This is a genomic window from Bovifimicola ammoniilytica (genome assembly GCF_025567085.1).
In the GTDB taxonomy this organism is placed as follows: Bacteria; Bacillota; Clostridia; order Lachnospirales; family Lachnospiraceae; genus Bovifimicola; species Bovifimicola ammoniilytica.
The window spans coordinates 1-57671 of sequence record NZ_JAOQJN010000011.1; the positions used below are offsets into that span (position 1 = coordinate 1).

Below are 57671 nucleotides of genomic sequence, written 5' to 3' on the forward strand. Positions count from 1 at the left end.
CTATAATCCACCAATTTCCTATCTATCTTTATCCTCTCGTAAACTAACTAAATTATATAGAAATATGTTATAGTTGTCAACATATTTTTAATCAATGATAAATGTATTATATCCTGCTCTTCTTAATTTATCCTCCATTCTGACTGCATTATCAAGTACGGCAAATGCACCTGACTGTACCTTATACAGACCATTTTCAAGCACAATAAATGCAGGATATCCCTCATCTTTTAATTCATTTACTAACTCATCGGCATATTCCCTGTTTCTGTATGCCCCTACTTGTACTCTGTAAAGTTTCCTGTTGACTTCTGACTGGTTATTATTATGGTTATTATCATTAGAACTTCCCTCTATTTTGTCACAGCCTCCACCTATTGTCTCTATTATTCCCATAGCAATTGCCATCGCAATCTCATCAAAACTTTCATCAAATAATGCATTGTCCTTATCACTGTCAATAAAACCTGCCTCAACTAATATTGCAGGCATTCTTGTTCTCTTAAGAACTACCAGATTAGGTCTTTCTATAACGCCCCTGTTAATAAATCCCAACCTTGATAATCTAGAATTAATATTTCTTGCCATTTCAGCTTTAATTCCATTATCATTATATACAAGAGTTTCAACGCCACTTGTGGTATTGGGAACAGTATATGCATTTCTATGAATTGATACAAAGAAATCAGCATCAGAATTATTTGCTATAACAGCTTTCTCATATGGTGTATTATATACATCTGTTGTTCGTGTATATTCAACATTAACACAATTCTCCTGCAATATCCTGCCAATTTCCATCACAAGTCGCAAAGTATCATCTTTTTCTTTTCTTCCATTGTAGGTTGCACCGAAATCACTTCCGCCATGTCCGGCATCAAGTATTACAGTATATGCCATATATATCCTCTTTTTTTATATTTTTAATTATTCTATTCATATATTAAGTAAGGGTGTCTGTCTATTATATTAATACGCATAAATCTTAATCATTAAAATATTAATGATGATATCTGCAAAGTTTGCTATAATATATGCGATACGTACAAATTTTGACACTGTATTAATAATATGATAAAATATTTTTCGCTTTAAGCGAACATTTACGAAATTAAATAATGATTTTTTAATGAAAGGATTTAAACTATGCATCCATTATTGCATTTAGGACCTATAGAACTTCCTACATATGGAAGTATTATTTTCATAGGACTTGTAATCGGCGTTCTTGTAGCTGTTTTTACATCAAAAAAATATAATATTGAGAAACTTGATATTGTTTTATCGACTATTTTAGCAAGTGTAGGACTTATTGTCGGAGCAAAAATCTTATATCTTATAACTGTTATTCCTGAAATTATAAGAAATATAAGTTTTGTAAAAGGTCACGTATTAGAAACCATATCATACGCATTTGGCGGCTTCGTATTCTACGGCGGGCTTCTTGGTGCTTTATTTGGATACTGGTTCTATTGTAAATGGTTTAAAATTGATTTAGGTAAAGTTCTAAACATTATTGCCCCTGTTATTCCTTTAGTTCACGCATTTGGACGAATAGGTTGTTTTATGGGTGGCTGCTGTTATGGAATTGAATATCATGGTAAATTTGCTATACAATTTCCAGATAATGAATTTGTATCAGACTTAAGTGCTGTTCCACGTTTTCCAGTACAATTGTTAGAAGCACTTATTAACTTCATTCTTTTTATTGTTCTGATATTGATTGCACGTAAGATTCACAAAAGATATAGTATGTTTGGTCTGTACCTGATATGTTATGCCATCATTCGCTTTTCTTTGGAATTTCTTCGGGGAGATGTAGAACGTGGAATTGTATTAGGTGTTTCTACATCTCAATGGATTAGCCTGTTGCTTCTTCCTATTGGTTTCTATCTCATACTAAAAAAAGATAAAAAGGATATCTAATGATATTTGTTTAAATCGTCTGTATTAAATAAATTTGCATATGTATGAGTGAAGTTTGAATCGTAAAAATATCAATATCAAAACGGCTGTAATCAGATAGAGTATTAATATAATCCTCATTGATTACAACCGTTTTTTTACATTTTGTATTACATTTATTGTAATTTTTTTATTAGCTGGTTTTACTGGCCTGATGTCGAACTGTTGACATTTGAATTTTTGTTATTATCGTTATTATCATTATTAGTATTATTGTTTCTGTTATCTCTGTCTCCGTCTATTTTATCGGCAATATCATCTACTCCATCTACGATGTCATCTCCTATATCATCTACAATTCCACCATTACGGTCGTCTTTATGGTTTGTTTTATTAGTAGTATTTTCTCTGTTAGTTGCTGATGTCATTTCCTGACCATCGTTACCTGTTGTAGTGTCATTATTATTTTTATCATCTGTACCACAAGCTGTTGCGAAAATCATATAAGATGCTACAATAGCTGCAATAAGTAATATTTTACCTTTAAATCTGCGCTCTTTTTTCATTAAAATAAGCCTCCTAAGATTATATACTAAGAGATAAAAACTATATATCTCTTTATTAATATAACCATTTAGGAGACTTATTATAATTATTTATTCTGGAAAATAATGTTAATTTAATTATCCTATAACATCGCTCATATCGTAGAAACCTGCCGGCTGTTTTGCAAGAAATTTGGCTGCTTCAATGGCCCCTTTACCAAATACTCCTTTAGAATATGCTCTATGTGTAATCTGGATAACTTCATCAGGACCTGCAAATATTACATCATGATCACCAACTATTGTTCCACCTCTTACAGAAGAAATTCCTATTTCTTTCTTGCTTCTCTTCTCATGAATATTGCTTCTGTCATATACATATTTATATTCGCAATTTAATTGCTCATTAATAGTATCAGCTAACATAAGTGCTGTTCCACTTGGAGCATCTACTTTCTGATTATGATGTTTCTCGATTATCTCGATATCATAACCTGCATCTGAAAGTAATTTAGTAATATTACTAAGCACCTTCATTACTGTATTAATCCCAAGTGACATATTTCCAGATCTTAATACTGGTATCTCTTTACTCAGATTATGTGCAGCATAAATCTGTTCTTCAGATAATCCTGTTGAGCATAATACCAATGGTAAATTTCTCTTCTTACAGAATTCAAGTAGTTTATCTATAGCTTTAGCTGATGAAAAGTCTATTACAACATCGGCTGCAACATCACATTCATCTATATTTGTAAATACAGGATATGAATTCTCAATTGTGTCACAAATATCAATTCCTGCTACTATTTCTGAACCATTATCTTCTTCAACTAATTTAGATATAACCTGACCCATTTTACCATTACAGCCATGCATTATTATTTTTGTCATTTTAAAACTAACCTCTTTTCTATGTGTTTCTTATATGTTGTTTAGTTTATGATATTTTGAATTATTTTACATCAATTCCATAAGAAGTCATTGCGGCTTTTAATGTTTCTTTATGCACGTCTTCTATCTCTGTCAATGGTTTTCTAAGTGGTCCTACATTGAAGCCCATCATATTAAGTGCAGCTTTAACAGGAATAGGATTAACTTCACAGAATAATGCATCTATAACATTTAATGCCTCTAACTGTAATTTAAGACTCTCTTTAACATCTCCCTCAAGATATTTTGCTACGATATTATGTGTTTTTTCAGGTGCAATGTTAGAAAGAACCGAGATTACACCTTTTCCACCTAATGATAATACAGGTACAATCTGGTCATCATTTCCTGAATAAATATCAAATTCTAATTTATTCTCTCTGATGAGATTTGCAAGTTTAGCAACTTGCGAAATATTTCCACTTGCTTCTTTAATAGCTACTACATTAGATGCTTTTTTAGCAATCTTAATAGCTGTTTCAGGTAAAATATTGCAACCTGTACGACTTGGTACGTTATATAAAATAATAGGTACTTTTACACTATTTGCAACGGATGTGAAATGTTCAACAAGACCATTCTGAGTTGCCTTGTTATAATATGGTGTAACAATTAATAATCCATCTACTCCGTATTTTTCAGCTTCTGTTGAAAGATAAATAGCTGTTTCAGTACAGTTTGAACCTGTTCCAGCAACGACTGGAATTCTTTTTGCAACTTTATCTACTGCATATTTAATACATGCTAAATGTTCTTCATGAGTTAATGTAGAAGATTCACCTGTTGTTCCACAGATAATGATAGCATCTGTCTTGTTTGCTATCTGGTATTCGATTGTTTCTCCAAGTTTGTCAAAATTAACACTTCCGTCTGCGTTCATAGGTGTAACTATTGCAACACCTGCTCCTGTAAATATAGCCATAAAATCACCATGTGTTTCACATTACTATATAATATACATTATATACATAAATGTGAAAATGCCCGATAATTTGAACGACTGTGGGCTTCACTAATCCTTTTTTATTTTCTACCGTTCAAATTTTTTTACAAACGCTTTAAAATTTAAAAAGGAGCTAACCAAAACGGTCAGCTCCATAAATTCATATGATATTCACACGTCTGTAGCTCACCATCTCTATAAGATGACAGTCATATAGCTTTTAACCATATGCCCAAGATATATTCTCTCAGGAAGAATATTCTTTCGGCGTAACACCCTTTCACATGACTTCTTATGTGCCTGACACATCTGCCACATTACTGATATGATACGCAACCTCTACTAAAATATAATAATTTAAAACTATCTACTTGAATAATATCACTATATATATTTATTGTCAATGTAAATATGATAAAATTAGCACAATGCTTCTATGTTTGACACATAGTCAACATAATCTTTTAATTTCTCCGGCATAATCCTGCCAGTCATAATTATAATTGTATCATCTGATCTTGCATCAAGTATCGGATATAACTCTTCACATTCGATGATACCTTCATTAACTAAGGCTAAAACCTCATCTAGTATAAGAACGTCACACTCTCCAGTCACTAAGACTTTCTTAGCATAATTTAATCCGTTTCTCATATTAGTTATTTCTTCTCTTTTCTCGTCTTCCGAAAGATCGTTAAAACATATTTCCATTTTTTCAAAGCGAAAAAGCTTAATTTCAGGCTCTAGACGTTGAAAAAACCTGCTTTCATTGTCATTCTTCTCTTTCATAAATTGAACAACAATGACCTGGTTGCCATCAATAGCACTAAGTATACCTTTTCCTATGGCTGCTGAAGATTTACCTTCGCCATTTCCACAAAAAACCTGTACATATCCTTTTTCTGTCATTCCTATACCTCATCTATATAAGCAATAATCAATTTTGTATACCATAGCATATATTCTGATATTTTGCAACTCCGTATTAAAATGATAAAAATGTTTATTGATCAATATATTCTAATTTGCTGACAGATACTTCATATGCGGTATGCTTCTCTGTATCTGTTTCATTAATCTTTTTTACATAGTCCCTGCTCTGTACTCTTCCCCATATCTGTATTCTCTTACCAACTTCAAAGGATGATGCAAATCTTGCATTTCTTCCCCAGGCAATACATGGGATATAATCTGATTTACCATATGGTCTGTTTACTGCAATAAGTAAATCAGAAATTTCTCTACCAAGAGGTGTCTTTCTGTAAACTGGTGACTTGCATATGAATCCATCAAGGAAAATTTGATTTGTCTTTCCTGATTCTTCATTTTCATCAACAAGCTGCCAATCTCTTACAAAAATTGATAAAACCAACTTATTACGTGTTCCATCATGTTTATTATATGATCTGAACTGACCTGATGCTTCAACCAGATGACCTATATAGTTCTGTGTAACATCAACAAGTCTTTCTGACACCAATAATGGAATTGTGTCCGTCATATCGCTTAGTCTGTTGACTGCGACATCAACGGTATAGAACCCCTCACCAAACACCTGATGACTGTACCTGAATTCAGATGTAATTTCTCCTATTATACTTACTCGGTTGTTTTCAATAACCTTATCTACCATTGTATTTCTCCCTTCTGTAACCATGTTAGGTTTCTTAAATAATTTTATCTTTATCAGTATATGCATGCATATATGATTTTAGAATAATTTTTTTGATAATATGAAAATTTTTTATAAAATCTTATTCAAAAATTTCATACCTCACTTGAAATATATACGTTTTTGTTAAAAATTACAACCCCTAAATTTAATGATATTATATATTTTTCGGTTTTCTATTTGATAAAATGAAGAAATGTGTCGAAGATTATACTAATGATATAACTTAGAAGTTTATAGAATAAGTCGCCTTGCATTTATTTCGCCCCACCCCTGGTGATTTTTAGGCAGTCCAACGTCTATCGCAGTTTCATACATTTTCTTTTTAATCTCCTTATTAGTTAAATCCGGTTTACTTTCAAGCATTAAAGCAACAATTCCGGATACAATAGGAACAGCCATTGAAGTCCCACTCTTAGTTGAATATCCATTTTTATTATTACAGCTTATTATTCCTGTACCAGGACAGACAATTTCCGGCTTTACTACACATATTTTCGTTGGGCCTCTTCCAGAATAATTCTTTCTTCTGTCATTCCCCGATACCATATTATCATCACTTGCTCCAACTGTAATTACACTCTTAGCATTACCAGGTGCGGTAACACTTCCCTTATCTGGTCCGTTATTGCCGGCAGCCACTATTACAACAAAGCCAAGTTTCCAGAGTTCTTCAACTGCACTAACTAATCTTTCTGATTCGTTATCATCTGTTTTCTTAATAGAACCTACAGATATATTTACAATTCTTATATTAAATCTATCTCTGTTATCTATAATGAAATTAAGTCCCTTTTCTGCATTATCTATTTTACCATTCCCATTTTTATCAAGACATTTTAGCATTATTATCTTAGAAGCAGGGGCAATTCCCTTGAAACGTCCTTTTGATTTATAACCATTTCCTGCGATTATTCCTGATACATGTGAGCCATGCCCATTATCATCATAGGCTGTTTTTCGAATATTTATATAATCTTTAAAACATACTAAATTATCATTCAAATCTATATGATTAGAAATTCCGGTATCTAATACGGCTATACCTATATTCTTACCCGTAATCCCCATATTGTGGATATAATCTATATTAAAATGTTTTCTGATTCTGTCCAATAAAAATCACCTCATCAAATATATTAAATACATATATCTGCTTTGTTATAACGACAGACTTAAATTACGTCAATACGTTTAACTTTAATAAACAAATATGTTTTTATATATTAAATGAGGTGATTTAATTAATTGTAACTTGTTTTATTTTTTATATTCCCATGTCCGGATAAATACATAAATGTATTATCTTATAACATATGTGCTCTTAATTCTTCACCACTCTGAGCTGATAAATAAGCAGGTGCAATATCAAATACTGTCTTGCAACCTGTCTGTCCCTCAGCATTTAATCTTGCAGCAGCTCTTGCATATGCAATTAAAACAGAAGCTGTGAATTCGGGATTTGAATCAAGTTTAAGGCTATATTCGATAATGTGTGTATTTTCATCATTCCAGCCTGTTTTGCCACTTCTGATAACGAAACCACCATGAGGTATTCCGCTGTGGTTCTTCTTTAATTCTTCTTCTGTAATAAAATGAACTGTTGTATCATAATCAGCAAAATAGTTTGGCATATTCTTTATTTCTGATTCGATTCTTGCTTTATCTGCACCCTCTTCAGCTACAACGAAACATTCTCTTGTATGTTTCTGTCTTGTAGTAAGTTCAGGATTTAATCCGTTTCTTACAGCTTCAAGTGCGCTTTCTACAGGAATTGTATACTGTTTGCCATCTAATACGCCATCAATTCTTCTGATAGCATCTGAATGTCCCTGACTTACGCCCTTGCCCCAGAATGTATAATCACTTCCGTTTGTAAGAATTGCATTTGCATATAATCTGTTTAATGAAAACATTCCAGGATCCCAGCCTACTGAGATAATACCGATTTTACCACTCTTCTTAGCGACTTCATCTACGCCTGCGAAATGTTCAGGAATTTTTGCATGTGTATCAAAACTATCGATAACATTGAACATTTCAACATATTTTTTTGTCTGTTCAGGTAAATCTGTTGCACTACCACCACAAAGAATCATTACATCAATTTTATCTTTAAAATCTTTTACATCATTAATACTATATACCTTAACGTTTTCTGTCATAATTTTAACAACGTCAGGATTTCTTCTTGTAAATACAGCAACTAACTCCATATCATCATTATGTTTAATTGCACATTCAATTCCTCGTCCTAAATTGCCGTATCCAAGTATACCTATTCTTGTTTTCATTTTTACCTCCATGCCTGATGTATTTTACATTAGTACACCATTATACATATTTTTTTTACATATAAACTATATATTTCATCAACTTAATTGTCAAGTTCTTGTTAGAAGTTGTCCAAAAAGTATTGTCAAAAATAAGTTGTCCATAATGCATTGCCCAAAAGCATTGTTAAAAATAAGTTGTCCATAATGCATTATCCAAAATGTTATAGAACATTGTTTCAAAAGTAGTAAAATATCAACAGCCGGACAACTTCATTATAATTATCCATTCCAGAAGAAACTCCATTTATTTTAAGGTTGCTGTCGATAAATTTATCTGTAGCATCTGAAAGTGTATCTGTCGATACTAAAGATTTTTCTTCAATTTTGTTAAATACATCTTCTTTAACGAAAATAGTATCATCATATGCTCTCTTATCGATTTTATGCATATTCGCTTTCTCTTCTTCTGTTGCATATGTTTCGATATCGTCTAACAGATAATAAAATACACTGAGATACCCACTATATTGTATAAATTCATTATCTGATTCTATGCACGCGACAAATGAAAGATAATTTGCTTCATTTTCTCTTATATAGCCCTTAAGATGGCTTAATTCATGACAAATTGTGCTTGGCATATTGGAAATGTACATTAATTTGTTATAATTTGCTTCCATCGAAAATGGAAAATATATTCCAGCAAGATATTGCTGTGTCATTATATCTGAATAATATATTTCTTTAGGTGATGGATAATAGCCTGAAAGACAGGTAAATCTATCAGAAATATTTCTAAGTGCTGCCTTACATTCATTATAACTGTAATTTTTAATCAAATCGCCATCTGAATCTCTTTTCATTTTAGATGAAAGTTTATTAATGTTATCAACGACCGTATTGTATACATTTATCAGTCTCTCTCCATCTGATATATCTGAAGATAAATCTATGTCTTTATATAAAGTGTTTTCTATCGTTGTTGTATGATACAGAACAAAACAATTAAGTGTTTCTGTTGCATATATAAATATAAGGATATATACCACAATTTTAAAGTATATACGTCTTAGACTTTTAAGCCATTTATACTTCATAAAGCCAGCAATGAATATAATTAGGCCCATTAATACGATAAACACCCCCATTGTAATCATTACTTCGCCAACTGAATACCTGAATATATTTGTTATCCTTGAGAATATTGAAGATATATGCACAAACACATATTTTCTGTAAATATCTGCAAAACCTTTTATATAAACAGACATAAAATTAAGTACCGAAATAAATATTATAATTCCGATACATATAATTGTATTCTTTTTGAATTCGTGATTAATTAATTTTCTTAGCATATTATTATACAAAAAGATAACTCCATAAATATTTTGCAATATATATGGAGTTATCTGTATTTTTAAAAATTATTTTGCTGCATTAGCTTCTTTAATTTTAGCTGTTAACAATGGAACGATTTTGTTTAAATCTCCAACGATACCGTAATCTGCTACATCAAAGATTGGAGCATCTTCGTCTTTGTTAATTGCAATGATAAGGTCTGATTCTTCCATACCTGCAACGTGCTGGATAGCACCTGAGATACCGATTGCAAAGTAAACCTGTGGACGAACAGTTTTACCTGTCTGACCTACCTGACGGTCTACTGGTAACCAGCCATTATCTGTAACTGCTCTTGAACAAGAAACTTCTCCACCGAGAGCTTCTGCAAGTTCTTCAAGAAGTTTGAAGTTTTCAGCAGAACCAACACCACGACCACCAGATACAAGAATCTTAGCATCCATAATATCTACTGTCTCTGTAACTGCTTTGATAACTTCCTGAATCTCAACATATTTGTTGTTTTCAACTAAACCAGCATCAAAGTTAACAACTTCTGCCTTTGCACCTGGCTTAGGATCAGCTTTTTGCATAACACCTGCACGTACTGTAGCCATCTGAGGTCTGTGGTCTGGGCAAGCGATTGTTGCGATTGTATTTCCACCAAAAGCTGGACGAGTCATAAGAAGCTGATTATGTTTCTGTTCTTTACCAGGAATAGCATTGATTGGAAAATCACCAATTTCTAATGATGTACAGTCAGCTGTAAGACCTGTTGCAACTCTTGCAGATACAGTAGGACCTAAATCTCTACCGATTGCTGTTGCACCAACTAACATAATCTCTGGTTTGAATTCATTAATAACAGCTGTAAGAGCCTGTGCGTATGGCTCTGTTCTATATGTTTCAAGTGCTGGATTATCTACAACGATAACTCTGTCAGCGCCATATTCAGCTAACTTATCTGTTAAATTTCCAACATTTGATCCAAGAAGCACTGCTGTAACCTGTGTTTCTAATGGTTTTGCGAGTCTTCCTGCTTCTCCAAGTAATTCTAAAGCAATACTGCTTATTTCATTATCTACCTGCTGAGCGAAGACAAATACGCCTTTATATTCTTCTAAATTAATATTCTGCATTTTTAAATCTCCTCTCTGATTAAATAATGTGTTTTGTTAATAACTTATCCATGATATAAGATACTGATTCTTCTGCAGAGTCAAATGCAACTTTTTCACCAGCACCTTTACGAACTTTATCAGATGCTTTAGCAATCTTTGTTGGTGAACCTTTAAGACCAAGATCTCCATCATTAACATCTTTAAGGTCATTTCTTCCCCATACTGTTATTTCAGCATCAAGTGCATCAAAGATTCCACCTGGTGTCATATAACGAGGATCATTTAATTCAGAAAGTGCTGTAATTAATACAGGCATTTTGGCTTTAAGCATATGATGTCTGTCTTCGTACTGTCTCTTAACGATAACGCTGTCACCATCAATTTCTATACCTTCAGCATAAGAGATTACAGGGATTCCAAGATGTTCAGCAATCTGTGGTCCAACCTGAGCTGTATCACCATCGATAGCCTGACGTCCTGTAATAATAATATCATAGTCAAGATTTCTTAATGCACCTGCAATTGTTGTAGATGTTGCCCAAGTATCAGCACCACCTAAAACTCTATCTGTAACTAAAATTCCTTTGTCAGCGCCCATAGCCATAGCTTCACGAAGTACATCTTCAGCCTTTGGAAGACCCATTGTAACAACTGTAACTTCTGCACCGTACTGATCCTTTAATCTAAGAGCAGCTTCGAGACCTGCCTTATCATCTGGATTCATAATTGTAAGCATTGCTGCTCTATTTAATGTACCATCTGGGTTGAACTGAACTCCACCCTTTGTATCAGGTACCTGTTTTACACAAACGATAACTTTCACTATTAGTACCTCCTAAATTATTTGATGATGTTTGCTGCGATAACCATACGCTGAACTTCTGATGTTCCTTCATAGATTTCTGTAATCTTAGCGTCTCTCATCATTCTTTCAACATCATATTCTCTGATATAACCATATCCACCATGTAACTGAACAGCCTTTGTAGTTACTTCCATTGCAACTTCTGCTGCATATAACTTAGCCTGAGCAGCTTCAAGTGAGTAAACTTTCTGAGTTTCTTTTGCTTTAGCAGCTTTATATACTAATAATTTAGCAGCTTCTACTTTAGTAGCCATATCTGCTAACTGGAACTGTGTATTCTGGAACTGAGCAATTGATCTGCCGAACTGTTTTCTTTCCTGAACATAAGCGATTGTTGTCTCCAAAGCGCCCTCTGCAAGACCAAGAGCCTGTGCAGCGATACCAATACGTCCACCATCAAGTGTATGCATTGCGATACCGAAACCTTTACCTTTCTGTCCAAGTAAGTTTGCAGCTGGAATACGGCAATCTTCAAATATTAATTCGTATGTTGCTGAACCACGGATACCCATCTTCTTTTCTTTTGTACCAAATGTGAATCCTGGTGTTCCTTTTTCTACGATAAATGCAGAGATTTCTTTCTGCATACGGCCACGTTTTTCAACTTTTCCTGTAACAGCGATTACAATGTAAACATCAGCATATTTACCATTTGTAATGAAACATTTAGAACCATTTAATACCCATTCATTTGTTGCTTCATCAAATACGGCTTTTGTCTGCTGACCCTGAGCATCTGTACCGGCACCTGGTTCTGTAAGACCGAAAGCACCAAGCTTCTCACCCTTTGCAAGAGGTACTACATATTTCTGTTTCTGCTCTTCTGTACCATATGTTAAAATTGGGTCAATGCAAAGTGATGTATGAGCAGATACGATAACACCTGTTGTACCACATACTTTTGATAATTCTTCTACGCACATAACGTATGTTGAAACGTCACATCCCTGTCCGCCATATTCCTTTGGAACTGGAATACCAAGGAAACCATATTTAGCCATTTTAGCAACTGTCTCTGCTGGAAACTGTTCGTTTTCATCTGTCTCCTGAGCGAGTGGCTTAACTTCGTTTTCAGCAAATTCTTTGAAAAGATTTTTAGCCATTTCATGTTTCTTGCTTAAAGTAAAATCCATTTGTTTTCTTCCTCCTTAATGAGCATTACTGAGCGTCAACTGGTGTTTTTGTACGATCAGCATTGTATACATAAAATCCCTTACCAGATTTAACACCAAGGTTACCGCCACGTACCATTTTACGAATTAATGGGCATGCACGATATTTGCTGTCACCTGTTTCATTGTAAAGTACATCCATAATTGCAAGGCAGATATCTAAACCTACGAAATCACCTAATTCAAGTGGTCCCATTGGATGGTTAGCACCAAGTTTCATAGCAGCATCAATACCAGCGATATCTGAAACACCTTCCATTTTGATAAATGCAGCTTCATTAATCATAGGAATTAAGATACGGTTTACTACGAAACCTGCAGCTTCATTAACCTGTACAGGTGTTTTACCGATTTCTTTAGCAATCTCGATAATTTTAGTAACTGTCTCTGCTGGTGTGTTAACACCTGCGATAACTTCTACTAATTTCATTCTATCAGCAGGATTGAAGAAATGCATACCTATCATTGGACGAGTAAGACCATTTCCAATTTCTGTAATAGAAAGTGAAGATGTATTAGAAGCAAAAACACATTCAGGCTTACAGATTTTATCTAATTCGCCAAATGTTGTCTTCTTAACTTCCATATTTTCAAAAGCAGCTTCAACAACTAAATCACAATCTGCACAAAGATCTTCTTTAAGACCTGGTGTGATTCTTGATAAAACTGCATCAACCTGTTCCTGACTCATTTTTCCTTTTTCAACAAGTCTTGCATATCCTTTAGCAATCTTGTCTTTTCCGCCTTCAGCCCATTCCTGTTTGATGTCACAAAGTGCTACTGTGTAACCTTCAACAAGAGCGAAAGCTTTTGCGATTCCCTGGCCCATTGTACCAGCACCGATAACGCCAACTTTCATTTTTTTGCCTCCATTAGTTTAATATTATTGATAATTGATATCCATCATCTCTGATGGTAATTATAAATTTATAATAATGTCATTTGACACTATAATTAAATTTAGTACATTAATTATATTATTTATTCTGGAAAGGTACAACCTTTAATTTCTTTTCTTTATCTTTCTCAAGGAAGTTTCCCATTCCTGCTTTCTGGTCTTCTGTTTCGAAACAGTCACCGAATAATTTCTCTTCAATTACGATTGCTTCATCCATATTAACCTGTAAGCCATCATTAATTGCTTTCTTACAGTTACGAACTGCAATTGGTGCATTCTTAGCAATTGTCTCAGCAAGTTTCTTAGCTGCAGGAAGTAACTCTTCTAATGGATATACTGCATTAACAAGACCGATTCTTAATGCATCATCAGCTTTAATATTTCTTGCTGTATAGATCATCTGTTTAGCCATTCCAACACCAACGATTCTTGCAAGTCTCTGTGTTCCACCAAAACCTGGTGTAATTCCAAGACCTACTTCAGGCTGACCAAATACTGCATTCTCAGAACATATTCTGATATCACAGCTCATTGAAATCTCACATCCTCCACCAAGTGCAAAACCATTAACGGCTGCAATAACAGGGATAGAGAATGTTTCAAGTTTTCTGAATACATCATTACCTTTTTTACCGAAAGCTTCACCTTCAGCTTTTGTAAGTGTACTCATCTCTCCGATATCTGCACCTGCAACAAATGATTTCTCACCTGCGCCTGTAAGAATTAATGCTCTTATTGCATTTATATCAACATTGTCAAGTGTCTCATCTAACTCTGTTAATACTTGGCTGTTAAGTGCATTTAAAGCCTTTGGACGATTGATTGTAATAATGCCAACCATTCCTTCTACTTCATAATTAATGAATTCCATAATAAATTTCCTTTCTAAAACAGGCTGTACAGGAATCCGTACAGCCTGCAGTAATTGTTATTGTATCTTAAAAGTATTCAAGTGAATTCGTATGAATTAGTCTCTTTCAACGATTGTTGAGCAACCCATTCCACCACCGATACAAAGTGTTGCAAGACCTTTCTTAGCATCTTTAGCTTCCATCTCATGAAGAAGTGTAACAAGGATACGGCATCCTGAAGCTCCAACTGGATGACCAAGTGCGATTGCACCACCATTTGGATTTAACTGTTTGTCAACATCGATTCCTAAGTCTCTTCCTACTGCGATTGACTGTGCTGCAAATGCTTCGTTTGCTTCGATGATATCAAAGTCTTCAATCTTCATACCTGTCTTAGCTAATACTTTCTTTGTAGAATATACAGGACCGATACCCATAACTTCAGGTCTGCAGCCTGCAAGAGCGCCTGTTACCCATGTAGCCATAGGTTTAACACCTAATTCTTTAGCTTTTTCTTCACTCATAACAACGATTGCTGCAGCACCATCATTGATACCTGATGCATTACCTGCTGTAACAAATCCGTTAGGATTGATTGGACGAAGTTTAGCAAGACCTTCGATTGTAGAACCTGCACGAGGACCTTCATCTACTTTGAATTCAACTATTTCTTTTTTCTTCTTAACTGATACAGGTACGATTTCGTTATCAAATGCACCGTTCTTCTGAGCTGCTTCAGCTTTCTGCTGACTCTTTAATGCGAACTCATCTAATTCTTCTCTTGTAATTCCCCATTCTTCACAGATGTTATCTGCTGTCTTAATCATATGATAATCATTGAATGCATCCCAAAGAGCATCATTAACCATTGTATCTTTCATTACTGCATTACCCATTCTGTAACCGAAACGAGCCTTGTCTAATGCATATGGTGCCATAGACATATTTTCCATACCACCTGCAACTACGATATCAGCTTCTCCAGCCATAATCATATGAGCTGCCTGGTTAACACAGTTAAGACCCGAACCACATACAACGTTCATTGTAACTGCTGGTACTTCAATTGGTAAACCTGCTTTGATTGATGCCTGACGAGCAACGTTCTGACCCTGTCCTGCCTGGATTACACATCCCATGTAAACCTGATCTACCGCTTCTGGAGCAACTCCGGCTCTGTTTAATGCTTCTTTAATAACGATTGCACCTAACTCAGCTGCTGGTGTTGTGCTTAATGAGCCACCCATTGTACCAATTGCTGTACGACATGCGCCTGCTAAAACTACTTTTCTTGACATAAATGTAATACCTCCGATTTAATTTTAATAAGATTGTTAAATTTTTGTCAGGTTCAGACATAAAGACTATGTACCAAACTATCTTTGTTAATTTTATCACAATATATAAAATAATACAATCATAAATTATATTTTTATTTTATTTTTACAAATTAAAAAAATATAAGGAAACTGACCAAGCTATGCTACATAGAATTTAGTGTAAACAAAATTTGGAGGATTTAAAAATGAGTGATTTAGCTGCAACAAACTGTGGTGGAGGCTGTGGATGCGGAGACAACAATAACAACAGCTGTATCTGGTTAATCCTTATCCTATTATGCTGCTGTGGTAATAATGGAAACTGGGGTAACAACGGCTGCGGATGTGAGAACAATAGCTGTATCTGGATTATCATCTTACTTCTCTGCTGTGGTGGCAATGGAAATGGCGGCTGCTTCTTAGGCTGCTAATTTAAGTGATATTTCAAATATCATTATAATCATTTAATGTGATGGCTGACAATATAGCGTATTATTTGTGAAATGGAGTTAATTATGAAGAAAACAGACACAACTATAATAGAAACAGACACATCAATTTTCGAATATGATATGGACTGTATAAAATGTATGATGTCTACTAATACGTTTATATTGTTAGTCTGCATTAAATATGCATCAATTTAATTTTATTATCATATTTTTCATAAACTTTTCATAGTATTTAAAAAAATGAAAAACGCATAATGCAGAAATGAGTATCTGATGAGTTCAAACGATTTATTTTCAAACAAGCCACTTAATATTTTAAAGGCATCTCTGCCATATGTTCCATCTACTATGCAAAAAGTTATTTCCTATTATATAAAAATCGAGGAATTTAATATAATGAGAAATAGTTTTAATACCTCTCACGATAACTTGCTAAGTGCCTGCGATAATGGTTCTGATAATAATCATAAGAATAAACCTATTGAATTAATCAATGCCGTAAAGCCTTATCTTAATACCGAAGAAAAGAATTTAATCGATATGTTTATGAATATGGTAAATGCATTTAATATGTATAACACATATAAATCTTTAAATCTTCCTGCCCTACGTCCCGAGTCTTTTAATTTTAATAATCCGGATGGTCCAGTTTATAATTCGGGTAATAAATCTGACGCTTCTAACATAGAAAATGGCAGTTTTATTAATGGTACAGATTATGATAATGACAATCCTAATAACAAACAGAGTAATTCATCACCTGACAATATTCCTGCTAATATTGATATTGATGCTTTGAAGAATATGCTTTCACCAAGCCAGCGTGCAATGTTTGACACTTATTCTTCCTTGCTTAATAAAAACAAATAAAATCTTAATATGGAGAGTAATTTTATGGATAACTATAATAACATATCAGGAATTTCACCTGAAAAACTCAATCTTTTATCAGAAATTATAAGGCAGTCAGAAAATGTATCTTCCGAAAATCTCATACCATTTTTTCTGAATGCTGCCGCAACTGCCAATGCTAAAGGAATTAATTTCTCAGATGCCGAAACTGATGTTATAATAAATGCCTTAAAAACAAATATGACTAAAGAGCAGATATCTAAATTAGATACCGTTAGAAAATTAGCAAAAATTATATCATCGAATCGTGCAGGCTGATTTCCTGCACAATTTGATTCTTACGTACTATGAAAATTCGTTGAAATTGTTCTGGTAAGCAAAAACGCTCCGCAAGGATTGCACTGCGTCGGAGCAGAAAATGTTTCTATCGTAATCCGCCGCAGGCGAAGAATGTCGCAGGCGACATTCTTTATTCTAAATTAATTGTTCAAAATCAATTAATACTGAAACAGTCAGTGAAAATACTCAGACATCATACATACACCACTTGCCCCGGCATTTATCACTTCTTTCATATTATCTTTATTAATCCCGCCAACTCCGTACACTGGTATATCTGTCGATTTACAAATATTTTCAATAAAATCAAGTCCTCGCGGTACTTTACCTTTCTTACATTCAGTATTAAATATATGTCCTGCAATATAATAATCAGGTTTAAATCTGCATGTTTTCTCTATATCATTTATGGAGTGAATGGATATTCCAAATATTTCTATCTCTTTTTGTATATAATTAATAATATTATTAATCTCTGTATTGCTAACCCCGGTATAAATATTATTAATATTTTTATCAGCAATATCGTTTCTGATACTATTAAAACTGCTATTTCGATTACCAAAATCAGATGTTTCCAGCTTATCTAATGTATAAACCGGCATATGTACATTTCTGCATCCTGTATTATTAATTATTTCAAATAATTCAAAGGTATTTTGTACATTTCCAAGGTTCATAATTATTTTCGTCTGCGTATCAGGAAATATATTATGTATATGAAGTTGAATATCATTTACAAATTTTATATATTCTTGTATCGATAAATCTTTTTCTCTTATAATAATGTATCTCACATTATCTTCTAATGCGGTATCGATAGCTTCATCAAATGAACGATTCCTACAAAGTTTTCTGTTTGTGATAGCAATTATATTATTCATAGTATCAGACATAAATATATTCACTCATTACAGGTGTAAGTCCCTGTTTTTTTATTGCATTATATACCTCACTTACTGAACGTGAGTCAGAGATTTCAAACTGTTCATCACCTTTTTTCTCTTCTCCATGTCCGCCTACGCCTACTCCCACCCCTGCTGAAATCTTTGTTGCGGCAATATTTATTATATTATTTCTGAATCTTTCACACTCTCTTGTTGATATTGTTATGCTTGCAAATGGCATAAACAATCTGTAGGCACAGATTATCTGTAAAAGCTGTGGCTCATGGACATCTTTAGGATTAATCTTATCATTATTAATTATAGGCCTGAGTCTCGGACACGAAAATGCTATCTCTGCATGAGGGTACTTCTTTTGGATAAGATATGCATGTATTCCTGTTGCAAATGCATCTTTTCTAAAATCATCAAGTCCTAATAACGCTGCAAAACCAACTCCTCTCATTCCACCCATTAATGCTCTTTCCTGTGCATTAACTCTATAAGGAAAAATTCGTTTATGTCCTGCAAGATGTAATGTCTCATACTTATCAGAATTATATGTCTCCTGAAATACAGTGACATAATCAGCACCACATTTATGTAAATAAGCATATTCATCAGAATTCATCGGATATACTTCTAAGCCAACTAATTTAAAATATTTTCTTGCTATTTTACAGGCTTCTCCGATATATTTCACATTAGACATTTTCTTACTCTCACCGGTAAGTAAAAGTATTTCTTCTAATCCTGTATCTGCAATTGCTTTCATTTCCTTTTCTATTTCTTCGTAAGTAAGTTTCGCCCTATGTATCTTATTATGACAGTTAAAACCACAATAGATACAATAGTTTTCACAATAATTTGCTATGTATAATGGCGTAAACATATATATGGAATTTCCGAAATGTTTTCTCGTTTCTATCTGGGCTTTTCTAGCCATCTCTTCTATATATCCAGATGCAGCAGGTGATAATAATGCCGCAAAATCTTCTGCACTAAGAACCTCTTTACTGAGTGCTTCTAAAACATCGTCCTTAGTATATTCATCCGGATTGTATGCATTCATTTTGTTAATTACTTCATCAGCAATGCCAGAATCTATCACTTCCATATCAGGAAGATAATCCATATGATTAATTCGGTTTTCTTTTCTATTTTCTGCTATTTCCATATTTCCTCATTTCTGAGCGATTTCTCTTCTGCCATAAGTGCTATTTATTTTCGCTCCGAAACAAATAGCTATGTACAAAATACTCGTATCGAAGATTATTTTTCTAAAAATCCTGTAAGTGGTGATGATGCCTCCGAACCACTGTTTAACACACGACCAGTCTTGGCTAAATATGCACTTCTTCCGGCTTCAATGGCTTTTCTGAATGCTTCAGCCATTAAAGGAATGTTTTTAGCTGTAGCAATTGCCGTATTAGACATTATCGCAGCAGCTCCCATCTCCATAGCTTCGCATGCCTGCGATGGCTTGCCTATTCCAGCATCTACTATTATTGGTAAATCAATTTCGTCAATTAGTATCTGTATAAAATCTTTTGTACAAAGTCCTCTGTTTGTTCCAATAGGTGCTGCAAGTGGCATAATTGAAGCAGCACCCGAATCTCTTAATGCTCTTGCAACATTTAAGTCCGGATACATATAAGGCATAACTACAAAACCATCTTTCACAAGTATTTCGGTTGCCTTGATTGTCTCATAATTATCAGGCAATAAATACTTTGTATCTTTCATTATTTCTATCTTGATAAAATCACCACAACCTAATTCTCTTGCAAGTCTTGCTATTCTTACGGCTTCATCAGCATTTCTTGCTCCTGATGTATTAGGAAGAAGTGTTACATTTTCTGGTATATAATCAAGTATATTTTCCATACTTGTACTATTAGCTCTTCTAAGTGCTAATGTAATTATCTCAGCTTTCGCATTCTCAACTGCTGACTTAATAAGTTCTAGCGAATACTTTCCTGAACCTAAGATGAATCGTGAATTAAACGAATGACCTCCGATTACTAATTTATCATTTTCTTTTTCTGATATTGTCATTTTTCCACATAATCTGATTAGTTTTATCTATCAGATTCCTTTCTTAATTCATTTTTATATAAACTTTTATTTACACTTTTTTAAAATTATAAATCAACCTTGCCATCTGACAGAATCAGATTAGCTACGACATTTGCCTGATGCATAGCACAGGCACTCACCCGTGGAGACATAAGTGTTCCTTCAATTTCAATACCATTTTCTAAGTCACCACAGATATATAACCTATCTCCAAACTGTCTGGTTCTGATAAGATTAACGCTTTTTATACCTGCCATACCATTTCCGGAGATTATGATTTTATCTTCCGACTTTGATAATATTTCATCAATTATTTCAGATTTAGTCTCGCCTTTATCAAAGGCTTCACAGATTATCTTATAATCTCCTAGAATTTCTAGCACATTTTTTCTTGTAATCCTGGTATTTATAGTATTAACCTTAAGATATGGATTGATTTCTGATATTTCTTCTTTAATACATTCTGTCTTATATCTTCCGATGTGTTCTAATCTGTAATTCTGTCTGAATATATTTGTGATATCCACAACATCGAAATCTACCAGAAGCATTTCACCAATCCCCATTCTTGCACACGCTATAGCAATATTAGAACCTAATCCACCCAATCCCATAATTGCAACTTTTGAATTAGTTAACTTAGCCTGTCCCTCTTTAGTGTGCCTAATCTCAAGTGCTTTTTTTATCTCTTCTCTTGTAATTATATCAGCCACCTCCTACAAACGTCACTACTTCTATTACATCATCAGCACCTGGAACATATTTACCATACATATTCTTCGGTATTATGTTCCCATTACATTCAACTGCTACATATTTTATTTTATAGCCATTATCTGTTAATAATTCTTCAATATTCTTATATGTGGCAGCAGTTATTTTTCCATTTATTTTCATAATAATCCTCATTTCTGCTCCGCCGCAGTGTGATCTTCGCGGAGCTTTTTTGCTTACCAGGACAATTTCAACGAAATTTCCTGGTAAGCAAAAAAGCCACACAAAAAGATACACCCAAGGTGGTGTACCCCTTCGTGTGACTTTTGTCTGCACTCTGTGTGTTAAGATAGCATAATATTTTATATAAGTCAATATATAATAAGTCATATTTTTATTTTTATATTTATATCTCTCTAGTAATTCTATCTAAGAATTCTTTCTCTTTACTGTCTAAAAATGGAGAAATTATTTTATTGACATTTTTGTGATAGTCATTTAAGAGCATTTTCTCATGCTCATCTAACATATCAATATTAATTGCGTTTATGTCAAATGGTACTATTGTCAGGGTTTCAAATTCCATAAAACGTCCAAAATCATTTTTTTCTCTTTCTTTACATACAATCATATTCTCAAGTCGTATTCCGTATTTACCTGTTATATATACACCTGGCTCGTTAGATGTAATCATACCTGGTTCAATGACGGCACTCAGATTCTTACCTTTTCCAAGTCTCCATCTGATATTATTAGGTCCCTCATGTACATTCATAAGATATCCCACACCATGTCCTGTTCCATGATTGTAGTCAAGTCCTTTACGCCATAATGCACTTCTGGCAAGAATATCTAAGTTTGCACCCGTAAGCCCATATAGGAATTTCGCATCTCCAAGAGCTAAATTACCTTTAAGGACGAGTGTATAATTATCTTTTTCTTCTTTCGTAAGTTCTCCACAGGCTAGGGTTCTCGTAATATCAGTTGTTCCTTCAAGATAATGAGCACCTGTATCTATAAGAACAAATGATTTATCCTGCAATTCTATGTTTGATGCCTCATCAGGCGAATAATGTACGATTGCACCATGACTTCCATAAGCCAGAATAGCCTCAAAACTCTCTTCAATGAAGCCTTCCATCTTTGAACGTTCCTCTAGTAATTTGTTCGCTATATCTAACTCAGTAATGCCTTTACTGATATTTTGATTAAACCAATATAAGAATTTGACATATGCAATTCCGTCCTTAATATGTGCTTTGGCTTCATTTAGGACTTCTGTCTCATTTTTCATTGCCTTCATCTTAGTTGTCGGATTAACCATATTAAGAATCTTGCCTTTAAATAATTTCTTATATAACAGATAATTTATCTTATCAATGTCTGCAAGTATAGGTCTGCCTTTAGATATCAATATCATCTTAGGTAAATCATTATATATTTCATTATAATCCTTAATTTCAACATTTATCCCTTTAAGATATTCACTTATTTTAGAGACAGAACACTGATTGCAATAAAGTGTTATCTTACTGTCAGTTACTGTAAGATAGCTTAATAATAATGGACTATATTCTATATCATTTGCACGAATATTTAAAAGCCATGCTATATCATCCAAAGTTGTTATAATATGTCCATATACATTTAATTCTGACATTCTGTCTCGCAATCTTTCTATCTTAGATACAGCACTTTCACCACTGTATTCTTCATCAAGTATAAATGCATCAGAACCCGGAAGTTCAGGTCTGTCCTGCCATATCTCGGCTGATAGATCTACATCTGATACAATACGTACTACTTTACCACAATTCTCAATCTTTCTTCTAAGATTAATGACAGATGAAGCAACCATACATCTTCCGTCAAAGCCAAGAATCATATCATCTTCTAATCTGCTGAGCATAAACTCGTCAATTGTAGGAACACCCTCCATTTCCGCTCTGTATAAAACAATCTCACTGTCTTTTAATTCATCTTCTGCCTGCAGAAAATATCTGCCGTCAGTCCAAAGTCCTGCTTCATTCATTGTTACAATTAATGTTCCGGCTGAACCTGTAAAACCTGAAATGTATTCCCTTACTTTAAAATAATCACCTACAAATTCTGAACTGTGATAATCATCAGTAGGAATGTAATATATATCGATGTCGTGTTTTCTCATAACATCTCTTAATTCTTTGATTCTATCCATTTATTTCGCCACCATCTTGTTTATTCCATCATTTCAGAAGTATTTTCTTCTAAATGTTTATAATTACTTCCATAGAAAGTCTCTGGTTCTGTTCCGTTAACAACTTCAGCATATGCAGATACTTCGTGTTCATCGACAAATAGTTCTTCACTTCTTGCATCAACAGTTTGTCCAATTTTCAAACGGTATACAGAAACTGAACCATCATTAACCTTGAATGTTCCGAAGCCATCTTCATCAATTACTACATTTTCAGCTATATTTCTAAGTGCATCTACAAATGTAAGTCCTGCAAAATGTTTTCCGACATACATCTTCTTACTACCACCCTTTTCAACTGTCATTAAAACTGCCAGACCTGAATTCTTATATTCATCGACACCTTCTAAAGTCCAGCCTACAATCTTATCATCATCAAAATAATCGTGTAATCTTCCGTAGGCATTATAGGTTCTTAATTTAAGCAAGGTTTTCAAATCTTTAACAGGCTTTATCTTATCATGTGGTATTCCGTAGAAATCACCATAGAATACACATGGATATCCCTCATTTCGAAGTAAAATAAGTGAATACGCATGTGGTTTAAACCATTCAAGTACGAAAGACTCCAAAGCCTGACCATACTGTGTATCATGATTATCTACAAAAGTGACTGATAAGTCAGGTCTTGAACTTAATAATGTGTTCTTAAGGATATATCTCATATCAAAATAACCATTACTTCTTGATGCATGATACATATTAAAATGCAATGGAACATCAAATAATGAAAGTGTTGATTCAGTTTTCTCAATATATCTTTCCAGAATAGGTAATTCCGCATTCCAATATTCACCAACCGCAAATATCGGTTTATTAAATTCTTTTCTAAGGCTTGTCAGCCAATTCTTATAGAAATTGAAGTCAATATGCTTAACAGCATCTAATCTGAAGCCATCAACACCAGTGAATTCAAAATACCATTTTCCCCATCTGTCTAATTCTTCTACCACTTCCTCGTCACTCATATCTAAGTCAACGCCCATAAGATAATCATAGTTACCAAATTCACCATCAACATCACTATCCCATTCTTTACCAATGAATCTATAGATGCCATTTTCCTGACTTTTAGCATCATAGTCTGTTCCATGAAAATTCGTCCAGTCCCATTTGAAATTAGAATATTTACCATTTCGTCCCGGAAACGTGAATTTAGTCCATACAGTAATCTTTTTTTTACCCTGAATCTCTACATTTCTATCATTTTCATCATAACCATATGCAAAGATACGCTCTTTTTCATCTGCACCCATTCGATGACCTAATACAACATCAGCTAACACTTCTATATTATTCTGTTGCAAAGTTCTAACAGCCTCAAGATACTCATCTTTAGTTCCGTATTTAGTAGGTATAGTGCTTTTCTGGTTAAATTCACCTAAATCATACAAGTCATAAACTGCATATCCTACATCATTTATGCCACTTGCACCTTTATATGCCGGTGGTAACCATACCGATGTAATCCCGGCTGCTTTTAATACAGGAGCTTCTTTTGCTACTCTCTTCCAATGTGATGCGTCAGGTTTTAAGTACCATTCAAAATCCTGCATCATCGTTTTATTTCTATCCATAACGAAAACCTTTCTTTAAATCATTATAATTTAATTCATATATAATCTGTTATTTAATAATTTTTTAATAAGCTACTAATGCATTATCGATTTCTTTATCAAATGACATAATGTATTAATCCATAGGTCTTACTGAAACTTCGCCTGTAGACAGTTTTTCTATTCTTCCGTCACTGTGTTCGACTACAAGTGCCGCAGTATTATCATCAATATCTTTAACTAAAAGTTGTTCTTTTGGTTCTTTGTCTTTTATGTATACATATTTACCTATAAGCATTGATTTCTCTTTGTATTTATCCATAAATTTGTGTTTTTCTAAATGCTTGTAATATTTATATATATTTGACAATACTTCGGAAGTTATCCTTGAACGGAGATTTTCTATTTCATACTCTGCACCATCCATAAAACCTGCCGCTATATTTCTTATATCCTCCGGGAATTCATCTTTAGGTGTTTTTAAATTAATTCCAATTCCTAAAACTGCATAGTCAAGTTTACCATTCTCTAAGTTCAGTGATGCTTCTGTAAGAATACCGCATACCTTTTTACCATTGCAATACACATCATTAACCCATTTGATTTCTGTTTTGACATTAGTCAATTTCTCGATTGCTTCTGAAACAGCTACTGCGGCCATTGTTGTAATAAATAATGCTTCTGTTGATATAACCTCAGGTTTTAATAAAATACTCATATATATTCCACTATTCGATGGCGAATAGAAATTCCTGTTAAGTCTGCCTCTTCCATTAGTCTGTTCTTCTGCGACTAATATTTTCCATTCTTTTGCACCTTCTGAAGCCATCTTCTTGAGAACTGCATTAGTTGATGTTATTGTCTTATAGACTTCTATATCAGCTTTATCACGTAATTCCTTATTCAGATTTTTATTTATCTCTTCTCTTATAATAACATCGCTATTTTCTAACATACAATATCCCTTGTTATTTATTCCAACTATATTATAACCCTCTTTTGTAAGTGTCTTTACAGCTTTCCATACAGCACTTCTGCTAACATCTAATTCTTTAGCTATTTCTTCTCCTGAGAAATGTTGTCCTTTATTATTTTCTAAAATTTTTAAAACGTTATCTTTTACACTCATTTTTACACCAATCCTTATGTATTAAAATAATCGATTTTACTATTTCTGTATTTTACACCAAATCAACAAGTTTTTAAAGCCTTTTAAACTTAATTTGTTATTTAGGCTATCAAATCTTATAAATACTTCTTTAGTCGATTTTTTTCGTGTTTATACGACACTTTATATATTATGAAAATTATCTGTGGCTTAGTATATTTTATATTGCATTTTATAATACTATCTGTTAAAGTATCAAAAGAAGATGTTTTCTTCTTAATAATATTGAAGTGAGGTTTGTAAATGAACGATTTAGAAAATCAGGAATTAGAAAATGATGAGGAAGCTACTGTTACTCTTGAACTTGATGATGGTACAAGTGTTGAATGTGCTGTTCTTACTATTTTCCCTGTAGGAGAAAATGATTATATCGCACTTCTTCCACTTGAAGGCGAAGCTGCTGAAGAGGGTGAAGTATATTTATATAAATATATGGAATCAGAAGAAGGCGAACCATCTTTAGACAATATCTTAGATGATGATGAATATGAAGCAGTTGCGGATGCTTTTGACGAACTATTAGATTCTCAGGAATATGATGAATTAATTCCTGAAGATGAACTCGATGACTAATTCCAGTCCTAAAAATTTTGTACCGTAATTTCAAACTAAAGAAGAGTGTCAAAGGTTCAATTCTTATTAAAAGAACCGAACTTTGGCACTCTTCTTTTTTATTCTCTTGTGTTTGTTATTATATATTTCTATACCTTAAACTGCAGTATATTATTATCTTCTGATTCAACCTTGCCTTTTGTTGACATATATGCACTTATTGTAAAGTCAATTGTATAATAGATAAATGCTACAAGTACAATCGCTTTGCCTATCTTAAACGGGATTTTCATTATTCCCATAAATACGACATTCTTAATAAATGCTGCATCTGCAACGGAATATAAGCCCCACGCAACACAACTCTCTAAGCAGAGTATTCCTTTGTAATTAAATGGTTTATTACTATAATCCCACCATAAACAACCAAATACCTTAATCATAATCTTAGCTGTCATAAATTCAACACAGGTTGCAAGACAGGAACCTAAGATAAATATTGTCACATAATGACCTGAGAAGCTTTTTAAAGCTGTATGTACAAAGATTCCACCAAAGCCATATATCGGACATATCGGTCCATGAATAAAGCCTCTGTTAATAAATTTCTTATTGCAATAAGAAATATAGATAGTTTCAACAACCCAACCCATAACACTGTACACTAAAAACCATAACGCGAAATTATAAAAATTTTCTCCAATTCCCGGTACTCTAACGTTCCACATATCTAAATCTCCATATTCTTAATGTATTTTTATTGCATTTTCAAAATCAGGCAATTTCTTCTTTATACGATTAACTGTTTCTAAAAAGCCACAATATTTATCTACATACATTACAACATAACCCTCCATTGTCTTAGGCGGAATTACTGTAAGCGGCCACATATGTTTAAGAATAATATCTCTTTCAACGTCATTTAGTTCAAAATATTTATCAGCATTATTAAGTGCTGTACGTGGATGAGTAAAACCATGGAAATGTTCTCCTGTATTCTTGCTGTGTGTATGCCAGTCATACAGGAACAAATCATGTAACAAACCACCTCTTGCTGCCGAAATATAATCAAAATTGTAATATTTACATATCTTATAACTTATATAAGATACTGATATGCAATGTTCTAATGTCGTAGTTGTTCCATGCTGGATATATTTATCCATCTCCTGAAACTTCTCATTATCCATTATATCATAGACACATTCCATATATCTCTTGTCATTAAGACATTCCTTACCAGTTAACCATTTTTCTGTATTAAGTTTCCTGATAATATCATTTTTTCTGATATCACCATAGATTTCTTTATTCATCAGAATTCCTTCCTACCAGCCAAGTAACCAATTATAAAGATTTTCATACTTCTTAGCTGAGTTAGCCCAAGAGAAGTCTGCTGCCATAGCTCTGTCTATTAGCTTATTCCACTCTCTCTTGTTATTATAATAAATATATTTTGCATAACGGATAATGTCAAGCATTTCGTGAGCATTATAATTCTTGAATGAGAAACCTGTGCCTGTACTTTCATATTGATTATATGGTTCAACAGTATCCTTAAGACCTCCCGTCTCTCTTACAATCGGAATAGTTCCATATCTTAAACTCATCAACTGGCTGAGTCCACAAGGCTCAAATAATGATGGCATTAAAAATGCATCACAAGCAGCATATACTCTGTGTGACATATCTTCTGAATAATAGATATTAGCTGAAACTCTATTGCCATACTTCCAATCATAATATCTGAACATATTCTCATATTTCTCTTCACCTGTTCCAAGGATTACAAACTGTACGTCATCTGTACATATCTCATCCATAACGCAGGCAATTAAATCAAGTCCTTTCTGGTCTGTAAGTCTTGATACAAGACCTATCATAAATTTATCTTTATTAACTTCCAGGCCTAATTGCTCCTGAAGTGCAAGCTTGTTCTTATATTTCTCTTTTCTGAAATTAATTGCATTATATTTATAAGGTATTCTGTCATCTGTTTCAGGATTATATTCATTATAATCAATACCATTTACAATTCCACAAAGTGAATTACTTCTGGCTCTCATTAATCCGTCAAGTCCTTCACCATAAAATGCAGTCTTAATCTCTTCAGCATAGGTCTCACTAACTGTTGTAATGAAATCTGCGTATGCAATACCACCTTTCAGGAGATTCGCATCATCATATACCTTAAGTTTATCAGATGTAAAATAATAATCTGAAAGACCTGAGTCAGCCTGAATTGTCTTAATATCCCATACACCCTGGAATTTAAGGTTATGTATTGTCATTATTGACTTCATATTCTGATAGAATTCGCCACCTCTGAAGCTATCTTTCATATATACTGGAACGAGACCTGTCTGCCAGTCGTGACAATGAACAATATCTGGCTTGAATCCTATAACAGGAAGAACAGATAATGCTGCTCTTGAGAAAAATGCGAATTTCTCTAAGTCATATTTCAAATCACCATAAGGCTTTGGACCACCAAAATATGCCTCATTATCTATAAAATAAAAGGTTATTTCATCATAAACTAACTTAAATACGCCAACATATTTACTTCTATATCCTATATCCATATAAAAGTATGAAATAAATTCTAACTTTTCTGTAAAATGCCATGGCATACTAAGATATTTTGGCAATATTACACGCACATCAAATTCATTTTTATCAAAGCATTTTGGTAAAGAACCAACTACATCTGCAAGTCCTCCTGTTTTAATAAAAGGAACTGCCTCTGATGCAACAAACAGTATCTTCTTCATATAAGCAACCAAACCTTTCTACTCTCCCTGCTTTCTTACGCAGGCAAAATGTCTATTAACATTAATAACGTGGCTCAAAAAAAGAGCTATAATAATATTCATATTTACATATAAAGATATTATAACTCATTTTTCATATCATTTAAAGTGTTTTTTATCTAATTACACTTATATTCTAATCTGATTTTATCAGCTATAAGTGCAATGAATTCTGAATTAGTAGGTTTACCCTTACCATTATTTACAGTATATCCGAATAATTCATCTATAGTATCCATTTTTCCTCTTGTCCATGCAACTTCTATCGCGTGTCTTATTGCTCTTTCAACTCTGCTTGGCGTAGTATTATTCTTCTTAGCAATTGTTGGATATAAAATCTTCGTTATCGAATTGAGCATCTCCATGTCATTAATTGACATTATAATTGCATCTCGAAGAAACTGATATCCCTTAATATGCGCCGGTACACCTACCTCGTGAATGATATTTGTAACATCACTTTCAAGATTTCTTTCTATGTATTCTTTTTTATTCTCGAATGAATTAATCTTTCTAGGCTCCAGACTCTTCTTTTTAATACTGTTCTTCATATGCTTTACACGATTTAATACCATCTCATTATCAAATGGTTTCATAATGTAATAACATGCTCCAAGGTTAAAAGCATCATCTGTTATAGTCTCTCTTCCAACAGCTGATAATACGATAAATGCAGGCTTCTTTTTCATAGTTGAATTCTTATTTATCTTGTCCATAACCGCAAGTCCATCAAATTTCGGCATAATTACATCTATTAATGCAACATCAGGTTCCTGTTTAGCAATAACATTAATTGCCTCTTCACCATTTTTTGCCTTACCAACTACCTCAATCTCTTCATCACTGCTAAGTAAATCGTCTAATATCTGCAAAATTCTTTCATTGTCTTCTGCTATAACAACATTAAGCTTTTCCATTTCCCCTTAATCCTCCTGTTTATTTCTATTTTTTAACATACATTATTATATATTTTCATACAAATTATTGCAACTGAATATCATCGTATAATTTCGACACAATTCGACTTTTATGTTTTATCTGTATTTGCCGATATTGTTTTCTAAGACTATTTATATGCTTTCTTTCATTTCACAATAATATTTTCCGATAATCTCCTTTAACTCAGTTGTGTTAAGAGGTTTTGAAAGATGTCCGTTCATACCCGCTTTAATACTGATTTCAATATCATCTGTATATGCATTGGCGGTCATAGCAATAATTGGAATGGTCTTAGAATCAGCACGTTCTAACTTTCTGATATAACGTGTTGCATCAAGTCCATTCATGACCGGCATCATTATATCCATTAAGATTATGTCAAATTCACCTGTCTCTGATTCGTTGAATATATCAACACATTCTTTACCATTTATGGCTTTCGTTATAATTGCCCCCTCATTTTCAAGCAAGAATTCTATTATCTCCATATTGATAGCATTATCTTCAACCACTAAAATCTTAGCTCCATTTATTGAATAATGACTAATATTATCCGTTATCTTAGCTGTTTCTTCAGATGTATTAAGTGCAAATGGGATTGTAATTATAAATTTAGTTCCCTTGCCAAGTTCACTTGTAAATGTGATTGTACCATTCATCTGATCAACTAATTCTTTTACAATTGCAAGCCCTAAACCCGTTCCTGTATACTTAGGTCTGACAGGAATATCCTCCTGTGCAAATGGTTCAAATGCTTTCCTTTGAAACTCTTTGCTCATACCGATTCCCGTATCTTCACAGATAAATCTTACATTTACCATTTTATCATCTTTATATACAATAGATCTTTCAAATTTAACCATACCATTTTCATTGTTATACTTAATGGCATTGCTGATTATATTCTGTAATATCTGCTGTAAATGTAAAGGACTTCCAATAACTAATATATGTTCTTTTCTGTTTTTTCCCCAGTCTATACTGATTCCACAATCAGATGCCCTTATTTCCAGCATCGGAATAATTGCATCTATTATCTCTTTTATATCAAATGATTTTTCTTCTAATCTAATCTCACCGGACTCTAATTTATTCATATCCAAAACACTATTAACAAGATCAAGCAAAAAACCTGATGCATCCATAATCTTATTAAGACATTCTATCTGTTTAGCTTCATTTCCGATATTATGTCTGCTAATTTCAACCATTCCTCGTATTCCATTAATAGGTGTCCTTATGTCATGACTCATTCGCCTGAGAAAATCTGTTTTTGCACTATTAGCTCTCTTCTCCTGTTCCATTGATTTATAGAGTTGTTTCTGATATTCTTTCAATTGTGCTAAGTTATTATTTGCAATCAAGTAATATATTATAGATAAAAGTAATAAAAATATAAGAAAAATAACCAGACTATAGAAAATAACTATTCTTCTTGTTTCAAATACTTTTTTTTCATTAAAAAAAGCAAATACCCTATACCCGTTTATTTCAGAACCTCTTCCATACCACGTCTTATTCTCTGTATTTAATTTAATCATTTTGTCTAACTCAATCAGATTATCAATGTTAAATATCTTATAACACATTTCCGTTTTAAGTCCACGTAGCCTTTTAGAATTAGATGCAACAATATTATCTTCATCTGTAACAACAATAATTCCGTTCATTTTAATTATACAATCAGCAAATAATGAATCTAAACTATATCCATTATCAGTTTTTGCTAAGTCACAGGCATTATATATAACAACTAATCCATTGGAACTTTCACAATAGCATGCTACAAAATCATAGCTTTCACCATCTCTTTTTATACGTGTCATATATGATTTCTGATGATATTTAAGGATATCGCTTACCATTTCACTATGTATTAAGTTATACCAGTATTCATAACCTTTATTATCTGTATTAGTTTCCATTACAACATTAAGACTATTATCAATAACCATAGCACCTGTTATATGCTGATCATCTATATAATCTTCTAATTCACCAATACCAAATTCACCATCTCGCAATAACGCATTATTTAATTCTGTATTCTTCTCCTGAATAACTATCAGGCTATTTGTTCTGTCATTTAATACTGTATTCTCATAATTATTAATATTCTTCTCCAAATACAGTATTGTCTTTTTAGAAATTTTGTCTGTCGCTTTCATATCACGATTAGTAAGTACAATATATTCTATAAAAATGATTATTACACCAATTAAAATCGCCAGAAAAAATATATTTATCTTCCTACATTTTCTTCTAGAAGCCTGATTTATTTCAACATTTAATTCTTTTAACTTTTTACTGCCTTTTCTCATATCTTAAATACTCTGTCTTTCCTTAATTCACTCTCTGTCTATATAAGCCTCTTGGGGACTTATATCATATTTATCTAAAATATTTTCAATCGTTCCATCTTTTCTCATATCTTCGAGTGTATCAGAAAGTTTATGTATTAACTCTTTATTTTTATAATTATTTAGAAATGCAACACCTAATTCAGATATATATAAATTCTCATCAAGGACATAATAATCACCATTATTTTCATCGATAAACTTATTCAATGTGCTTTCATGTCCTGCAATGGCATCTACATATCCCTCTCTTAAGCATGCAAATACTTCTTTTATATCAGAAAAACTATATACATCTTCAACTTCAGGTATTCTGTTATCTAATCTCTTTAGGAAAATCTCCTCTGGTTTTCCAGTAACCTGTACGGCTATTTTCTTATCCTTAAGTCCCTCTATTGTCTTTATATTACTTTCTGCACTGACCACTATAACCTGATGACTATACATATATGGTCCTGCCCATTGATACTCATTTTCTCTTCCTGTCATCGTATAACTTCCCCAGATGCAATCAATATTTCCTGCTTCTAATTCACTATCCTTGTTATCCCATATAATATTCTTAAATACCGGTTTGTATCCGATTCTTCTACAAGCCTCTTTCGCAAGTTCTACATCAATTCCTACTGTCTTTCCCTGCTCATTAATAAAATAATATGGGTCATAATTATCACTCCCGATAATTAACTGTGGTAAATCAACATCACTTTTTCTCTTTTTATTCTTATTGCAACCCACACACAAACACATAGCCACTATTCCGACACATATCGCAAATATATATTTTCTCATATAATCCACCTTTTTTAGTATTTTCCCATTTTACCATAGTACATTGATACATAATCAAATTAATTTTCTTAATTATACTTATAAATTGAGATATTGTCTATAATTTATCGACAAATTATAGGCAAAAATTTTACATAAGCTCGTAAAAACCTTACTTGTCCAAGCAAGGCTCGTAAAAGCTCTGCTTTTCCTCGCTGCGTGGCTTTCGCCACATAAAAATCAGAAATATAAGTTCATCTTGTGAGCAAGCTCACGATGACTTCTATTCCTGATTTTTGCTTGGACTCAATGTTTTAGCATATTTTCTATAAAAATGCCGTAGCCTTTAGTTGAATTGTTTATGAATACATGGGTTACTGCACCGATTATCTTACCATTCTGTACTATCGGACTCCCACTCATTCCCTGAACTATGCCACCTGTCTTATCTAAGAGCTCTTCATCTGTAATCTCGATAACCATTCCCTTATTTTTATGGCTGTTAGAATAGTCTACCTTAATTATTTCAATTTCATAATCCTTTATAGTTCCATCTACAGTGCATCTTATGATTGCTTTTCCTTTTTTTACGTCCTGTTTAAGTCCTATATCCATATACTCAAATGTACATTCATTTATAAGCATTTCATTTGCCTGTCCAAAAATCCCATGATTAGTATTACTATTTATTGTTCCATATTCTTTGTTTTTTTCATAAGAAATAGATCCTAACAAACCACCAGGACTTCCGTTTTTTCCTTTTTTGATTCCCCATATGTCAGCCTTATATAAAATGCCATTGATTGAGCCAAGTAGTTTACCGGTGTCCACATCACTTATACCATGTCCTAAAGCACCGAATTTACCATCTTTTGTAATAAAAGTCAGAGTTCCTATTCCCTGCGAATCATCTCTTACCCATATACCAATCTTATATTCATTATTTCCAACACATACAGGTGTTACTTTAACTTTTATTTCATTGCCATTTCTTCTAATTCCAAGAATAATATCCTTACTTCCATATTTGTTAATTAAAAATGTTAATTGTGATTTTGTATTAACTTCTATATCATTTAGCGAAAAAATATAATCATTTTCTAAGATTATATTTTCTGCCGGATAGCTTACATTACCGTTTGAATCTGTCACTTTTCCAGTTCCTATAATCATTACACCATTTGTCTGTAAATATATACCTATGGGAATACCACATGGCATAATCTGTGTTTTATCAATCACATTTACTTCCACAGTTTTTGCAGGAATTAATCCAAATATTTTCGTTTGTAAATTGTATTTTTCACTTATAAAATGTCCACTACTATTATTAGATTTAGAAGATGCTTCAACACTTTCGGCTTTAATTTCAAAGGATACCGGAAAATGTAAATTAATTTTTGCATCCTCTGTTGAATACACATTTATCTCATCTGGTATATTATCATTTAAGTATTTATATGAATATATTCCCGTAAAAAAGATTCCAAATATAAATAATCCAATTAATGTCTTTCTATATTTTTTTAATCTCATAAAAACACTCCATTCCATATAATATTTATGTGTTCTATAAATTATTATATGATAATGGAGTGTTTTCAAACTGTTAATTGTTAACAAGACTCTTCATTTCTCTTGCATTGTCTAAAACTGTTTTGGTTATTTCCACACCACCTAACATTCTGGCTAATTCATTAACGGATTCTTCATCATCAAGAAGATAAATATTTGTTTCGGTAATATTGTCTTTAACTTCTTTCTCAATAAGATAATGATTATCAGCCATTGCTGCAATCTGTGGTAAATGCGTTATACAGATAATCTGATGAATTTTACTTATTTCCTTCATTCGCTCTGCAACCATCTGTGCAGTTCTTCCACTTATTCCGGTATCAATTTCATCAAAAATTAATGTTTCAATATCGTCTCTCTTAGCCATAATAGTCTTTATACCTAACATTATTCTTGATAATTCACCACCTGAGGCTACTTTACTCAATGGCTTTAAATCTTCTCCTGGATTAGTAGCAATTACAAATTCTATATCATCTCTTCCATTTTCCCTGAAATGTTCACATTTGTTAAATTCGATATTAAATCTTGCATCTAAGAAATTTAATCCTTTTAACACATTTTCAATGTTATCTGCTAATACACTTGCATTTTTCTTTCTTCTTTCAGTTAATTTTTCACTTAATTGATCAAGTTTTTCTTCAGATACTTTTATCTTATCTAAAATAAGGTTCTTTCTATTCTCTAAATCAATAAGTTTATTTAACTTTTCTTCCTGTGAATTTCTGTATTCTAAAATATTTTTAACAATATCATTATGAACTTTTTTCTGTTCATATTTTTGTCTTAAGCGGTTAAGTTCATCTAATCTTTGTTCAACAGCTATTGTCTCCTCTTCATCGAAAGACATATTATCAACGTATTCCTTTACAGCTCTTACCGTATCCTGGCAAATGCTTTCTAAATCCATAAGACTTTCAGTTATTCCATCAATATCTTTGTCTAATTCACTTGCACTCTGTGCTGTTTTCAAGGCATTACTTATGCGGTCTGAAGTTCCATCAAAACCGCCGCCACCTAATAATTCATATACCTCATTCATCTTAAAAATTATATCTTTTGCAGATGACATCTTCTTATAAGCTTCTTCAACTTCTTCATATTCGCCATATTTAAGATGTGCATTATCTATTTCATCTATTTCGAACTGGCAGAATGATATTTCCCTGTTTCTTGCATCATCATCAATATCATACTCTTTAAGTTCATCTTTAAGGCTCTGATATACCTGATATTCATTTTTGAGCTCATTTTTTAAATCTTTGATATCTTCTTCTGCAAAATCGTCCAGGATTACTAACTGTTTATCTCTCTTTAATAATGACTGGTGGTCGTGCTGACCATGAATATCAATCAATAATTCCGTTACATTCTTAAGTGCTGAGACATTAAAAGTTTCCCCATTTACTTTAATTGTACTTCTTCCGTTCAAAATTTTTCTAGAAATAATCAATTGTCCATCCTCTTCAATGCTTACACCCATATTATGTAATTTATCGACAATATTTCTATTCTGAAGTGAGAATACTAATTCCACTAATGCCTCTTTTTTATCATCTCTTACCATATCCTTAGATAATTTCCCACCGAGGGCTATTAAAATCGAACCAATAATAATTGATTTACCCGCACCTGTCTCACCTGTAAGTATATTAAGTCCCTCATTAAAATATACATCAGCTTCCTTAATCAGTGCTAAATTTCTTACATTTACATTAATTAACATATTTTCTCCATTCTGTAAGCACTTTTTAAACTCTTTCTAACAGTTTATTTAACTTATCCATTACAATCAAAGTATCATCTGTACTCTTTATCGCACACATTATCGTATCATCACCTGCTATGCAGCCGACAATTTCATTCCATTCCATAGCATCTAATGCTGCTGCGACAGCCATCGCCATTCCCGATACAGTCTTAATAACTAAAATATTCTGTGCCATTGCCATTGAAACAAAACCATCCTTAAGTATTCTTATATACTTATCATTCATTTCATAAAGATTGCCCTGCAATACAACATATTTCTGCTTGCCATCAACAGACTGCTTTATCAGTTTCAACTGTCTTATGTCTCTTGAAACAGTTGCCTGTGTAACATTATAGCCACATTTATTAAGTAAATCAGCTAATTCATCCTGAGTTTCGATGTCATACTGATTAATTAATTCAATGATTTTACTGTGACGTTCTAATTTCATCTTTGCTAACCTCCATTCTCTAAATATATTTGAAATCAAAAATCTGAGTTTATTAATTCATTTTATTATGCAGCACTTCAACAAAACTCATTCTGTTTAATTTCATAATCTTTGTGCTGAGATGCGATTTACTAACCTCTATTATATCTCCTGCTTTCAATATAAACGAAGAATTTCCATCGAAATATGCTTTAGTATCATTATCATCCGAATGTCTGTTAGAACAGATTTCAATTTTAATATCCGAATCAGCTGATAATACTATACTTCTCTGACTTAGTGTATGAGAGCAGATTGGAGTAATTACCATTATATTTGCACACGGTTCTAAAATTGGTCCACCCGCCGAAAGATTATATGCTGTTGAGCCAGTTGGAGTAGCAATAATTACCCCGTCTGCACTATAGAGATTTAAGTATTCATTATTAACATAGATTTTAAAATCTATTACCCTTAAGTTACCAGCTCTGCCAAACACTATGTCATTAAGAGAAATATCTTTATATACTACCTTGCCATCTCTGTATACTGAACCACTTAACATAATTCTTGACTCTATTTTGCATTTATTATTCATAATCATTTCAAGGGTTTCTTCTAGATTATCCTGTTCAATTTCAGCAAGGAATCCTAAATGTCCCATATTTACTCCGATTAATGGAATATCTAAGGTTCTTAAATCTCTCGCTGCCTGAATAAGTGTTCCATCTCCACCTATTACAATAATACAATCTGTATCTTTATCCACGTCTTCAGGATTAGTGTATCTCATATTAACATTTTTCTGAGTTGATGGCATCGAATTTACCTTGCAGTCCATATTATGACTTTCAAGAAAACTCACTATTTTCTTTGTTGTTTTAAATTCATAATCCTTTGAAACATTAGAAACTATATAAAATTTTTTCATCTATTCTCAATTCCTTATATTGGTTAAAGTAACATAGCATATATTTTAGAATATATCATTGTATATAGCTATATATCTGTATGATATTTTAAACCTATATGTAGTTTTTATAACTATATGTAGTCTTAATGCATAACAGATTAAATATTTGTATTTTATTTATCAAGTGTATCATGGGCTTTTTCGACAATTTTATTAATTAAATCTAAATCTGTTTTATTAATAGTATCTGCATTTTCTCCCTTTTCAATATGAAGTAAATATTCTATATTTCCTTCAGGTCCCTTTATAGGTGAAAAATCAAGATTTAATACATTAAAGCCTATGCTTTTAGCAAACTCGACAACCATTTCGATTACTTCTATATGTACTTTCTTATCACGTACAACACCCTTTTTACCGACTTTCTCTCTGCCTGCTTCAAACTGCGGCTTAATAAGACATACAACCTGTCCATTGTCAGCAAGAAGATTTCTTACGGGTCCTAAGACTTTAGTAAGTGATATAAACGATACATCAATTGATGAAAAATCTATTAAATCAGGAATATCTTCATTCGTTACATATCTGATATTCGTTTTCTCCATACATACAACTCTTTCGTCCTGCCTTAATTTCCATGCAAGTTGTCCATGTCCTACATCGATTGAATACACTTTCACTGCACCATTTTGAAGCATACAATCCGTAAATCCACCTGTCGATGCACCAACGTCCATACAGATTTTGCCATCTATGCTTACCTCGAAATTCGCCATTGCCTTTTCAAGTTTAAGTCCACCCCTGCTTACATATTTAAGGGTATTTCCCCTGACTTCTATTATGGCTTTTTCATCAAATGTCTGTCCAGCTTTATCTTCTCTGTTATTATTTACAAACACATTTCCACTCATTATTATGGCTTTTGCTTTCTCTCTTGACTCTGCAAAACCACCTTTAACAAGCAGTACATCTAATCTTTCTTTCAATTTAAAACCTCCGTATGCTTAGTCCATATCAATATTTTTCTGGATTTTATTCAAAATTGTTTCTTTATCAAGTCCTATTTCACTCTTCAAAATCTCGATATTACCATGTTCTACATAGACATTTGGTATTGCAATATTTATCACCTTATATTTTAGGTTCATATCTCTTGTAATTCTTAAAACTCTTTCACCAAAACCACCATTTAATACATTTTCTTCCATGGTAACGATTAATCTGTGGTTTTCATTCAGATTTTCTAATAGTTTTTCATCAACCGGCTTAACAAATCTTGCATTTACGAGTGATACACTATAACCTTTTTCTTTTAATGCCTCTCTTATTTCGATTGCGACCTCAACCATTGAGCCTACTGCTAATAATGCAATATCTTTTTCTTTATATATTATTTCACTTTTACCATATTCTATAGGCGAATTAAATTCTTTAAGGCCATCATAGGCTGTTCCTCTAGGATAACGGATTGCCAATGGGTGATTAAAATTTCTTGAATATTCTATTACTGCTGCCAGCTCATATCTGTTCTTCGGAGCAAATATATTCATATTAGGTATATTAGATAAATATGATAAATCAAATATTCCCTGATGTGTCTCGCCGTCAGCACCTACTAGTCCTGCCCTGTCTACCATAAATATAACTGGTAGGTCCTGAATACATACGTCATGTAATATCTGGTCGTATGCCCTTTGTAAAAATGATGAGTATATGGCAACATATGGCTTCATTCCTGCTGCTGCAAGTCCTGCCGCATAAGTTACTGCATGTTCTTCTGCAATTCCAACATCAAAGAATCTCTCTGGATATGTCTGCATAAATTTCTTAAGACCGGTTCCATCAGGCATTGCTGCTGTAATTGCTGCAACAGCCTCATCTTCTTTTGCAAGTTTAACAATTCCTTTTGCAAATACATCTGTATATGTCGGTTTCTCTTTCTTAGTAAGTGGTAAACCTGTCTGGATGTTAAATGGCTCTACTCCATGGAAACTTGATGGATGCTTTTCGGCAGGAATATAACCCTTACCTTTCTTAGTAATTACATGAATTAATACCGCATGGTCTAACTTCTTAGCTTCACTTATTATCTTCACTAATTGGTTAATATTATGTCCATCAACCGGTCCAAGATATGTTATTCCCATATCTTCAAATAACATTCCGGGAATTACCAACTGTTTAATACTACTTTTTGTCTTCCTGATCTTAGTTACTAACTTGCCACCGATTGCAGGAATCTTATTAAGAACATCAACTACACCATTTTTAAGTTCATTATATGCTTCTCCGGCTCTTAGATTGCTTAAATATGTTGACATACCGCCTACATTTTCCGAAATAGACATATTGTTATCATTAAGAATTATAATAAAATTACGCTTTAATCTGGCTGCATTATTAAGTCCCTCATATGCCATTCCACCCGATAATGCACCATCGCCGATTACTGAAACTACTGTCCCTTTTTTTCTCATAATCTCATTTGCTGTAACTATTCCAAGTCCCGCTGAAATTGATGTGGAACTATGACCTGTATCAAAACAGTCACATTCATTTTCTCTTCTCTTTGGAAAACCACTCATTCCACCATAACTTCTTAATTCATCAAAGCCTTCTTTTCTTCCGGTTAAAATTTTATGAGTATATGACTGATGGCCAACATCAAATATTATCTTATCTTCTGGCAAATCTAGTGCTAAATGCAATGCCATGGTTAGTTCAACCACACCTAAGTTAGATGCTAAATGTCCACCGTTCTTACTTATTACCTCTATTAGAAAATTACGAATTTCATCTGCTAATTCATCATATTCTTCTTTAGGTATATCCTTTATATCGTTAACTTTATTAATTTTATCCAGAACCATACTGTCACCTATTACTTCTTTCTGTATATCAAACTTTCTATTAATTCAGTTAAGAATTCATTTTTGTTATCAAAACTGTCGATAATTCTAAGTGCTTCTTCTGATAATTCTTTAACTTTCTGCGATGCTCCATCAATTCCTAAGAGATTAACATATGTAGATTTATGATTTTTCTCATCACTTAGAACATTCTTGCCAAGTACTTCACTCGTACTTGTTACATCTAAAATGTCGTCCTGGATCTGAAATGCTTTACCTATATAACTTCCGGCTTTCTCAATTAACTTAATGTCATTTTCTCTGGCACCTGCTAAAGCTGCTCCCATCATCATCGAAGCTTCTATCAATGCACCTGTCTTTAATTCATTAATATAATCGAGTGTATCTATATCTATCTGCCTATTTTCATTTTTAATATCTACAACTTGTCCACCGATCATCCCAAATACGCCTGCTTTTCTACTTAGAATATCAAGTGCCATTAATGCATTCGCAGTATTTTCACTGTCTTTGACACCTTGAATACCTGTCTCAAAAGCATAATTAAGTAAAGCATCGCCTGCAAGGATTCCCATTCCCTCGCCAAATACTATATGAGTTGTCTTTTTACCTCTTCTATATTCGTCATTATCCATCGCTGGCAAATCATCATGTACTAAGGAATATGTGTGAATCATTTCAATGGCACACATAAATTTATCAGCTTCTTTGTCATCACCGCCAAAAAGTCTTAAACATTCTAATAACAGCATAGGCCTTAATCTCTTGCCGCCTGCTAATATACTGTAATTCATAGCATTAAAAATTTCTCTCTGAAGATACTTTTCATCATTTTCATCGCATAACTGTTTATTTATTATTTCTTCTATATATTCTACACGATTTAAAAGTTCTTTATTAAAATCCATTACTCGTTATTACCTCCGATAATCTCTAATTGTTTTTCAACCTTGTCGATTTTGTCGTTACAGGTTTTACATAACTTTATTCCCTGATTATATAATTTGAAAGATTCTTCTAATGAAATATCTTCTCTATCCATTTTTGCAATTATATCGCATAATTCATCTAATGATTGTTCTAATGTCTTAGCTTGAGCCACGTCTGACCTCCATAATCATAATTTCATTTAAAATTCCGAATCAAAAACTGTTTTATCTATAACTTTTACCTTTGCATTACCATCTTTTAAGACGATTTTAAGTTCATCATCTGCATTTATTTGCTTAATACTCTTCACAGGTTTGTTCTTATCATCTGATATATAAGCATATCCACCTGATAATTTATTAAGTGGAGATAAACCATTTAATCTCTCTGTTAAAAGTTCTAATTGATGTCGTCTTTCAGATGTCTTTCTATTAATACTGTCGTAAAGTCTTATCTCTAAATCTGCTAACCTCTGTCTTTTTGACTGGATATTGTTAGCCGGAGACATCTTATTTAATTTCCATAATAAATCATTAACTGTATTTCTATAATTTCTGATTTTAATATCTATCCGGTATCTCATATTTTCTTCATATGATGAAATTTTCTCACATAATTTATTATATTCAAAAACAACCAGTTCTGCTGCTGCTGACGGCGTCGGTGCTCTCATATCTGCCACATAATCAGCTATTGTATAATCTGTCTCATGTCCGACTGCTGAAATCACAGGTGTATTGCATTCAAAGATTGCCCTTGCAACCTTTTCTTCATTAAAAGCCCATAAGTCTTCGATTGAGCCACCACCTCTTCCGACAATAATAACGTCTAAGTTCTTACTATCTAAGCATCTGATTCCATTTACAATTGTATCTGCTGCACCATCACCCTGAACTTTTGCAGGATATAATACTAATTTTATATAAGGATTTCTCCTCTTAGAAATGTTGATTATATCCTGGATTGCAGCACCTGTACTGGCTGTAACAATTCCAACATTCATGGAGTATTTAGGAATTTCTTTCTTATATTCATCAGAAAACATTCCCATTTCTTCTAATTCATTCTTAAGTTCAATGAATCTCTTATATAAATCTCCGGTACCCTCTTTTTCTATCTTATCAGCATATAACTGGTATTTTCCATCGCGTTCATATACATTTATATTACCCGATACAATTACTTTATTGCCCTCTTCCATTTTAAAATCAAGTCCTCTTTTCTTCCCGGCAAACATAACACAGGAAAGAAGTCCGTTTCTATCCTTGATTGAAAAATATATGTGACCTGATGAATGATATTTACAATTCGACACTTCACCTCTTACTGATATATTATTCAGCAAGAAATCCTGATTAAACATATTTTTGATATACTGATTAGCTTGTGAAACTGTATATACACTATTCATTATAATAATTTAGCTAATACACCATTAACAAATGATGAAGATTCGTCTCCGCCATATATTTTAGCTAATTCTACTGCTTCATTAATAGCAACTGCCATTGGTATATCATCATCATATTTAATTTCATAATACGCAAGTCTTAATATTGTTAAATCAACATAATTAATTCTGTCTGTTTTCCATTTTTCTGCCTTAGAATCAATTACTGCATCAATCTCAGGAATCTTAGCAATTACATCTTCCACTCTTCGCTGTACATATTCCATATCGAATACGTCTATCTCCATTTCAGGGTCTTCAAAAAACAATTTCTCCTGTTCTGTCATCTCATCTTCATTATAGAAGAATGAACGGTATAAAAGTTTAAATGCATAAGTTCTTAATTCTCTTCTTGTCATAAGGTTATTTACTCCTAAATTTACTTGATAAATAATAGTATATACACTATAAAAAGGGTGCCACTTCTGACACCCATCATCTTAGTTATTCTGTTCTACAATTATATTAGCAATTCTTATATTTACTAAATTAACAGTAAGACCTGTCATATTCTCAATAGCTGATTTTACTTTTTCCTGTACCTTTACTGAAACTTCTTTAATTCTGTATCCAAACTTAACATTTAATGCTAAATCAACTGTGACTTCATCATTTTCTAAAACAGCCTTAACACCTTTTGCTAAATTCTTCATACCAAGTTTAGCTACAAGTTCATTTGTAATATTACCATACATCGATGCAACTCCTTCAACCTCTGTTGCTGCAAGACCTGCTATGATAGCTACTACATCATCTGCTATCTGTACTTCACCAATCTTACCATCATCATGTATTGTATGTGTCATTCTATTGTCTTCCATAATTCTTTGCCTCCAATCATATGTCCAGTATCACATTTATTTTATCCATACTATATCTTATTATAACAAAAACAACAGTAATTGCAACTAATTTTCGTCTGATATCGGTGTAATTACGATATTAGCTGCTGATACATTGGTTTTTCGCTTAACTACATCTTCGATCTTTGCTCTTTCCGTATCCGACACTGCTGTCATATTTACCACCACATCTACATTTTCATCTCCGATACTTACTACTGCACCATTAAAACCTTTGGCTTCTAGAAGTGTTTCAATCTCATTTTCTAATTCGGCTACTTCAGTAATATGTATCATCTGGTCTGTAATCTCTGCTTTCTGTGCTTCTGACAGATTACCACTGTTAATCATATTAAGAAGAGTTTCTTTATTCTGTGCCCTTAACTGTTCTCTGTTAAGCTTTGCATTAGCTGAAAATGTCCCTGCACTTGTAAATATTGCATCGCCCGGTTCACTTTCGTTATTATTCTCATTCACACCTTCAGCCTGCATATCACCGCTTTCGTTTGACACATCACCATTTGCATTAGCAGTGTCACCATCTATATTCTCATCATTACTCGGTATATCATCTGTGCCACTTAACAATGAATCTGATTCAAATTCCTTTGATGCATCTGCTGACACTTCATTAAGTGTGCCTCCCATATTACTTGTTGTACTGTCATCAATACTTTCTTTTTCTACCTTATTAGCTGTCTGCTTAGCTACATTCCTTTCTGTATAATTCAGATATCCTGCAACTGCAATTAATATGGCAAGTGATGTAATTATAATCTGATTCCTTCTTACTACACTTTTCAACTCCTGCTTACCTCCTGTTTATATTTACTATCTCATTCCTATTACTGATATTTTATGTGATGAAATACCAAATAATGCCTGTGCAATCTCAGATATTTTCAAAACATTATCAGCATTATTGCCACCCTCTGCGATAACTGCTATTCCCTCTATTTCCGGTGCTTTTTCCTTAGTTACATATGGTATTTTATTACCATCACTCCCCTCTTCATATACAACAACTCTATCCTCCTTGTAACTATTCTTAGCATTTACAATACCCGATGAGTCTGTGCTATTTTCATCATTTTTCTCATAAGACACTTCTGTAAGTATAATCTTCTCCTCTGTTGCCTTAAGTGTAATCATAACATTTACTTTTCCTATTCCATTTATTCTAGAAATAAGATTCTCTAATCTTTTTTCTAGCCTTTCGCAGTAATCATCTCCTGATATTTCTATATTTTGCGAGCCTGCTCTCTTCATGATTTCAGTCTGTTTTGAACTCTTAATCTTCTTATCAGGTGATGGAAACATTACTAATACAACACCACATATTGCTATTATAAGTAACTTTTCCATTCCAATATTCTTAATAATGTTATTAATATTAATCAACTTAATTAACGGCTTTTTTTTCTCCTCCAATTTATTTTCCCCCCATCTGTACAACTTTAAATTCTAATATTCTATAATATTAATTTTTAGTACTTAATTTCAATAACCTCTTTATCTATGTTATATTTTTCTAAAATAATGTCATCTATGTAAATTGTTGTAGCTTCCCTAAGGTTCTTGTCATAATTCATATCTTCAAATTCAATAAGAAGTTTCTTGACGCCCAGCCTGTTATCATCATCTACTATAAGACTAATATCAACGTCACTTACCTTGAATCCTTTTTTCGTTAAAAATGTCACAATATCTTCACTTACTTCTCTTTCATAATCTGAAATTGTAATATCAGCAATCTTCTTATTAAGATTTCTGAGTGATTTATCTAATTCTACAACCTGATTTTTCTCATATTCTTTAATAAATGCATTATAAAGTTCATTACCGTCATTGTATCTGAATATGGGTTTCATAACAATTATAATAATTATTATTCCCGATATCAGTTTTAGATACCTTTTATAGTTGTCTCCTGGTATAATACAGGAAACAATATTAATAAATATAGTAAATACAGCTATTTCCCTTATTACATCCTTAATAAAAACACCTCCTTAATTTCCCATACAGACGATTGCAATAGTTATAACAAACATAAGACTGACCGAAAATACAATTCTTAGCATAAGTATTGCTCCCTCTGAAATTCCCTCCATACACTTTATAATTCTGTCATCTGATACCGGCTGTAGAAATGCATTTGTGAACTGATATGAGAATACGAAAATCACAATTTTAACAATCGGTATAAGGACAATCATCATAAGGACAATTAATCCGGCACCACCTATAGCACTTTTTAATATATTTCCCGTACCATATATCAGACTTGCAATATTTCCTGCCGAATTGCCCATCCCCGATACAATTCCAAGAACATTTGTAACCGTTGTATTTCTAATGCCATCACTAACCGGAGAAAACATCTGCCTTATAACATTGATAGCCATAACAACACTTAACATTGCCTTTACCGAAAATGAAGTTATATTTTTAATCAAAGTACACGCCTTCGATAGGTAATCTTCTGAATGTAGATTACTGACTATACTTAGAACTACATATATATCAATTATTGGCAGCAATAACTTAAGGCAGCATATATCAATTATCGTAATTACTACTAATGCCATCTGATAATATGAAGCAGCATAGACCTGTCCGTCACTAACACCCACACTTACCATATATACCGGAATCAATGCTTTCATAAATTCTGTCATTCTCTTAATTGTCATATATGCAAGTGCTGACAATGCAGTAAATGACGTGATTACCAGCGAAATAATAACCATATAACAGACTATGAAACCTGTGTCCGATACCTGGCTATTCTTCAAAACTTTCATGAAATTCGTAAGAATTGCCGCTAAAATTGATATATACAAAATCTTCTTTAACACTCTGAAATTATTTATTATCTCATCAAACAGAACATCTTTAACATACGTCCATATCTCTTTTAGTCCTCCATTCGCATCACCCAGCATAAAATCATTTGCAATCTCCTTAAAATTAATGTCTTCCAAATCCTCATCATTGTTAATAAACTCCTCAATATCATCAAAGTCAAATTCATTCATAACATCCATACTCCCGGCAAAAACTTTTTGATTATCAATAATCAAAATGAAAGTTGTCAGCAGAATAAATGCAAATGTTCTTCTTATCAATTCTTTCACACCAATCCTCCAATCAAATCTATAAGATTAAGAAAGACTGGCAGGCTTACCACCAAAATCGATAATTTACCAAAAATCTGTATCTGGTTTGCAACCGTGCCAAAACCTGAATCTTTACATATATCCGAAGAAAATTCACATATGAATGCTATTCCTGCAATCTTTAATAAGACCTCAGTATATTGTGCTGATATTTCAAGCCTGTCTCTTATTATGTCAATCGACTTAAATATCTGTCCTAATTTTGAAATGCCAAAAGAAAATACTAATATAGAAGCAATCAGCATTATGAAAACCGCATATTCTTTTTTGACTTCTTTAAACTGAAGTGCGATCAACATACCAGTTATACCTACCATTGCTACCTGAATTGTACTCATTTATCACTCCACCTTTATTCTATCTTTATTTTATAACGGACTCCTATAAAGAAAATAATGATTTAATAGTTTCAAACAACTCGTATATATATGGCACAATCCAATATAGAACTAATATAAGTCCCGCAAGACTTGTTAAAAATGCGTGTTCCTCTCTTCCACTATGCTTTAATATCTGACTTATAACTGAAACTAATATACCAACTGCCGCTATCTTAAATATAATATTTACATCCATATTACTCCTCATTTCATTTACACTATGATTAAGACAACTAAAATACCACCCATAATTCCAAGTGTTCTATATAATTTACAATTATCTCTACATCTTTTATTATTATCTTCTATGTCGGTATCTAACTGTTCTATCATAAGATTAAAATATGATATCTGCATTTCCTTATCCAGAAATCCAAGTGTATTGCCCAAATCCTTTAATTTTTCTATATGTTTCTTACTAAGCATGAGTTTACTAAGTTCTTTATCTACTCCCTCATTCCATATATCGGCAACCGTTTTACCCTGATATTTATCTAGATTATCAGCTACATAGAGCAGGAATTTTTCAAACACCTTGTCAGATTTTTTTAAAATATTTCTAAGTGCCTGTGGCATAACTGTATTATTGTATCTTATTTCTCCACGTAGAATAATGAGTAACTCTTTTAATTTTTTAAGCTGGACATTCTGAAGTATCAGATTCTCACTTGCTTTAAAACCAATTCCTGTTCCGGATATAATCACTAAAACCGCTCCAATAAATTTAAACATTTCCATTCCTCCATCTCTCAATTTCTACAAATCATTCTCTACTAATTTATATCTTTCTGCTTTATTACATTTATTAATAAATATATATTTCTGGAATATTTTTTCCTTAATCATATCTCCAAGAACAGGTTTACTTCTTACATCTTCTAAATCATCACCATGGACTGTACATATGAATCTGCAGCCACAATTTATCCCCTGCCTTATTGCCTTAATATCTTCTTTAGAACCTATCTCATCAACCGCAATAACCTTAGGCGACATCGTTCTTATAAGCATCATTATTCCTGCCACCTTTGGTATTCCATCAATTACATCAGTTCTTATTCCTACATCATTCTGTGGTATTCCAAGATAACAGGCCGCTATCTCGCTTCTTTCATCAGCAATTCCAATATTTAATCCTCTGTAATAACCATTATAACCATTACTTATATTTCTTACCATGTCTCTTAATAATGTGGTCTTGCCCCGGCCAGGCGGTGAAATTATTAATGTATTATAGATACTATCTCTATCTTTATAGATTTTTGGAATTAATCTGTCAGAACAGCCAATCATTTCATGAGCAATTCTTATATTAATAAACGAAATATAACGTAATGTTTTTACTCTATTATTTTCAATTATTGCCTTGCCACAGATTCCAATACGATGTCCGCCTGCAACTGTTATGTAACCTTGTTTTATTTCCTCTTCATACGCATAAATTGAATAATTACTAATATATTCCATCGTCTCCCTGATTTCATTAACTGTAACTATATAAGCATTTTCATAAGTCAACGTAATCTCTCCGTCAGGATTAACAAATCTCTCCATATTATCAATAATAACCATTAGTGGTTGTCCTGCCCTGAGTCTTATTTCATTAATTCTGTCTGCCTTATTTATTACATTACATAATATTTTCCGTAAATTAATTGAAAATATTCTTTCTATCCCTGTGACACTCAAACCTTTCACTCCTCCATCTGAACCTTTGTCCTTTTCATAATATATGTATACATATATGCTTTAATTACACAAAAAAAGAAAAACCCTGAATATTCATATGACAACATCTGTTAATCAAACAATGTCAAATGTCTTAATCTGGGTTTTTCTATATTAAAATCACATATTTTCTCAAATGTATAAGAGCATCAAAAGTCCCTAAAAGTTTCTAATCAGCTAACATCATTCTGTCATTTGCGAATTCTCCACCGCTGACATCTTCGAATTTCTTAAGCAAATCAGACACATGAAGATTCTTCTTTTCATCTCCGGCAACATCATAGATTATTTTACCCTCATGCATCATAATAAGTCTGTTACCCATTTTGATTGCATCTTTCATATTATGTGTAACCATCATTGCTGTAAGATTTTTAGCCGTTACTATTTCTTCTGTTAATTCTAATACCTTTTTTGCTGTCTTTGGATCAAGTGCAGCTGTATGCTCATCTAAAAGTAATATTTTTGGTTCCTGCAAAGTAGCCATTAAAAGTGTAAGAGCCTGTCTCTGTCCACCGGATAACAAGCCAACTTTAGATGTCATTCTGTCTTCAAGTCCAAGTCCTAAAGTCTTTAACTGTTCATGGAATAATTCTTTTTCTTTCTTAGTAATTCCCCATGAAAGTCCTCTTTTCTTACCACGTCTATAAGCAAGTGCCATATTTTCTTCTATCTCCATTCCAGCTGCAGTACCTTTCATAGGATCCTGGAATACTCGTCCTAAATATTTAGCTCTGGCATATTCTGGTTTTGTAGATATATTATCACCATCAAGGATTATTGTACCTGAATCAATAGGATATACACCTGCTATCATATTAAGTGTAGTAGATTTTCCAGCTCCATTTCCACCTATTATAGTAACAAAATCGCCTTTATTAAGCTGAAGATTAACGCCACATAATGCTTTCTTTTCATTAACCGTTCCACGATTAAATGTTTTTCTTACATTTTTTAATTCTAACATTATTTCGAAGCCTCCTCTTCATCCTCAAAGCCAGGGTTGTACTGACTTCTTATTTTAATCTTTTCTACCACAATAGGAACCGATAAAGCAATTGCAATTATAACAGCTGAAATCAGTTTCATGTAGTTCGCATCAAGATTCAACTCAAGAACTATAGCTCTGATTACAAAATACACTGCTGAACCTACTACTACCGAACATAACTTTCCGCCGAAAGATTTAAGCCAGCCAAGTAATACTTCACCGATAACGATTGCTGCAAGACCTATAACGATTGCACCTGTACCCATATTTATATCACCATATTTCTGGCTCTGTGCAACCATACCACCTGCAAGTCCAACAAGACCATTGCTAATCATAAGTGATAATAATTTAGTAAATTTAACATTGACACCTAATGCTCTAATCATATCTTCATTATTGCCTGTAGCACGTATTGCACTTCCAAGCTCTGTTCCAAAGAACCAATATAAGAAAATAATTAACACAATTACAATCACTAATCCGACAATTAATGTTGCTGTCGACTGGTCTATACCAAATTTCTCAGAAACAAGAAGAAAAATTGATTTAATCTTTTTCTTATCTGCTGTTTTCATAAGTGGTGTATTAGCTCTGCCCATTATCTTTAAGTTAATAGGCCATATACTAATCTGTGTAAGTATTCCTGCAAGAATGGCAGGTATCTCAAATACCGTATGCAATATACCTGTAACGGCTCCTGCTAAAAGTCCTGCAAGAAAGCCAATAAATAATGCAAGTACAGGATTCATACCATTGTACATAAGTGCCGCACATGTACAACCACCAAGAGAAAAACTTCCATCTACTGTTAAATCTGCTATATCTAATATTTTAAATGTTATGTATACACCAAGTACCATTACTGCCCATAGAATACCCTGGGAAATGGCATCTGGCATTGCACCTGCAAAGAAACTCATTTGTATTTTTCCTCCAAATTTTATTAGCTATATTATTTTCCAATATCTAAGCCTGAAACATCAATTCCTAATTCCTTAGCTATCTCTTCATTAACCTGTAATTCACATTTAGCTGCATCAAGATATTCTATCGGCATATCTTCAGGTGATGCTTCCCCTTTAAGAATCTTAGCTGCCATCTTAGCTGTCTTCTTACCTAAGTTATAATAATCAATACCATATGTTGCAAGACCACCATTATCAACCATACCTGATTCACCAACAATACATGGAATCTTATTCTCTGTAGCAACCATTGAAACTGTTGACATACCAGCTGCAATCATATTATCTGTCGGAATATAGATAGCATCTACTTTTCCTACCATTGATTCTACGACTGTCTGAATCTCATTTGAGTTAGATACTGTATATACTTTATATGTCATACTATTTGCTTCGATTTCTTTCTTAGCAATTTCAGCCTGGAATAAGGAGTTATCTTCTGCTGAATTGTAGAGGATACCTACTGTCTTACAATCAGGAATTAACTGTTTTAATAATGAAATCTGTTCTTTAATAGGCGTTAAATCTGATGTGCCTGTAACATTTGTGCCCGGTTTATCGTTAGAATCTACAAGTCCAGCTTCAGCAGGATCTGTAACTGCTGTAATGCAGATAGGAATATCTTCTGTCTTACCTGCTATTGCCTGTGCTGCAGGAGTTGCGATTGCTAAAACCAAATCTTTTTTATCATTTACGAATTTTGATGCTATTGTATCACAAGCTGACTGATCACCCTGTGCATTCTGCTGATCTATTTTAGCATCAATACCTTCTTCTTTAAGCCCGTCACAGAAACCCTTGTTAGCTGCGTCTAATGCAACATGCTCTGTTAACTGTATAACCCCAACGTTATACTTTCCTTTTCCTGATCCCGAATCACTTGATGAACCGCAGCCTGCAAGCATACCTGCTACCATGGCTGATGTCATTGTCATAGCTATAATTTTCTTTAATTTCATATTTTACCTCTTTCTTTTAACGCTTATAATATTTTCGATTACGAACGCGTTGTATTCGTAACACGTTAATGTATAAAAGTATCATAAAACACCTTATAATTTTACAATGCTTTGTGCAAATAGTCAATATTTAAAAGGCATAGAGATTATTAACTTAGGAACTTAACACCTAAGATAAAACTTATCTTCTCAAAACGAACTTATTCTGATGTATTTTTAGGCATAATTATACAATCATCATCAATCGTACAATCAGGCGACAACTCTCTAAGATAGTCTAATACATCTGTCTTATTCTTCTCATCTTCTAAATACAATGTCTTATAATTACTCTGCATACAAGGAACGTATGTCATTGACTTTAAACCGCTAATATCAATTTTCAAATTAATCATTCCATTATATTTCGTCTCACCATTAAACCAGAAATCACCAAGACTATATACAACTGGCTTACCATCTATATATTCCATTCCCTGAAGAACATGAGGGTGTCCTCCTATTATGGCATCTACTCCCGAAGCAATCATCTTCTGTGCAATCTCATGCTGGTATGCTTCGAAGTATTTACTGTCCTCCGTTCCCCAATGTATGTATGCTATAAGATAATCACATTGTTTGTCTGCACTTGCAATTACTTCATTTAATCTTGTATCATCATACATAAGAAAAATACCTGCTGAATCTTCTTTAGCTCCCGGTGTATATCTTACCTTTTCTGCACGACTTGCTGATACGAACCCAATCTTAATACCATTTACCACGTAATATACTACTTTCTCGGCTTCATTCGAATTTCTTCCACCTCCAACTGTTGTTATTCCTGCATTTCTAATTATATCAATTGTATCTTCAAATGCTTCATGTCCGAAATCGTATACATGATTATTAGCAAGTGATACTATATCAGCTCCCAATTCATTAAGGATTTTAACTCTTTCAGGTTTCGCCCTGAATGTGTACATTTTCCCAGGTATTGCACTTCCCCTGTCACTTATGGAGAACTCATTATTAAGCATAAATATATCCGCCTCGTTACATTGTTCTATTATCTTCTCACTTATGCAATCCTTTAGTCCTGAAGTGGTATCATAATAATCTAATACAAAACCATCTTCCGCAAGGCATATATCTCCTGCAAATAACAGACTGACTTCATCCGTCTTTTTTGCATCCTTATGTATATCTTCTTTATCTTCAAGAAATTCATCACATAAAACAAACAGGGATTTCCCTGTCTGAATATAAAAATCCCTGTTTATATTGTTACCACTTAAACCCAGTTCACTTACAACCTTTAAACTGTACTGTTTAGTAAACCATTCCACGAAATCTTTTGTTGATTTATCCGATTGTTTTATTTCCAGATATTGTTTTACTATATCTAACTTATCTATAAGTTTATTTTTTGAATTATCTAATGTTGTTACTTTAAAATCATTTGCATCTTCCTTACCATCCTTAGATATTTCTATATTATTTTCAGTACTGTCTCCAGATGATTCATCAGCATTTTCTTTTATTGCATTCTCATCATTTGATGTAATACAATAAGTATTAACCTGGATACTTATTGTATTGAGTTTATCATTAAATATACCTAATATTGAAATAAGAAAAATAACTATTATAGATACAATACTAATTGCTTTCCTGTTGTTCATCTATATCCTCCCAGAATATGTAACTTCCTTTTCGATTTTTCTTCATAAAGTATAATGCCTTGTCTGCTTTCTGCAGTGTCTCCATAACACTTTCGTTACTTGCACTATATGATATAGCTATACCAATTGAACATGAAACCAATTTATTATGAGGAATATTTACATCTTGTTTTATATATTTACTAACAACATCAACAAATCCATCACTAATTTTGTTATATATGTCATCAGCCACCTTGAATACCTGTTCTTTAGAAACATTATTCAATACAACAACAAACTCGTCTCCACCATATCTTACGGCATATCCGATTTTATTACTAACACTACTAAACACCTTAGCAAATTCTACCAATACCACGTCTCCGACATCATGACCGAATGTATCATTATAGTATTTGAAATTATCAAGGTCAGCATATAGAATTGCAATAGAATTATTACAATTACTATGTTCATCTATCTTCTTAGCAAAACCCTGTCTGTTATATAGTCCGGTAAGCATATCTGTAATTGCTAAAGAGTTAAGTTTCTCATTAATTTCTATAATATTCTTTCTGGATTTAATTCTTTCAATTCCACTTGATAGCTGTATTATAGCAGTTTTAATGATTACAAGATCATCATCTGATAAAAATATTCTGCTTCTTCTGAAATTCTTATGCATATTAACTGTTGCTAAAAATACAGAATTAACTCCTTGTTCATCCATAACAGGAACTCCTACCAGAGTAACTATTTTATTCTTGCCAAATAATGATATAATTCTATTAAATTCTAAGAATGACTTATCTGTTCTGTTAACAATAAATGATCTCTTCATAAGATTCATAAAATCAAATATATCATTATATGAAGCTGATATATCTTTTCTTAACTCCTTGTATAATTCATCTACATCATCTTTTTTTCTCTCAAGCATAAGGATACTATCAAAATTAAAATTATTTTGTAGCGTTATCATTGTATTCTCTATCAATGTACCTGTATCATTATCCTCTTTATTAAGCATCTCTTGAAGGAATGACAAAAATTTAATATCTTTCTTACGTTCTGATAACTGTTTCTCCTTACCTACATTATATGATAAGTCAATTAAAGACTCGAGTGGAACATTTAAAAGTCCCGAAGTAACAGGTCTTGAATTTATATTTTTGCCATCAATTATATACATAATGTTCTGCATCTTAACTACGTATCCATTTTCTCTACAATAGCTTAATCCATTTTCTAAAACTTCAGATGCTTTGGCTTCGTCACCACATTTTTTACAAAATCTGTAATATTCTGTGGTAAAGCTTGTAATAATATAGAACATAGCACCCTTGCATACTTCAAAATATGAGTCAGCTGCCTCAAAATATTCTCCCGCTTGCTCATAATCTCCATTATTAACATTTAAAATACCATTTATAAAATTGTAAATCATCAAATCTTCATGCCAATATGCATAATCTACCTCTTCTCCCTCATCAGGATATAGCAAGTGACTTATTCTAATCTCCATATTGCTAAGACATTTATATGCACGATATTCATTACCAACCATATAGTAAGAAAATGCCTGCAGACCATATAACTTAGACGCATTACATATCTGTATGGTTTCAATCTCAAGGTTGTCTAACATCTTAAATATTGTATCAAAATAATTGCATGCCGATATAAAATCCTGAACACAAATACAATTAATCGCCATATTATAAAGTGCTTCTGCAATTCCCTCTGCGTTCCTATTCTTAATCAGAATATCTATGGCATTACTGAAATATTCATTAGCCTTTGTATGTTGTTCAGATATTATACTGTTATAACCCATTCCAAGATACAGGTTGGCTCTTCGTCTTAAGTCACCGTCAAGCATATTAATCTTTAGCTTCTCATTATAGAATCTGCTGCCACATTTATGGTAACCTTTCTCTGAAAACAAAACTATATATTTCGTATAAGCAGATGTTAAAAAATTATAGTTACCTAACATTTTACCTACAGCAATTCCATTCTTAAATGTCTCTGATTCCTTACAATTAATAAAATGTCTGATTGATTCATCATCATTATCATATCCAAAAATTGTATAATATGCGTAAGTATTAAGATAATTATATTTTTTAAGCTTTCTTAATATTTCTTCATTAACTCTTACCTTGCTGAAATCTACTGTGAACACATCTCTCCAACCACTAAATTGTGCAGCTTCCCTTATCATCTCTGCATTGAATTCCAGATTTTCATCACCTAACTTCTTAGAGATTGCTATACATCTGTCTGCATATTTATATGCTAAATCTGACTGTGTCATATTCATCTGAGCAAGTCCACATATATAATTATAGGTATAGCTCTCATATAAGTCAGTCTCCCCGTTATAGAGTGGCAGCATCTTCTCACAATTAAGCATTGCAGAATTATTATCATCCTCTAAAACATTACAAAGTGACCTGATTACATAAAAATCAAACTTATCCTTATTCTCTATATTAAGTTTTTCTTCTGCAATCCTGCTATTTATTATTCCCATATAATGTTCAGCATCTTCTAATGCTAACATAAGGTAAAGGTTTCTTAATTTAACCAGGTAGTCTCTAAAAAAACGTCTGTTTGGTATAAATGTCGAACGATAATTACCATAATCTAATTCTTTATCACTCTTCCACTCAAATATTATATTCATATCCTCTGCCTTATTAATCATCTTATTAAAGTATTCTTCAATATAAGAAAGTGGAGATTGTAATTCATTATATATAATCAGTAACTTTATATTAAGTCCTTCGATATTATTCATTAATTCATTAATAACTTTCATCGATGACTTTCCTGCATACTGGAATCGGTCAAGTACAATAAGTAATGGTGTTTTTAGTGATATATAACTATAACATTTGATAATTGACTGTATGAATTTCTTCATCTCATAATGAACCTCTGATGTTATAATCTGTTCCGTTCTATGTGCCACGCCTGTTGAAAGGTAAGAAACAAATATCTCTTTATGGAGTGAATATACATCGCATCTGTCTATAAATTCACTTACGTTCATATCATTCGAAAAAAACTTCTGGTAATAATATCGTATACCATTTATTAATGGTTCATAAGGTTCTTTAATGTCATTTTTAGAATATCTATGATATAAAAGACCTTTCTTATAGACATCACCAACAATTTTCTCAATATCTTCAAGTCTCATATCCAACATATTATAATGTTTCACAAACATTATCTTCTCTGTTGACATATTATCATCAGTCACATATGAATAAAATAAATTCTTAATATAATTTGTGTGATTCAAATTCATCCCTCACGGTCCATATAATGTATTTATCAAAAGTAGTAAATGCTACTATTATTTCTATTCTACTATATTTTTAAAATATAATCAACTTATCTTTATTTCAAATCCAGGCATAAGTTTTAATATTTTTATAACTATATGTTGTGGTTTCCTATTGACACCGCAACTAAATGTTGTAT

General features: G+C 32.7%; 59 protein-coding genes and 1 riboswitch. Of the genes, 6 read left to right on the forward strand and 53 right to left on the reverse strand.

All coding sequences use genetic code 11. From position 1 onward, the window contains the following. Window positions 1–87: 87 nt before the first annotated feature. On the reverse strand, window positions 88–900 hold the full coding sequence (locus OCV48_RS12410) for an N-acetylmuramoyl-L-alanine amidase (protein ID WP_021983484.1): 813 nt from the start codon (window positions 898–900) through the stop codon (window positions 88–90). 246 nt (window positions 901–1146) lie between these two features. On the opposite strand from OCV48_RS12410, the gene OCV48_RS12415 reads away from it, so the two are divergent. Next, window positions 1147–1926 carry a prolipoprotein diacylglyceryl transferase gene (locus OCV48_RS12415; protein WP_021983483.1) on the forward strand — a complete coding sequence of 260 codons (780 nt, stop codon included), beginning with the start codon at window positions 1147–1149 and terminating at the stop codon, window positions 1924–1926. Between the two features lie 182 nt (window positions 1927–2108). Here OCV48_RS12415 and OCV48_RS12420 read toward each other — a convergent pair whose 3' ends face one another. The 14 genes from OCV48_RS12420 to OCV48_RS12485 all read right to left on the reverse strand — a co-directional run bounded on the left by OCV48_RS12420 (window position 2109) and on the right by OCV48_RS12485 (window position 15820). Beyond that, window positions 2109–2471: a hypothetical protein gene (locus OCV48_RS12420; protein WP_021983482.1), complete on the reverse strand. Its 363-nt coding sequence runs from the start codon at window positions 2469–2471 to the stop codon at window positions 2109–2111. A gap of 117 nt (window positions 2472–2588) precedes the next feature. Then, window positions 2589–3344 carry a 4-hydroxy-tetrahydrodipicolinate reductase gene (dapB, locus tag OCV48_RS12425; RefSeq protein WP_021983481.1) on the reverse strand — a complete coding sequence of 252 codons (756 nt, stop codon included), beginning with the start codon at window positions 3342–3344 and terminating at the stop codon, window positions 2589–2591. Between the two features lie 61 nt (window positions 3345–3405). After that, the gene (dapA, locus tag OCV48_RS12430) at window positions 3406–4305 is read right to left on the reverse strand and encodes a 4-hydroxy-tetrahydrodipicolinate synthase (RefSeq protein ID WP_021983480.1); all 900 of its coding nucleotides are present in this window, start codon (window positions 4303–4305) and stop codon (window positions 3406–3408) included. Between the two features lie 195 nt (window positions 4306–4500). Next, window positions 4501–4676: riboswitch (Lysine riboswitch) on the reverse strand. A gap of 70 nt (window positions 4677–4746) precedes the next feature. After that, complete coding sequence (locus OCV48_RS12435; protein WP_021983479.1) at window positions 4747–5235, reverse strand: cob(I)yrinic acid a,c-diamide adenosyltransferase; 489 nt, start codon at window positions 5233–5235, stop codon at window positions 4747–4749. A 94-nt stretch (window positions 5236–5329) separates the two neighbouring features. After that, complete coding sequence (locus OCV48_RS12440; protein ID WP_021983478.1) at window positions 5330–5959, reverse strand: single-stranded DNA-binding protein; 630 nt, start codon at window positions 5957–5959, stop codon at window positions 5330–5332. A 273-nt stretch (window positions 5960–6232) separates the two neighbouring features. After that, window positions 6233–7114: a S8 family peptidase gene (locus tag OCV48_RS12445; RefSeq protein WP_147592109.1), complete on the reverse strand. Its 882-nt coding sequence runs from the start codon at window positions 7112–7114 to the stop codon at window positions 6233–6235. A gap of 191 nt (window positions 7115–7305) precedes the next feature. Further along, complete coding sequence (locus OCV48_RS12450; RefSeq protein WP_147592110.1) at window positions 7306–8292, reverse strand: diaminopimelate dehydrogenase; 987 nt, start codon at window positions 8290–8292, stop codon at window positions 7306–7308. Window positions 8293–8510: 218 nt separating this feature from the next. Continuing rightward, a complete protein-coding gene (locus OCV48_RS12455) occupies window positions 8511–9644 on the reverse strand; it encodes a DUF3810 domain-containing protein (protein ID WP_147592111.1) in 1134 nt (377 codons plus the stop codon). 57 nt (window positions 9645–9701) lie between these two features. Next, window positions 9702–10745: an electron transfer flavoprotein subunit alpha/FixB family protein gene (locus OCV48_RS12460; RefSeq protein WP_394803289.1), complete on the reverse strand. Its 1044-nt coding sequence runs from the start codon at window positions 10743–10745 to the stop codon at window positions 9702–9704. Window positions 10746–10773: 28 nt separating this feature from the next. Continuing rightward, complete coding sequence (locus OCV48_RS12465) at window positions 10774–11559, reverse strand: electron transfer flavoprotein subunit beta/FixA family protein (protein WP_021983473.1); 786 nt, start codon at window positions 11557–11559, stop codon at window positions 10774–10776. Between the two features lie 17 nt (window positions 11560–11576). Next, window positions 11577–12734, reverse strand: a complete 1158-nt coding sequence (locus OCV48_RS12470; RefSeq protein ID WP_021983472.1) for an acyl-CoA dehydrogenase — start codon at window positions 12732–12734, stop codon at window positions 11577–11579. Between the two features lie 25 nt (window positions 12735–12759). Continuing rightward, window positions 12760–13632, reverse strand: coding sequence for a 3-hydroxyacyl-CoA dehydrogenase family protein (locus OCV48_RS12475; protein WP_021983471.1), 873 nt, complete (start codon window positions 13630–13632; stop codon window positions 12760–12762). 118 nt (window positions 13633–13750) lie between these two features. Beyond that, window positions 13751–14542 (reverse strand): enoyl-CoA hydratase-related protein, encoded by a 792-nt coding sequence (locus tag OCV48_RS12480; protein WP_147592112.1) that lies wholly within the window; start codon window positions 14540–14542, stop codon window positions 13751–13753. Window positions 14543–14638: 96 nt separating this feature from the next. Next, window positions 14639–15820, reverse strand: a complete 1182-nt coding sequence (locus OCV48_RS12485; RefSeq protein WP_021983469.1) for an acetyl-CoA C-acetyltransferase — start codon at window positions 15818–15820, stop codon at window positions 14639–14641. Window positions 15821–16047: 227 nt separating this feature from the next. Here OCV48_RS12485 and OCV48_RS12490 point away from each other — a divergent pair, with 227 nt between their 5' ends. The 4 genes from OCV48_RS12490 to OCV48_RS12505 all read left to right on the forward strand — a co-directional run bounded on the left by OCV48_RS12490 (window position 16048) and on the right by OCV48_RS12505 (window position 17463). After that, window positions 16048–16272: a hypothetical protein gene (locus tag OCV48_RS12490; protein WP_021983468.1), complete on the forward strand. Its 225-nt coding sequence runs from the start codon at window positions 16048–16050 to the stop codon at window positions 16270–16272. An 84-nt stretch (window positions 16273–16356) separates the two neighbouring features. Next, the gene (locus OCV48_RS12495) at window positions 16357–16488 is read left to right on the forward strand and encodes a hypothetical protein (RefSeq protein ID WP_021983467.1); all 132 of its coding nucleotides are present in this window, start codon (window positions 16357–16359) and stop codon (window positions 16486–16488) included. 78 nt (window positions 16489–16566) lie between these two features. Then, complete coding sequence (locus OCV48_RS12500) at window positions 16567–17163, forward strand: hypothetical protein (protein ID WP_147592113.1); 597 nt, start codon at window positions 16567–16569, stop codon at window positions 17161–17163. 24 nt (window positions 17164–17187) lie between these two features. Further along, window positions 17188–17463, forward strand: a complete 276-nt coding sequence (locus OCV48_RS12505) for a hypothetical protein (protein ID WP_021983465.1) — start codon at window positions 17188–17190, stop codon at window positions 17461–17463. Between the two features lie 194 nt (window positions 17464–17657). On the opposite strand, the gene OCV48_RS12510 is transcribed toward OCV48_RS12505, so the two are convergent. The 8 genes from OCV48_RS12510 to OCV48_RS12545 all read right to left on the reverse strand — a co-directional run bounded on the left by OCV48_RS12510 (window position 17658) and on the right by OCV48_RS12545 (window position 26082). Continuing rightward, window positions 17658–18380, reverse strand: coding sequence for a thiamine phosphate synthase (locus OCV48_RS12510; protein ID WP_262559841.1), 723 nt, complete (start codon window positions 18378–18380; stop codon window positions 17658–17660). After that, window positions 18373–19545: a 2-iminoacetate synthase ThiH gene (gene thiH / locus OCV48_RS12515; protein ID WP_147592114.1), complete on the reverse strand. Its 1173-nt coding sequence runs from the start codon at window positions 19543–19545 to the stop codon at window positions 18373–18375. The genes OCV48_RS12510 and thiH overlap by 8 nt, the downstream gene beginning before the upstream one ends. 95 nt (window positions 19546–19640) lie before the next feature. After that, a complete protein-coding gene (locus OCV48_RS12520) occupies window positions 19641–20426 on the reverse strand; it encodes a thiazole synthase (protein ID WP_147592115.1) in 786 nt (261 codons plus the stop codon). Between the two features lie 86 nt (window positions 20427–20512). Continuing rightward, the gene (thiF, locus tag OCV48_RS12525) at window positions 20513–21160 is read right to left on the reverse strand and encodes a sulfur carrier protein ThiS adenylyltransferase ThiF (protein ID WP_021983461.1); all 648 of its coding nucleotides are present in this window, start codon (window positions 21158–21160) and stop codon (window positions 20513–20515) included. Then, complete coding sequence (gene thiS, locus OCV48_RS12530; protein ID WP_262559842.1) at window positions 21153–21344, reverse strand: sulfur carrier protein ThiS; 192 nt, start codon at window positions 21342–21344, stop codon at window positions 21153–21155. Before thiS ends, thiF begins: the two co-directional genes overlap by 8 nt. A 223-nt stretch (window positions 21345–21567) precedes the next feature. Beyond that, window positions 21568–23358, reverse strand: coding sequence for an aminopeptidase P family protein (locus tag OCV48_RS12535; RefSeq protein WP_147592116.1), 1791 nt, complete (start codon window positions 23356–23358; stop codon window positions 21568–21570). 20 nt (window positions 23359–23378) lie between these two features. Next, window positions 23379–24974 carry an alpha-amylase gene (locus OCV48_RS12540; RefSeq protein WP_147592117.1) on the reverse strand — a complete coding sequence of 532 codons (1596 nt, stop codon included), beginning with the start codon at window positions 24972–24974 and terminating at the stop codon, window positions 23379–23381. A gap of 115 nt (window positions 24975–25089) precedes the next feature. Beyond that, window positions 25090–26082: a biotin--[acetyl-CoA-carboxylase] ligase gene (locus tag OCV48_RS12545; protein ID WP_147592118.1), complete on the reverse strand. Its 993-nt coding sequence runs from the start codon at window positions 26080–26082 to the stop codon at window positions 25090–25092. Window positions 26083–26364: 282 nt separating this feature from the next. Here OCV48_RS12545 and OCV48_RS12550 point away from each other — a divergent pair, with 282 nt between their 5' ends. Next, on the forward strand, window positions 26365–26694 hold the full coding sequence (locus OCV48_RS12550) for a DUF1292 domain-containing protein (protein ID WP_021983456.1): 330 nt from the start codon (window positions 26365–26367) through the stop codon (window positions 26692–26694). 128 nt (window positions 26695–26822) lie between these two features. Here the strand turns inward: OCV48_RS12550 and OCV48_RS12555 are convergent, their stop codons facing one another. The 30 genes from OCV48_RS12555 to OCV48_RS12700 all read right to left on the reverse strand — a co-directional run bounded on the left by OCV48_RS12555 (window position 26823) and on the right by OCV48_RS12700 (window position 57489). Beyond that, entirely contained in the window at window positions 26823–27401 is a 579-nt protein-coding gene (locus OCV48_RS12555) for a putative ABC transporter permease (RefSeq protein ID WP_021983455.1), read from the reverse strand. An 18-nt stretch (window positions 27402–27419) separates the two neighbouring features. Further along, window positions 27420–27989 carry an HD domain-containing protein gene (locus OCV48_RS12560; RefSeq protein WP_021983454.1) on the reverse strand — a complete coding sequence of 190 codons (570 nt, stop codon included), beginning with the start codon at window positions 27987–27989 and terminating at the stop codon, window positions 27420–27422. 12 nt (window positions 27990–28001) lie between these two features. Beyond that, window positions 28002–29447, reverse strand: a complete 1446-nt coding sequence (gene glgA, locus OCV48_RS12565) for a glycogen synthase GlgA (RefSeq protein ID WP_147592119.1) — start codon at window positions 29445–29447, stop codon at window positions 28002–28004. Window positions 29448–29605: 158 nt separating this feature from the next. Beyond that, the gene (gene spo0A, locus OCV48_RS12570; protein ID WP_021983452.1) at window positions 29606–30403 is read right to left on the reverse strand and encodes a sporulation transcription factor Spo0A; all 798 of its coding nucleotides are present in this window, start codon (window positions 30401–30403) and stop codon (window positions 29606–29608) included. Between the two features lie 153 nt (window positions 30404–30556). Next, complete coding sequence (locus OCV48_RS12575; protein ID WP_147592120.1) at window positions 30557–32746, reverse strand: ATP-binding protein; 2190 nt, start codon at window positions 32744–32746, stop codon at window positions 30557–30559. Window positions 32747–32773: 27 nt separating this feature from the next. Further along, entirely contained in the window at window positions 32774–33577 is an 804-nt protein-coding gene (locus OCV48_RS12580) for a transporter substrate-binding domain-containing protein (RefSeq protein WP_147592121.1), read from the reverse strand. Window positions 33578–33862: 285 nt separating this feature from the next. Continuing rightward, the gene (gene spoIVB / locus OCV48_RS12585; RefSeq protein WP_262559843.1) at window positions 33863–35092 is read right to left on the reverse strand and encodes a SpoIVB peptidase; all 1230 of its coding nucleotides are present in this window, start codon (window positions 35090–35092) and stop codon (window positions 33863–33865) included. Between the two features lie 73 nt (window positions 35093–35165). Beyond that, on the reverse strand, window positions 35166–36857 hold the full coding sequence (gene recN, locus OCV48_RS12590; RefSeq protein WP_147592123.1) for a DNA repair protein RecN: 1692 nt from the start codon (window positions 36855–36857) through the stop codon (window positions 35166–35168). A 25-nt stretch (window positions 36858–36882) separates the two neighbouring features. After that, window positions 36883–37335 carry an arginine repressor gene (locus OCV48_RS12595; RefSeq protein WP_021983447.1) on the reverse strand — a complete coding sequence of 151 codons (453 nt, stop codon included), beginning with the start codon at window positions 37333–37335 and terminating at the stop codon, window positions 36883–36885. 52 nt (window positions 37336–37387) lie between these two features. Beyond that, a complete protein-coding gene (locus tag OCV48_RS12600; protein WP_021983446.1) occupies window positions 37388–38245 on the reverse strand; it encodes an NAD(+)/NADH kinase in 858 nt (285 codons plus the stop codon). Between the two features lie 155 nt (window positions 38246–38400). Further along, window positions 38401–39213: a TlyA family RNA methyltransferase gene (locus OCV48_RS12605; RefSeq protein ID WP_147592124.1), complete on the reverse strand. Its 813-nt coding sequence runs from the start codon at window positions 39211–39213 to the stop codon at window positions 38401–38403. Between the two features lie 18 nt (window positions 39214–39231). Beyond that, on the reverse strand, window positions 39232–41097 hold the full coding sequence (gene dxs / locus OCV48_RS12610; RefSeq protein WP_147592125.1) for a 1-deoxy-D-xylulose-5-phosphate synthase: 1866 nt from the start codon (window positions 41095–41097) through the stop codon (window positions 39232–39234). A gap of 11 nt (window positions 41098–41108) precedes the next feature. Beyond that, on the reverse strand, window positions 41109–42005 hold the full coding sequence (locus OCV48_RS12615) for a polyprenyl synthetase family protein (protein WP_147592126.1): 897 nt from the start codon (window positions 42003–42005) through the stop codon (window positions 41109–41111). After that, window positions 42005–42199 carry an exodeoxyribonuclease VII small subunit gene (gene xseB / locus OCV48_RS12620; RefSeq protein WP_021983442.1) on the reverse strand — a complete coding sequence of 65 codons (195 nt, stop codon included), beginning with the start codon at window positions 42197–42199 and terminating at the stop codon, window positions 42005–42007. Before xseB ends, OCV48_RS12615 begins: the two co-directional genes overlap by 1 nt. Before the next feature lie 27 nt (window positions 42200–42226). Next, window positions 42227–43438: an exodeoxyribonuclease VII large subunit gene (gene xseA / locus OCV48_RS12625; RefSeq protein WP_147592127.1), complete on the reverse strand. Its 1212-nt coding sequence runs from the start codon at window positions 43436–43438 to the stop codon at window positions 42227–42229. Further along, complete coding sequence (gene nusB / locus OCV48_RS12630) at window positions 43438–43836, reverse strand: transcription antitermination factor NusB (protein WP_021983440.1); 399 nt, start codon at window positions 43834–43836, stop codon at window positions 43438–43440. Before nusB ends, xseA begins: the two co-directional genes overlap by 1 nt. Window positions 43837–43917: 81 nt before the next feature. Next, entirely contained in the window at window positions 43918–44298 is a 381-nt protein-coding gene (locus tag OCV48_RS12635; protein WP_147592128.1) for an Asp23/Gls24 family envelope stress response protein, read from the reverse strand. Between the two features lie 87 nt (window positions 44299–44385). After that, the gene (locus tag OCV48_RS12640) at window positions 44386–45123 is read right to left on the reverse strand and encodes a SpoIIIAH-like family protein (protein WP_147592129.1); all 738 of its coding nucleotides are present in this window, start codon (window positions 45121–45123) and stop codon (window positions 44386–44388) included. Between the two features lie 27 nt (window positions 45124–45150). Continuing rightward, window positions 45151–45750, reverse strand: coding sequence for a hypothetical protein (locus tag OCV48_RS12645; RefSeq protein WP_147592130.1), 600 nt, complete (start codon window positions 45748–45750; stop codon window positions 45151–45153). Window positions 45751–45806: 56 nt separating this feature from the next. Next, window positions 45807–46319 carry a stage III sporulation protein AF gene (locus OCV48_RS12650; protein ID WP_147592131.1) on the reverse strand — a complete coding sequence of 171 codons (513 nt, stop codon included), beginning with the start codon at window positions 46317–46319 and terminating at the stop codon, window positions 45807–45809. A 12-nt stretch (window positions 46320–46331) separates the two neighbouring features. Beyond that, window positions 46332–47459: a stage III sporulation protein AE gene (locus tag OCV48_RS12655; protein ID WP_147592132.1), complete on the reverse strand. Its 1128-nt coding sequence runs from the start codon at window positions 47457–47459 to the stop codon at window positions 46332–46334. Then, window positions 47456–47839 (reverse strand): SpoIIIAC/SpoIIIAD family protein, encoded by a 384-nt coding sequence (locus OCV48_RS12660; protein WP_021983434.1) that lies wholly within the window; start codon window positions 47837–47839, stop codon window positions 47456–47458. Before OCV48_RS12660 ends, OCV48_RS12655 begins: the two co-directional genes overlap by 4 nt. Before the next feature lie 43 nt (window positions 47840–47882). Then, a complete protein-coding gene (spoIIIAC, locus tag OCV48_RS12665; RefSeq protein WP_021983433.1) occupies window positions 47883–48077 on the reverse strand; it encodes a stage III sporulation protein AC in 195 nt (64 codons plus the stop codon). Window positions 48078–48094: 17 nt separating this feature from the next. Beyond that, window positions 48095–48613 carry a stage III sporulation protein AB gene (locus OCV48_RS12670; protein WP_021983432.1) on the reverse strand — a complete coding sequence of 173 codons (519 nt, stop codon included), beginning with the start codon at window positions 48611–48613 and terminating at the stop codon, window positions 48095–48097. Window positions 48614–48637: 24 nt separating this feature from the next. Next, the gene (spoIIIAA, locus tag OCV48_RS12675) at window positions 48638–49570 is read right to left on the reverse strand and encodes a stage III sporulation protein AA (protein ID WP_021983431.1); all 933 of its coding nucleotides are present in this window, start codon (window positions 49568–49570) and stop codon (window positions 48638–48640) included. A gap of 208 nt (window positions 49571–49778) precedes the next feature. Beyond that, window positions 49779–50576, reverse strand: a complete 798-nt coding sequence (locus OCV48_RS12680; protein ID WP_021983430.1) for an ABC transporter ATP-binding protein — start codon at window positions 50574–50576, stop codon at window positions 49779–49781. Next, window positions 50576–51523 (reverse strand): ABC transporter permease, encoded by a 948-nt coding sequence (locus OCV48_RS12685; protein WP_021983429.1) that lies wholly within the window; start codon window positions 51521–51523, stop codon window positions 50576–50578. Before OCV48_RS12685 ends, OCV48_RS12680 begins: the two co-directional genes overlap by 1 nt. A gap of 32 nt (window positions 51524–51555) precedes the next feature. Then, window positions 51556–52527: an ABC transporter substrate-binding protein gene (locus OCV48_RS12690; RefSeq protein ID WP_147592134.1), complete on the reverse strand. Its 972-nt coding sequence runs from the start codon at window positions 52525–52527 to the stop codon at window positions 51556–51558. A 200-nt stretch (window positions 52528–52727) separates the two neighbouring features. Continuing rightward, window positions 52728–54191: a CapA family protein gene (locus OCV48_RS12695; RefSeq protein ID WP_147592135.1), complete on the reverse strand. Its 1464-nt coding sequence runs from the start codon at window positions 54189–54191 to the stop codon at window positions 52728–52730. After that, entirely contained in the window at window positions 54169–57489 is a 3321-nt protein-coding gene (locus OCV48_RS12700) for a GGDEF domain-containing protein (protein ID WP_262559845.1), read from the reverse strand. The genes OCV48_RS12695 and OCV48_RS12700 overlap by 23 nt, the downstream gene beginning before the upstream one ends. Window positions 57490–57671: the final 182 nt, after the last annotated feature.

Bases quoted from the DNA above. Each gene is read 5' to 3' on its own strand.
- OCV48_RS12485 (WP_021983469.1), bottom strand. From the start codon at position 15,820: ATGTCAAGAAAAGTAGTTTTAGCAGGCGCATGTCGTACAGCAATTGGT.
- OCV48_RS12670 (WP_021983432.1), bottom strand. From the start codon at position 48,613: ATGTTTAAATTTATTGGAGCGGTTTTAGTGATTATATCCGGAACAGGA.
- OCV48_RS12410 (WP_021983484.1), bottom strand. From the start codon at position 900: ATGGCATATACTGTAATACTTGATGCCGGACATGGCGGAAGTGATTTC.
- OCV48_RS12690 (WP_147592134.1), bottom strand. From the start codon at position 52,527: ATGAAATTAAAGAAAATTATAGCTATGACAATGACATCAGCCATGGTA.
- glgA (WP_147592119.1), bottom strand. From the start codon at position 29,447: ATGAAGAAGATACTGTTTGTTGCATCAGAGGCAGTTCCTTTTATTAAA.
- spoIVB (WP_262559843.1), bottom strand. From the start codon at position 35,092: ATGAGATTAAAAAAATATAGAAAGACATTAATTGGATTATTTATATTT.
- recN (WP_147592123.1), bottom strand. From the start codon at position 36,857: ATGTTAATTAATGTAAATGTAAGAAATTTAGCACTGATTAAGGAAGCT.
- OCV48_RS12615 (WP_147592126.1), bottom strand. From the start codon at position 42,005: ATGGATTTTAATAAAGAACTTTTAAATCGTGTAGAATATATAGAAGAA.
- OCV48_RS12470 (WP_021983472.1), bottom strand. From the start codon at position 12,734: ATGGATTTTACTTTAAGCAAGAAACATGAAATGGCTAAAAATCTTTTC.
- OCV48_RS12680 (WP_021983430.1), bottom strand. From the start codon at position 50,576: ATGTTAGAATTAAAAAATGTAAGAAAAACATTTAATCGTGGAACGGTT.
- OCV48_RS12490 (WP_021983468.1), top strand. From the start codon at position 16,048: ATGAGTGATTTAGCTGCAACAAACTGTGGTGGAGGCTGTGGATGCGGA.
- dapB (WP_021983481.1), bottom strand. From the start codon at position 3,344: ATGACAAAAATAATAATGCATGGCTGTAATGGTAAAATGGGTCAGGTT.
- dapA (WP_021983480.1), bottom strand. From the start codon at position 4,305: ATGGCTATATTTACAGGAGCAGGTGTTGCAATAGTTACACCTATGAAC.
- OCV48_RS12560 (WP_021983454.1), bottom strand. From the start codon at position 27,989: ATGAATAAAGAAATCTATGGTGATATCAGAAAAAATGATATTATCAGG.
- OCV48_RS12450 (WP_147592110.1), bottom strand. From the start codon at position 8,292: ATGAAAACAAGAATAGGTATACTTGGATACGGCAATTTAGGACGAGGA.
- thiS (WP_262559842.1), bottom strand. From the start codon at position 21,344: ATGAAAATAAATGGAAAAATAACTGCTGCCACATATAAGAATATTGAA.
- OCV48_RS12545 (WP_147592118.1), bottom strand. From the start codon at position 26,082: ATGAGTGTAAAAGATAACGTTTTAAAAATTTTAGAAAATAATAAAGGA.
- OCV48_RS12635 (WP_147592128.1), bottom strand. From the start codon at position 44,298: ATGGAAGACAATAGAATGACACATACAATACATGATGATGGTAAGATT.
- OCV48_RS12595 (WP_021983447.1), bottom strand. From the start codon at position 37,335: ATGAAATTAGAACGTCACAGTAAAATCATTGAATTAATTAATCAGTAT.
- spo0A (WP_021983452.1), bottom strand. From the start codon at position 30,403: ATGGAAAAGCTTAATGTTGTTATAGCAGAAGACAATGAAAGAATTTTG.
- OCV48_RS12440 (WP_021983478.1), bottom strand. From the start codon at position 5,959: ATGGTAGATAAGGTTATTGAAAACAACCGAGTAAGTATAATAGGAGAA.
- OCV48_RS12580 (WP_147592121.1), bottom strand. From the start codon at position 33,577: ATGAGAAAATATATATTTGCGATATGTGTCGGAATAGTGGCTATGTGT.
- OCV48_RS12475 (WP_021983471.1), bottom strand. From the start codon at position 13,632: ATGAAAGTTGGCGTTATCGGTGCTGGTACAATGGGCCAGGGAATCGCA.
- OCV48_RS12575 (WP_147592120.1), bottom strand. From the start codon at position 32,746: ATGAGAAAAGGCAGTAAAAAGTTAAAAGAATTAAATGTTGAAATAAAT.
- OCV48_RS12420 (WP_021983482.1), bottom strand. From the start codon at position 2,471: ATGAAAAAAGAGCGCAGATTTAAAGGTAAAATATTACTTATTGCAGCT.
- nusB (WP_021983440.1), bottom strand. From the start codon at position 43,836: ATGACAAGAAGAGAATTAAGAACTTATGCATTTAAACTTTTATACCGT.
- OCV48_RS12505 (WP_021983465.1), top strand. From the start codon at position 17,188: ATGGATAACTATAATAACATATCAGGAATTTCACCTGAAAAACTCAAT.
- OCV48_RS12685 (WP_021983429.1), bottom strand. From the start codon at position 51,523: ATGAGTTTCTTTGCAGGTGCAATGCCAGATGCCATTTCCCAGGGTATT.
- OCV48_RS12435 (WP_021983479.1), bottom strand. From the start codon at position 5,235: ATGACAGAAAAAGGATATGTACAGGTTTTTTGTGGAAATGGCGAAGGT.
- OCV48_RS12520 (WP_147592115.1), bottom strand. From the start codon at position 20,426: ATGACAATATCAGAAAAAGAAAATGATAAATTAGTAATCGGAGGTCAT.
- OCV48_RS12535 (WP_147592116.1), bottom strand. From the start codon at position 23,358: ATGGATAGAATCAAAGAATTAAGAGATGTTATGAGAAAACACGACATC.
- OCV48_RS12480 (WP_147592112.1), bottom strand. From the start codon at position 14,542: ATGGAATTCATTAATTATGAAGTAGAAGGAATGGTTGGCATTATTACA.
- spoIIIAC (WP_021983433.1), bottom strand. From the start codon at position 48,077: ATGGATGTAAATATTATATTTAAGATAGCGGCAGTTGGTATATTAGTT.
- OCV48_RS12695 (WP_147592135.1), bottom strand. From the start codon at position 54,191: ATGAACAACAGGAAAGCAATTAGTATTGTATCTATAATAGTTATTTTT.
- OCV48_RS12550 (WP_021983456.1), top strand. From the start codon at position 26,365: ATGAACGATTTAGAAAATCAGGAATTAGAAAATGATGAGGAAGCTACT.
- xseA (WP_147592127.1), bottom strand. From the start codon at position 43,438: ATGAATAGTGTATATACAGTTTCACAAGCTAATCAGTATATCAAAAAT.
- OCV48_RS12555 (WP_021983455.1), bottom strand. From the start codon at position 27,401: ATGTGGAACGTTAGAGTACCGGGAATTGGAGAAAATTTTTATAATTTC.
- OCV48_RS12500 (WP_147592113.1), top strand. From the start codon at position 16,567: ATGAGTTCAAACGATTTATTTTCAAACAAGCCACTTAATATTTTAAAG.
- thiH (WP_147592114.1), bottom strand. From the start codon at position 19,545: ATGGAAATAGCAGAAAATAGAAAAGAAAACCGAATTAATCATATGGAT.
- OCV48_RS12660 (WP_021983434.1), bottom strand. From the start codon at position 47,839: ATGAGTACAATTCAGGTAGCAATGGTAGGTATAACTGGTATGTTGATC.
- OCV48_RS12495 (WP_021983467.1), top strand. From the start codon at position 16,357: ATGAAGAAAACAGACACAACTATAATAGAAACAGACACATCAATTTTC.
- OCV48_RS12510 (WP_262559841.1), bottom strand. From the start codon at position 18,380: ATGTCTGATACTATGAATAATATAATTGCTATCACAAACAGAAAACTT.
- OCV48_RS12600 (WP_021983446.1), bottom strand. From the start codon at position 38,245: ATGAAAAAATTTTATATAGTTTCTAATGTTTCAAAGGATTATGAATTT.
- dxs (WP_147592125.1), bottom strand. From the start codon at position 41,097: ATGGTTCTGGATAAAATTAATAAAGTTAACGATATAAAGGATATACCT.
- OCV48_RS12415 (WP_021983483.1), top strand. From the start codon at position 1,147: ATGCATCCATTATTGCATTTAGGACCTATAGAACTTCCTACATATGGA.
- OCV48_RS12540 (WP_147592117.1), bottom strand. From the start codon at position 24,974: ATGGATAGAAATAAAACGATGATGCAGGATTTTGAATGGTACTTAAAA.